This window comes from Undibacterium sp. Di24W (genome assembly GCF_049340325.1).
Taxonomy (GTDB): Bacteria; Pseudomonadota; Gammaproteobacteria; order Burkholderiales; family Burkholderiaceae_D; genus Undibacterium.
In genome coordinates this window covers 288,358-346,028 of sequence record NZ_JBMPOP010000004.1, presented here as the reverse complement: position 1 = coordinate 346,028, position 57,671 = coordinate 288,358, and the positions used below count along the sequence as shown (strand labels likewise).

Genomic DNA, 57,671 nt, shown 5'->3' with positions numbered 1-57,671 from the left:
GCAAATCCTTGGGCCAATGACCCTATAAACGACAAAATTTATCGTACTGGTGATTTGGCTAAGATCGGTGAAGACGGCACTGTGCAGTGTTTGGGACGTGCTGATGATCAAGTCAAGATACGCGGTTTTCGGGTTGAACTGGGTGAAATTGAAGCCGTATTGGCGAAGCAAAACGGTGTAGGAACAGTCGCCGTGATTTTGCGTTCAGAGCAGGGTATTGATCAATTGATCGCCTTCATGGTTCGTGAAACGGGTGCTGATGTCGAGTTGGTCAATGCCAGTAAATTACGTCAAGCTTTGACGCAGAGCTTACCAGCTTACATGGTGCCGACACGTTATGAATTTTTGGATGAAATGCCGCGCCTAAGCTCAGGCAAAATTGATCGCAAAACCTTAAAAGCACAAGAGTTAGCAACACAAGTGTCATCATCGGAAAGTGACATTCCGGAAACCGAAGCCGAGACTTGTTTATTTGAGGCTTTGACGCGTCTTTTCCCTGGTCAATCGATCCGTCGTGATGCTGATTTCTTTACTGATCTGGGCGGACATTCATTGATGGCGGCACGCCTGGTGTCGTCCTTGCGCTTAGATGCCCGTTTTGCGTACTTTAAAATCAGCGATATTTACCAGCAGCGTCGAGTCGGGCAAATTGCCACGGTGATGCAAGAAGGTCTGATCAAGGCGGCAGATCAAAACCAGAGCGCCGAAGCATGGATACCACCGTCGTCGTTAAAACGTTGGATCTGTGGCATTGCGCAGGCAACTATGATTCCTTGTTTAGTCGCGTTCCGTATGCTGCAGTGGTTGACGCCATTTTTTGCATATCACTTCTTTACTGGTGATAATGACGATTCAATTTCAGGTGCGGTCGCTTTATCACTCGCGTGTTTTCTACTGGTCACAATGGCCGAATTCTTCCTTGCGATTGCAGCTAAGTGGCTGATACTTGGACGCATGAAACCGGGTAAGTATCCTTTGTGGGGATTGATGTATTTTCGTTGGTGGTTAGTCGATAGAGTGATCGAGGCTGCACCTGCGTATATGCTCAGTGGCTCATCAATTTATACTTGGTGGTTAAGAGCATTGGGTGCAAAAATTGGCAATGAAGTATTGATAGGCTCGATCACTTTACGTGCTGCTGATTTATTAAATGTTGGCGACGGAGTAAGCATAGGCAATGCCTGTAATTTTGAAAACGCACGAGTTGAAAAAGGATTTTTGCATTTGGGACGGATTGATATTGGTGCAAATGCTTACGTAGGTTCGTATGCTGTCGTTGAAGGCGGCACCAGTATCGAGCAGCAAGCGCACCTCGGCGGGCAATCGTGCTTGGTGGATGGTCAAAAAATACCGGCACAGCGTATGTGGGAAGGCTCTCCGGCGCGAGATGTTGGCCAATTTAATCCACAGGCTTTGCCACCGCGTCCTGTAGTTAGTCGTTCGCGTGAATTTGGTGAGGCTGTGTTCTTTATTTTGGGAAGTTTGAGTATTTCGGCATTGTTTTTCCTGCCTGTTTTTCCGACATTCATTCTGATTGATTGGCTAGATAATTTGGAACTCTTGCCAAGTACGCAGAATGCAGACGTGGTTTTGCAGTTAAGTGAATATTTCGTCTTTGCATTTCCAGCGACTGCGGTGTTAATCGTTTGTACTGCGATATTGTCAGCCGGCATACGTTGGGGCTTGTTGCCAAAAATGGTTCCAGGCCGTTATGCGGTACACAGCAATGTTTATTGTGGAAAATGGTTAGTTAATCAAATTCAGGAATCAAGTCTGAATGTCTTGCATGGCGTCTATGCCACGGTTTATTCACCGTTCTGGTACCGCATGCTAGGTGCGAAAGTGGGCAAGGGCGCGGAGGTTTCTACGGCTCTTGGAGTAGTGCCTGATATGCTCACCTTGGGTGATGAATGTTTTATTGCTGATGCGGTGATGCTAGGTGATGAAGAAATAGATCAGGGTTGGATGTCGGTGCAAGCCACCGAAATATCTCGACGTAGTTTTGTTGGAAATGGTGCGTATATTCCTGACGGCACCGTGATCCCTGAAAACGTCTTGATCGGCGTGCATACGAGTGCGCCCGCAAACGCCGCGATGCATAGTGGCGATACATGGATAGGTTCACCGGCAATGAATTTGCCTGCTCGTGAAGAAGTCAAAGGTTTTGCTGAAAATCTGACCTTCAAACCATCGCTATGGCGACGTGTCGCACGCGGATTAATCGAAGCCTTCCGTATCATCGCACCACATGCACTGGTGATCGCGATTGGTTATACCATTGTGCTTGATCTGATGCCATTGGCTGCAGAAGAACGCTGGCTGGAGGTTTTATTCTACTTGGTCATTTCTGGCTTGCTTTATGGCGCAGGGTGTTTCGTGTTCATTTTCTTGGCAAAATGGATTCTAATTGGGCGTTATAAGAAGAGCAGTCATCCTATGTGGACCTGGTTCGTTTGGTCTTCCGAAGCGATTACCAATCTTTACGAGGGGATTGCGGTGCCAAACTTCATGCGTTATCTGAAAGGAACGCCTTGGTTGCCATTAGCGTTTAATTTGCTAGGTGCAAAAATTGGTAAGGGCGTGTATTTAGATACGACTGATATTACCGAATTCGATTGCGTGACTATCGGCGCTTATAGTGAAATTAATGCAGCAGCTTGCCCACAAACGCATTTATTTGAAGACCGTGTGATGAAGGTGGATCATGTGATTATCGGTGAGTATGTGTATCTGGGGCCACGTAGTTTCGTCTTGTACAGCGCGGTAGTGGGTGATCACGCCAATCTCGGCGCGCTCACTCTAGTGATGAAAGGCGAATTCATACCTGCTAAGTCCAATTGGCGCGGTTGCCCTGCTGCGATGGCTTGAGGCTGCGATGTTGCGCGTCAAGCCACCGGTATTTGCTCAAGCTGATCAACATCAGGAAGCGGTAGCGTTTCTGCGTGAACATTCTTATGTCATTCTGATCTCACAAGGCGCGCAGAATCGGGATCGCGCTGTAGCCAGACACCGCCTGCGCTCAGTCGTTTGTGATTTTCTTTCTGATGTGTTTCAGGTGCCGCTTTCAGCCATAGAAATTCGTTCCATCCCAGGCGAAGCACCTTCTGTTTTTGTCGAAGGCAGAAAGCTCGCCATTTCTATGAGTTACGATGGAGACTATGCCATCGTTGCGCTCCATCTGCATCGCCATATTGGTATTGATCTTGCAGTCAGTTTGCCTGATTTTGATTGGAGCGCAGTTGCGGAACTGTATTTGGGAACTGAGTTTGTGCTGGCACAAGAAAAGCTCAATACACAGAAAAATCTCAAGGAGCAGGCTAGTATTTTTCTCTCTTATTGGCTACGTCATGAGGCTAAGTTAAAGTGTTGTGGCATAGTCTTGCAGGAGTGGACGCAAGCATTGGAAAAGCAATTAGAGAGTTGTCAGTTCTTGCTAGTCCCTACACCGCATGCGCCATTTATTGCATGTGCGATTGGCGCGGACATCTAGCGCGAAATACACACTTGTCGCTGTTCTATTGTAAATCTGGCTTAAAAGCTTAAGCGTTCTTTGAGCTCGATTGCATTTCTGCGCGAAATTTCTAGCACTTTGCCATTGTTAAGTGTTACCAAATAACCCTGTTGCATGGATTCTTCTATGGATTTTATCGCTTGTAAATTGATGATGTGTTGTCGGTTAGCCCGAAAAAAATATTCTGTCGGCAATCGTTCTTCTATGGTGTTCAAAGACTTTTTGACGTAGGCACGTTGGTTGTCAAAAAAAAGCTGTACATAATTCTTGCAGCTTTCGATATAACGAATTGCGTCGAGTGAAACAAGATGACACTTTTCACCATCCTTAACGAATATCTTGCTGTTGATTTCCAGCCTTGCTTTATTCGTCTCGATGCTCCCCTTAGTTTCTTGATTCTCACCGGATTTATTAAATAGTTTTTTGATCGCTTGCGCCAATCTTTCCTGGCTAATCGGTTTCACCAGATAATCGATGGTATCAAATTCAAAAGAGCGTATCGCATATTCGCTGTAGGCAGTAGTGAATATAATGGTAGGTTGATAGCTTAACTTTGCCAGCAATTCGAAGCCGTCTTCTCCGGGCATATGAATATCGAGAAACAGTAGTTCGGGTTTCATTTCTTCTATCAACGGCAAAGCTTGCTTAGGGTGATCAGCCGCCCCTAATAATTCGATTTCAGTAAACTGTGTCAGCATGCGCGTTAGCCCCTCACGAGCGAGACGTGAGTCTTCAACGATGATGGCTTTCATATTTTTTTCTCCTGCGGTATGCTCAATTGCACGATAAATGAGTGCGCATTGTTAGTCGTTGTTAAATGCATTTTATCTCCATACAAAAGCCGCAGACGTTTGCCTATGTTTTGTAATCCTATGCCGAAACCAACTTTTTGCAATGAGGATTCCTGCGGAATGTCATTCTCTATGTGAAAGCAGATTCTGTCCTGTTCTAGTTCTCCACGTAAAGTAATACGTCCGCCTTCGTGCAAATTTTCTATTCCATGCTTCACTGCATTCTCAACTAACATCTGCAGCAGCATAGGTGGCAATAGATAAGCGTGCATGGTGCTGGGAATAGACATCGAGAACTGCAAGCGGTCCTCATGCTGGATTTTTGCAATCAACATATAGCGTTCAACAATTTCTAGCTCTTGCGCTACACTGACTTTTTCATGCTTGGCACTCTCCAGTGAATAGCGTAAAAGCTCAGATAGAGCCACTAGTGTGTCATCCGCCATCGGCACATTTTCATGCATTAGGAAGCGAATGTTATTGAGTGCATTGAACAGAAAATGAGGATTTAATTGATTGCTCAAATTGCTTAGTTGCGCGTCTTTTAAATGTGCGTGCAATTGCAAATTTGTTAGTTCGCGTTCTTTGACTTCTTTATTTTTCGAGAAACTGATATATAAGATGAACCAAGCACAAACCGTGATGTGCAATTGCAAACTACCAGTCAAAATAAACTGAGAAACGAAGCCTATAGAATTTCTTGCCAAGGCATAGTCTTCTTGTACCATGTCATGCCAAAAAAAGGGCATGACCACTAGCACAAGTAGAGACATCATAAGAAAAGCAAAGACAGCTGCATAAAACAGCACTAATGGTACCAATCGTCCCATAGACAATCGATTCCATTGTCGCGTTTTGTAGTGCCAACGAAAAGTTAGTGCAGCGAACGTGAATGGAATGATCCAGACCAATGCCAACGTGGCGTTGAAGTGAGAATGGCGACTCCACAATAAACCACTCATGGCAGTGATAGCTGCCACGATGCTACTGGCGATCAAATGATAAAGCCAAAATTCGCGTTCGCGAGGAAAGAAATTGAGTTTCATTGCCCTTGGTATTCGCTGATTATAAAAATATTTCGGACTTCATTTTAAACAATTACCAGAGATGAAAACGGAGCTCAGGTTTGAGGTACAGTTTATCACCTTCTTTTGTGCCAAACGCAGTGTGGAAGCCATCTACGTGCATTACTGTAGCATTGCTTCGTACTTGATTGGGAGCATGAGGATCGCTGGTTAATAGTTGCAGACTACGTTCGTCGCGGCGTAATACTGCCCAAGTTTGTGCATAGGCAAGGAAGAATATTTGTTCGCCAGTGAAACCGTCCATCGCTTTTGAAGTATTACCGTTTAGGGTATTTTGGTAAGCGCGAAATGCGATTTGCAAACCCAAGATATCTGCCATGTTTTCGGGTAAAGTCAGCGTACCGTTAACATTTTTTCCGGGTAATACCTCCAACTTATTGTAAAAATCAACTAAGCCAAGTTCCTTCGCACGATAGTGTTCACGATCTTCTTTACTCCACCAATTGCGCATGACTCCCAAACTATCGAACTGCGCACCATTGTTATCAAATCCATGAGAAATTTCGTGCGCGATGAAAGCGCCTAATTTTCCATAGTTACTGGCGTCATCGGCATTTTGATCAAAGAATGGGGCTTGCAAAAACGCAGCCGGCAAATTGATTTCATTTAGGCTTGGATCGTAATAAGCATTCACTTCTATCGGCGACATCATCCATAAGCTTCTATCTACTTTAGTTCCTGACATCGCGGCTTGACGTTCCCATTCGAAACGTTTGGCGCGGTGTCGGTTGCCCAAAGCGTCACCCGCAACAATCTCCAATTTCGTATAGTCTCTCCAGGTGTCTGGATAGGCGATCTTCGCTTTGAGCTTGTCTAGTTTCGCCAACGCTTCTTGTTTTGTGGACGCATTCATCCACTGAACTTGTTCTATATTTTGTTTGGCAGCTTGTCGTAATTGGTCGAACATACGGCTGATCTTTGTTTTGTTTTCAGCTGGGAAATATTGTTCGACATAGGCTTTACTAAGTGCTTCGCTCAAGGCCTCACTCACCACTGTAATGCCGCTAGTTGTACGCGCACCTTCATGACTAATGCCTTGCAGGTTCTTCTGTTGAAAGGTGAAATGGGCACTTCGGTATGGCTTAGGTAGAACCGGAGCGGCTTCGCTCACGACACGCATTTTGAAGTAATTTTTCCAATCCTCTAAAGGTATTTCTTGATACAACTTTGCGATACCAATTGCCGTCTTTGCTTGCATGTAGTTGATGCTGTCTTGCTCAGGAATTTTTGCGTCAGCAAGGAATTTTGTCCAGGGAAAACCAGGTGCTAAGGTTTCTAATTGCTGTGCCGTGAGTGTTTGTACATTTGCAGGATTCATCGCATCCTGGCTTGCCGTGTGGGCTTGTGCAATTTTGCTTTCTAGATTCAGCACGGCTTGCGCAGTTTGTTTCGGGTGGGCGAGCTTAGTCAGTTGTCCCAATTGTGTGAGGTAATTCAGGTAGGCGGCGCGGGCTGTCGCGAACCGCGCATCTTGTAAATTCAGATAATAGTCACGATCCGGTAAGCCCAAACCACCTTGCATACCAAATGCGCGGTTCAAATTCGGATCGCGAAGATCAGCGAAACCACCCCATAGCCAAATGGGTGTTTTAATGATGCCATGCATACGTCCTTGCCAAGCGGCGAGTTGTTCTAGGTTTTGTATTCCATCGATCTCTTTGAGGATGGTAGACAAAGCTGTTGTACCGTTTGCATCGATCGTTTTTAGATCAACATAGCTATGAAAATAGTCACCTATTTTTTGTTCTATGCTGCCTTTTTTATGCTGATTTTTCGCTAATTTTGTGACGATGTTTTGTATTCTTTGCTTAACAATTTCGGGAGTTTCCACCGCATAGATTTCGCTCTTGCTTGAAGGAATCGTGGACCGCTTTAACCAAGCACCATTAGCGGCTTGATACAGATCGTCTTGAACGCGAACACTGGTATCGATATCTTGCATTTTGATGCCGCTGTTTTGTGCATACAAATTGGGTGAAAGGCATAAAGCCACGAATAAAGCAGAAGCTGAAAGATTAATGGAGCGCATATTGACCTCACGATGTTTAATAAAAAACAAATGAATCCGCCGGTTGAAGCTAAGAATTCTTTTGTCGCATGGTGAGATTGTGAGGCGGGCTTTGGTACTAAAGTAAAAAAGGTGCCGAGTGGCTTTGATGGGGTATGAGTGGAAAAAAAGCTGAAGTCCGTGTCAGTCTTCAGCGGTATGTGAATGCGTCAAGCGATAAAATGACAGACGTAGTCCAGCGTTTCTAAAGTTTCAATATAGAAGCTGCTGTTAGCAGGAATAGAAAACTGCTGTCCTGCTTGATATTCCTGAACTTGGGTTTCCCCCGCCAAAGTGATTCTACATTTACCGCCGTTGATCTCCATGATCTCTGCTGCGGCAGTATTGAAAGTGAGATTGGATGGAAAAATCACACCTATGGTTTTCTTTGTGCCATCAGCAAAAATGACAGTGTGAGAAACGCATTTTCCATCAAAGTAAATATTTGCTTTTTTGATGACACTGATCTGATCGAATTGAGTGGACATATTAGATAAAGAATTGAAATTTTGAGGACGCCAGTATAAAAAACATGGACAAATCAGGAACGCTCATTTGACCATGTTTTTCTACCGTTATTGAATTAACCGCGTTTCAATTTTGCATTCGCTGCAATGCGCATACGCAAGGCATTGAGCTTGATGAAACCACCTGCATCCGCTTGGTTGTAGGCACCACCATCTTCATCAAAAGTCGCAATATTCATGTCGAATAAAGAGTCGGTTTTTGAATCGCGAGACACGGTAATCACATTGCCTTTGTAAAGTTTGACGCGTACCCAGCCATTCACATTTTGTTGAGTGTGATCGATTAAAGTTTGCAATGCCAGGCGCTCTGGTGACCACCAGTAGCCGTTATAAATCAAGCTAGCGTAACGTGGCATCAAATCATCTTTTAAATGAGCGACTTCGCGATCTAAAGTGATGGATTCGATCGCACGATGCGCGCGCAACATGATCGTACCGCCAGGCGTTTCGTAACAGCCACGTGATTTCATACCGACGAAACGATTTTCAACCAGATCCAAACGACCGATGCCGTGTTTGCCACCAAGGCGGTTCAATTCTGTCAGCACCGTAGCTGGAGACATACGCACGCCGTTCAACGCCACGATATCCCCTTTTTCGTATTCGATGTCGAGGTATTCAGCTTGGTCTGGTGCCGCTTCTGGACTGACGGTCCAACGCCACATGGATTCTTCTGCTTCGGCACTTGGGTTTTCCAAATGGCGGCCTTCAAAACTAATGTGCAAAAGATTGGCGTCCATAGAGTAGGGCGCGCCACCATTTTTGTGTTTTTGATCGATTTCGATGCCAGCATCTTCGGCATATTTCATCAATTTTTCACGGGACAATAAATCCCATTCACGCCATGGCGCGATGACTTTGACATTCGGCATCAAAGCATAGGCGCCGAGTTCGAAACGTACCTGATCATTGCCTTTGCCGGTTGCGCCATGCGAAATAGTGTCAGCGCCAGTTTGTTTCGCGATTTCGATCAAACGTTTTGCGATCAATGGACGCGCAATCGAGGTGCCCAATAAGTATTCACCTTCGTACACGGTGTTGGCACGGAACATAGGAAAGACGAAGTCGCGCACGAATTCTTCACGTACGTCATCAATGAAAATGTTTTCTGGCTTGATGCCAAACTTCAAGGCTTTGGCTCGCGCTGGTTCGAGTTCTTCACCTTGGCCCAAATCCGCTGTGAAAGTGACGATTTCACACTGGTAGTTGTCTTGTAACCATTTCAAAATCACGGAGGTATCCAAACCACCGGAGTAAGCTAAAACTACTTTTCTAACGTCGCTCATAATGTGCTCTCTATTTGCTAAAAGTATGTAAACGAAAATCTTTATCTTGATATTCAGGTCGAATAGTTATTTATCGACTTTGCCGATGACTAAGTATTCAAGCAAAGCTTTCTGTACGTGTAGGCGATTTTCTGCTTCATCCCAAACTACTGATTGTGGACCATCGATGACGGCCGCTGATACTTCTTCGCCTCGATGCGCAGGCAAGCAGTGCATGAAAATCGCATCGGGATTGGCGCGAGCCATCTTGGATTCGTCCACGATCCAGCCATCAAAAGCTTTTAAACGTGCTTGATTTTCTGCCTCGTAACCCATGCTAGTCCAGACATCTGTATTGACGGCATCGACACCAACACAGGCGTCAGATGGATTGTCAAATACCGAGTAATGTTCAGGTTCAACTGTCACACACGCCGGATCAATGTCATAGCCTTTAGGCGTGGAAATGTGCAGATGAAAGCCAAAGACCTTCGCAGCCTGCATCCACGAGTACAACATGTTGTTGGCGTCACCGATCCATGCCACCTTTTTACCTGCGATGGAGCCACGATGTTCGATGAAGGTGAAAACGTCAGCAAACACCTGGCAAGGATGATGCTGATTGGTTAAACCATTGATGACAGGTACGCGGGAATTCGCGGCAAATTTTTCTATCATCTCTTGTTCAAATGTGCGGATCATGATGATGTCACACATGCGTGACATTACTTGACCCGCATCTTCAACAGGCTCACCACGACCCAGTTGGCTGTCGCGTGTATTTAAATAAATCGCCGCACCGCCCAACTGGTGCATGCCTGCTTCGAAGCTTAAACGTGTACGCGTGGAGTTCTTTTCAAATACCATCACCAGCGTTCTATCCAGTAGCGGGTGATAAGGTTCGTATTTCTTAAAACGATCTTTGATGATACGAGCTCTCTGCATCAGATAGTCATATTCATCGAGATTCAGGTCAGAAACCTGTAAGTAATGTTTGATAGCCATGGTCAATATTTCTGCAAATTGCAAAATGAGTTTATTGTTTTGTTTCAGCTACTTTTTCGTCTATCACCTGTTGGATGACTGTGCCCAACATAGAAATCATGGTGTCGATTTCTTCGTAGCTGACGTTTAGTGCTGGCATAAAACGGAGTAAATTTGGGCGTGGAGAATTAATCAGTAAACCGATTGGTTCCAGATCGCGTGCTACTTCAACCAAACGTGGGCCGATGTCGCTACCTAGTTTGAGCGCGCGCAGCAGACCTTCACCGCGTTCACCTTCCATTGCGAATTGATCAGAAAGCCTGTTAAGTGCTTTACTTAAATAAGCCGACTTCGCTTTTACTTCATCGAGGAAACCAGGTGCCGTCAATGCATTGATGACAGCAAGACCAACCGCAGTGATTAGTGGATTGCCGTTATAGGTTCCACCTTGATCTCCAGGTACAAAGCAAGACACTGCTTCTTTTGCGAGCAGGGCAGCGAGTGGAACGCCACCGCCTATGCCTTTGCCCAAAGTCATGATGTCTGGTTCGATTCCAGAGAGCTGGTAGCCGAACAATTCGCCTGTACGACCCATGCCAGTTTGGACTTCATCAACGATCAATAGAACATTGTGTTTCTTAGTCAGTTCGCGCAGAGCTTGCATGAATTCACGACTTGCCGGAATCACGCCGCCTTCGCCTTGAACAGGTTCAAGCATCACAGCGACAGTCTTTTCGTTAATCAGTTTTTCAACTGAAGCAATATCGTTCAAATCTGCTTTAGGGAAACCTGTGACTTGCGGTGCGAATATCGTATCCCAACCAGGTTTGCCTGATGCCGACATGGTAGCCAAAGTGCGGCCATGGAAGCCGTGATCAAAAGTAATGATTTCAAATGCGCCGTTTTTATTTTTCTGACCCCATTTACGCGCTAGTTTGATGGCACCTTCATTGGCTTCTGCGCCACTGTTAGCAAAAAATACGCGATCAAAGCAGGAATGTTGCGTGAGTTGATCGGCCAGCTTGATCATGTTTTCATTGTAGAAAGCAGGCGAAGGATTCAGTAATTTGCCCGCTTGTGCGACGATCGCGTCTTCTATGCATTTCGGTGAGTGACCAAGGCAATTGACGGCCCAGCCTTGTAAATAATCGAGATAGCGTTTGCCCTTATGGTCAGTCATCCACATGCCTAGCCCTTCCGTAAACACCAATTCAGGACGTGGTGTGATGTACATCAGGGCGTTGACGTTGTACTGACTAAATTCCATTTCAAAACTCCTTAAAGATAAATGCAAACTGGGATGTAAAGATGTTACAGCAGAAGTTACTTCGATTTGATGACAAAAAAAAACCACAGGGCTTGAGCCTGTGGTTTTATCGTAACCTTGCTTTTCTTACGCGCAAGACTTCCCAGGCTCGGTGTGCGAACAGCGGCGTCGAGCGATATTTGGGGAGGACATGTCGGTAAAATTTTTCATGGGCGTAGTGTAACGGTTTTTTTGCGGTTTTGCGCACTGCAATACTGAAAAAAATCAAAAAAAATGAAAAATAATTTCATGAATTTAAGAAAATTAGTTTTTTGTTAAATCCGCTTCAGAGGTAAACGAGTCCGCATAAAACTCATCTAAGGGCAAATGCGACTTTGCTACAAAATCCCGTTTTGCTGATTCCATCACGATAGGTGCACCGCAAGCATAGACTTGATACGTCGATAAATCTGAATAGTCATCAATCACTGCTTGATGTACGAAACCTGTACGGCCATTCCAATTGTCTTCGGACGCTGCATCGGAAATCACGGGCGTGTACTGGAAACCCTCAAGCTTGCTCGCCCATTCTTGACACAGTGTATGCATGTAGAGGTCTTGCGGGCGACGGCCGCCCCAATATAAATGGACCGGGCGTTTAGATTCGATATGGATTAAATGTTCGACAATGGCTTTGATCGGCGCAAAACCCGTACCCGATGCCAGCAAAATCATCGGTTTATCAGATTCTTCACGCAAATAGAAGCTACCTTGTGGTCCTTCAAAGCGCATGATGTCGCGCTCTTTGACGGTGGTAAATACTTGGTCTGTGAAATAACCACCCGGCATATGACGGACATGCAAGCTCAATGGGCCGTCGATATGTGGTGCGTTTGCTAGACTATAACTGCGGCGCTTCCCATCTTTCAGCAAGAATTCAATATATTGTCCAGCGCGATAATTGAGCTTTTCATTTGCGGGTAATTGCAACTCGATAAGCATCACGTCATCAGATAATTTTTCTAGCTTGGCAATGCGACTTGGTAGTTTTTTGAGAGGGTAGTCGTCGTCAGCCAGCATTTCACGGGCTTCGATATTCAGATCGGATTGCGGTTTTGCGCAACAGAATAACGCGCCACCTTGTGCTTCCTCTTCGTCACTCAAGGCTTTTTGTTGATGATTGCCGTGGACGACTTGACCAGCATTAACTTTGCCTTTGCAGGAGCCGCAAGCACCATTTTTACAACCGTATGGCAAAATGAGGCCTGCGCGTAAGGCGGCAGACAATACAGTTTCATCAGCATCGCAACTAAATTGGCGACCACTCGGAGAGATTGTTACTTGAAACGTCATACGATTCCTGAATTCAAAAAAACTAAATAATATAAAACCCATGCAGCCAGGTATTTCAAAAGCAAGTCACACCGCAAAATTTGCAAAACCCCGATGCCTGATCATTGGCTGTGGCGATGTTGGTATGCGCTTGTTACCCCATCTGGTTGATCGCTTTCGGGTGTTTGCTGTGACGAGTCAAGGCGCCGATTCTGAACGCTTTGCAAGCTTACGTGCTGCCGGTGCTGTACCTGTGTTTGCCGATTTAGATCAAACTGATACGGTAAAGCGATTAGCCGGACTCGCCAAAACTATCGTACATCTGGCACCGCCAAGAAGTGATGGCGAAATTGATGTCAGAACCAAGCATTTAGCCGCCATTTTACCTGAGAAGGCGCATCTTGTTTATATCAGCACCACAGGTGTGTATGGTGATTGTGGTGGCGCACAGTTTGATGAAACCAGAACTTTGAATCCCAATAATCCCCGAGCTAAGCGCCGCGTCTCCGCGGAAAATATGTTGCGTGAATGGGCTAGGCGACGCGGTGGGATGTTGTCGATTTTGCGGGTGCCTGGAATTTATGCCGCGGATCGCTTGCCAATCGAACGATTACGCAAAGCCACGCCGGCGTTGATTGAGGGCGACGACGTGTACACAAATCATATTCACGCGGAAGACCTCGCTCTTTTGATTAAATTGGCAATATTTCGAGCGCAGCCAAATCGCGTTTATCATGCCGTGGATGATAGTGATTTGAAAATGGCAGACTATTTTGATGAGGTCGCCGATCACTTTCACTTACCGCGCGCACCACGTTTGCCACGGCTTGAATTGGAGAAACAAGTGTCACCTATGCTTTTGTCTTTTATGTCAGAGTCGCGACGTTTGCAGAATCAAAGGATTAAAATAGAATTGGGCGCGCGATTGATGTTTCCTACGGTAGCAGATGCCTTAAAGCAGATTCCAACGCAACCGTAGTCAGCATAATTGCCGCAATGCGGCAAAGCCTGCTTTGCAGGAGTACAATGTCCATTCTTATTGTTTGAATCTGGTTTTATCATGTCTGCCCAAGTCTCAAGTATCGACCCACTCGACGGCCTCAATGTCGATCTGCATTGCCACTCTACAGTTTCTGATGGTGTATTAGCACCTGCCGCAGTGGCGCAGCGTGCACATGCGCAGGGTGTCGATGTTTGGGCCTTAACCGATCACGATGAAGTGGGTGGTATTGCCGCAGCAAGGGAAGCAGCGATTGATTTGGGTATGGATTATGTGACAGGTCTAGAAATTTCCGTCACTTGGGCGAATAAAACCATTCATATCGTCGGCCTCAATATCGATGAAACCAATCCTGATCTCTTGGCGGGTTTGGTTAAAACCCGCTCTGGACGTCAGCGCCGAGCCGAAGATATGGCGGCCGATTTGGCTCGAGTTGGCATTCCGAATTGCTATGCGGGTGCTTTGAAATATGTCGGCAATCCTGATCTGATTTCTCGTTCTCACTTTGCACGTTACTTAGTCGAAATCGGCGTATGTGAAGATGTATCATCAGTATTTAAGTCGTATTTGGCGGATGGTAAGCCGGGCTTTGTGCCGCATCGCTGGGCTACGTTGCCGGAAGCGATAGGGTGGATACGTGGTGCTGGCGGAGTTGCAGTTGTAGCGCATCCGGGGCGCTATGATTTGACGCCATTGGCTTTTGACGCCTTTTTCAATGAATTTAAAAATCTAGGTGGCAAAGCGATTGAAGTTGTCACTGGTAGTCATACGGTTGATCAATACGATGAATACGCTAAAATCGCTAATCGTTACGGTTTTATGGCTTCACGCGGTTCCGATTTTCATGCGCCAGACGAGAATTTGCCGGATTTAGGTCAATTGCCACCACTTGCGAAAGATTTGACGCCAGTTTGGCATGATTGGAAAAAGTAATCTTGTGTCGGTAGGTAGCACTTGAAATAACGCCAAGCACAACCATATTGCAACATGTATAGTCCACAATAGTTTGTTGATTAGGTTTTGGAGAATTGAATATGAAACGTATCGTCTTATTTTTAGCGACCAATATTGCTGTCATGTTAGTGATGACCGTCATTCTGTCGATGTTGGGTGTCAATAATTATTTGACGGGTAAAGGTTTGAATCTGGGTGCTTTGGCCGTGTTTTCCTTGGTGGTCGGTTTTACTGGTTCGATCTTTTCTTTGCTCATCAGTAAGCCGATGGCGAAATGGTCAACGGGCGCTCGCGTGATTGACAACCCATCTTCATCGACAGAATTCTGGTTGGTCAGCACGGTAAAAACTTTGTCAGAGCGCGCAGGTATCGCGATGCCGGAAGTTGCGGTGTACAACGGCGAGCCAAATGCTTTTGCGACAGGCGCATTTAAGAATTCCGCTTTGGTTGCGGTCTCGACCGGTTTATTGGAAAGCATGACCAAAGAAGAGGTCGAAGCAGTATTGGGACACGAAGTTGCGCACATCGCGAATGGCGATATGGTGACTATGACTTTGATTCAAGGTGTGGTGAATACCTTTGTCGTATTTTTGTCGCGTATTGCTGCTTATGCGGTCGATAGTTTCTTGTCGAAAAATGATGAAAATCATACGCCTGGCATTGGCTTTCATATTGCCTCATTTGTTTTTCAAATCTTGTTTGGTATAGGCGCCTCTTTAATCGTTGCTTGGTTTTCACGCCAGAGGGAATTCCGTGCCGATGCCGGCGCAGCGAAATTGTTGGGTAACCGTCAGCCTATGATCAATGCCTTAGCGCGTTTAGGCGGTATGGCCCCAGGCGAGTTACCACAATCCATGGCGGCTGTCGGTATCAGTGATAAACCAGGTTGGGCTGAATTGTTTTCCACCCATCCGCCAATGGCACAGCGTATCGCCGCGCTGCAGCAATTAAAATAATCAGAATAATCAACAAGATAATCAACGGAGGCTCAGCCTCCGTTGTCACATTCGCAGACTTTATTTATGAGCCAATTTTTTCAAATTCATCCCGATAATCCTCAGTTACGTTTGATTAAACAAGCGGCACAAATTATTGATCAGGGCGGCATAGTCGCTTTGCCGACGGACTCTTGTTATGCGCTGGTTTGTCATCTTGATGATAAAGATGCCGTAATGCGTTTGCGCCGAATTCGTGGTGTCGATGAGAAGCATCACTTAACTTTGTTATGCCGCGATTTATCCGAAATCGCGCAATATGCCAAAGTTGACAATCGCCAGTTCAGGATGTTGAAGGCGGCAACGCCGGGGGCTTATACCTTCATTTTGGAAGCGACCAAGGAAGTGCCGCGTCGACTAAGTCATCCTTCTCGTAAAACAATAGGTTTGCGCGTACCAGAAAACCCGATTACTCACGCTTTGTTAGAAGAGTTAAAGCAACCATTACTGGGGACGACTTTGATTCTGCCTGACGAAGATGAGCCATTGACCGACCCTGAATTAGTCCGTGCACGTTTAGAAAAGCAAATCGATTTGGTGATTGATGGTGGTGCTTGCAGCCTGATTCCAACTACTGTCATCGATATGACGCAGGAGACGCCGGAACTGATTCGTCAGGGACGTGGCGACGCTGCTTTGTTTGGTTTGTAAAACGTTAAAGCGATACTTTGCTGTAAAAAATAGAACTAAGGATGAATTAAATTCATGGATGCATTGATACAAACCATTGCGGTGTACGCGATTCCTGTCATTTTGGCGATTACATTGCATGAAGCTGCGCACGCCTATGCTGCGAAGTATTTCGGTGATATGACAGCTTACAGCCAAGGGCGCATGAGCTTAAATCCTATTGTGCACATCGATCTGTTTGGTACGATTATTATCCCTATCGTCTTGTATTTGGCGACTGACGGACAATTTTTGTTTGGCTATGCAAAACCAGTACCAGTTAATTTTGGTGCTTTACGTAAGCCTAAACGTGATATGGCTTGGGTAGCCTTAGCCGGGCCGGGCGCTAATTTCTTTATGGCTTTTTTGTGGATGATTTTGGCGGTGCTTTTGGTCGCGTTTAAAGTCGAACACGAGTTCTTCTACCGTATGGCGCAAGCAGGATTGTTGACCAACTTGGTCATGTTTGCATTTAATCTGTTCCCAATTCCGCCGCTGGACGGTGGGCGTATCTTGACTAGCTTGCTGCCACATCGGCAAGCCTTTCAGTTTTCTAAGATCGAACCCTATGGTTTTTTCATTGTCATGGCCTTGGTTTATTTTAAAATTTTGCAATTTTGGATGTACCCATTGATGAACATAGCCCAATACATTTTGCAGCTGGTGTTGACGCCAATCACTATGTTGTTAAATTGAGTATTTTTAGTGAATTCGTATGAGTAACGGCCATCCCTCATTATGGGTAAAGCGCTTTCTTAAAGACATTCCTAAATCAAAAGGACCCATACTCGATTTGGCCTGTGGTTCCGGTCGACACACCCATTTCTTGTTGGCGGCTGGCTATGAAGTATGGGCGGTAGATCGTGATGTCGATTCTTTGGCAGCGCTACAGCTGCAAGGTGTGACATGTTTCAGCTTAGATCTCGAGCAAGAAGGTTTTAAATGGCCGTTTGAAGCAGAGAAGTTTGCCGGCATTATTGTGACCAATTATTTGCATCGTCCGCTGATGGCTTCTATTTTGCAGTCTCTCGCCGATCAGGGCGTGTTGATTTATGAGACTTTTGCAAACGGAAATGAAAAATACGGGCGTCCGCGCAATCCCGATTTTTTGTTGCAAGAGAACGAACTACTTAAACATTTTGTCTGCACAAAAATGGAGGGTTGGCATCAGCAATGCCTTGCTTTTGAGCACACGTATGTCAACCAGATCACCGAGGCGATCGTTCAAAGAATTTGTATCCGGCGTTTACGTGAATAATTCATCGAGAATGGACTGTTTTTTTCATATTGATCGCTAGTTTTTATTTGATATTTCAACTTATTTTTCCACACGCCAATTTTGTGCTTAGTCTAGTTTCTGTCAGGACGCGTTTTGTATAGGATTCTTCTGGAATCCGTCTTCGATTCTCTCCCATAGCAGGTAACGATCCGCTACAATAATGGCTTTACTTTTCCCACGCGCTAAGATGACAACGATACAAGGAAGTTTGGTCGCGATTGTGACCCCTATGCATGCCGATGGCAGTCTCGATATTCCAACATTGCGCAAGTTGATAGACTGGCACATCGCAGAAGGTACTGACGGTATTGTGATTGTTGGCACTACTGGTGAGTCACCGACGGTTAGTGTCGAAGAACATTGTGAATTGATTCGTGTTGCGGTAGAGCATACGAATAAGCGCGTTCCCATCATTGCAGGTTCGGGTGGTAACTCTACAGTCGAAGCAATCGCTTTGACTAAGTTTGCCAAAGAAGCTGGCGCAGATGCTTCTTTGCAGGTAGTGCCGTACTACAATCGCCCGACCCAAGAAGGCATGTTTCAGCATTTTAAGAAAATTGCTGAATCAGTTGATATCCCTATTATTTTGTACAATGTACCAGGTCGAACCGTGGCCGATATGTCGAACGAGACTATTGTCCGCTTGGCGCAAGTGCCTGGCATTATCGGGATCAAAGAAGCCAGCGGTAACGTAGGCCGTGATTTGGAATTGTTGCGCTTGGTACCAGCATCGTTCGCGGTATATTCCGGCGATGATCCAACTGCGATGACTTTGATGTTTTGTGGTGGTAAAGGTAATATTTCGGTAACTGCCAACGTCGCACCGCGTGCTATGCATGAATTATGTGCTGCAGCGATGAAAGGCGAAATCGCCAAAGCAGTTGAGATTAACAATCGTTTGATTCCCCTACATGCTAAGTTATTTGTTGAGCCAAATCCTGTGCCAGTCAAATGGGCTCTGGCAGAAATGGGCTTGATGCCAGCTGGAATTCGTTTGCCTTTGGTTAGCCTTTCTAGCCAATATCATGATATTGTTCGTTCCGCTTTACGTGAAGCAGGTGTATTGCAATAAGTTTTTTTGGCGAGTGCGCATGGTTAGTCTATGGTTAGTGACTAGTACTCGTGCTTTCATGCATATTTAATTGATTACAATTTGTAGGGATTTTCACATGGCAAAAAGCGTTGTTGCTAATAAAAAGATGGTTCATGCTTTGGCATTGGCTGGTGTAATTGGCGCTGCTGGATTGAGTGCTGGCTGTAGTTTCGTGGGTAATATCTCCGATTCCAATCGTATTGATTACAGAAGCGCAAGCAAAGCAAAAACCACTTCCCTCGATGTACCTCCCGATTTGACCCAAATTCGTCGTGATAGTCGTTTTTCTATTCCTGACGCTGAGCAGGGGAGTGCGACCGCATCTTCTTATGCAGCAAAACGCGCTGGTGGGATTGTTGCGACGGCTAATGGTGCAGTCGCACTTGGTCAGTTAAAAGATATGCGTATTGAACGCAATGGAACTCAGCGCTATTTGGTCGTGAAATTTGCACCAGAAGTTTTATGGCCACAATTGAAGGACTTTTGGCAAGAACAAGGCTTTTTAATCAATGTCGAAAATGAAGCTACTGGTGTTATGGAAACCGACTGGGCCGAGAATCGCGGCAAAATCCCGCAAGACATTATTCGTTCTACCATCGGTAAGGTGTTTGATGGCCTATATTCGACAGGTGAACGCGACAAATTTCGTACCCGTGTGGAGCGTGCAGCGAATGGTGACGTTGAGGTTTACATCAGTCATCGCGGCGCGCAAGAAGTGTTGACAGGTCTACAAAAAGACAATACCGCATGGACATCGCGTGCTAATGATGCTGGGCTCGAAGCTGAATTCTTATCCCGTTTGATGCTGCGATTAGGATCGGACGAGGCTAAGGTAAAAACGGCAATTGCTGCAACAGCGCCCACCGCTACACAAACTGGTGCACCTCGCTCTAAGTTGTTGACATTGAACGAATTGAGTTATCTCGAGACAGATGAAGGATTTGATCGTTCATGGCGTCGCGTTGGTTTGGCTTTAGATCGTATTGGTTTCACGATTGAAGATAGGGATCGTTCGAAAGGTCTGTATTTCGTTCGCTATATCGATCAGGATATTGATGCTAAGACTAAAGGTGCTAGCCAAGGCTTCTTTGCACGCTTGTTCTCATGGGGCTCGAGTGATGGAGTGAAGGATGGTGAAAAATTCCGTATCTTGGTGCGTGATGCCGGTGAAGCCAGTCGTGTAACGGTACATGGTGAAGATGGTAAAGTTTCTTCTAGTCCTGTGGCCAATAAGATACTAAAAGTCTTGAATGAGCAGCTCAAATAAGATGTTCTGAAATTGATTTAAGTGTAAAAAGCGGACCGTATGGTCCGTTTTTTTTCGTGTTTTTCCATGGAGTCTTAGGGAATTTGCAAATTATCAATTTCTAAATGCAGAAGTTGGGGTGCGGAAAGAAAAGATACCAAAAATGAGGTACAAAAAAAGCCGGTCTATGACCGGCTTTTCTTAAAAGTAATAAAAATTACTTAGATGCTGCTGCAGAAGCTGCTGCTGGAGCTGCTTCAGCTGCTGGTGCAGATGCTGGAGCTGCTGTTGCAGATGCTGGAGCTGCTTCAACTGCTGGCGCAGATGCTGGAGCTGCTGTTGCAGATGCTGGAGCTGCTTCAACTGCTGGTGTAGAAGCTGCTGGAGCTTCTTCTTTCTTACCGCAAGCTACCAAAGCTACAGCCAACAAGGAAACGAGCAAAAGTGATTTTTTCATGTTTTTACTTTCAATAAATAGATCTAAAAAAACAACAAACTTGCGATGAATAATTACCGGTAATTATCGCTCAATAGGTTAGACCGTCGGCACAAAAATCAAAAAGATCTTGCAAACCCTTCGAAACTTTCCTAACCGCGAATTATAATGATTTTTCTGTCAATCGAATATACCTATAGGCCATTTTTTTAAAAAAAATGAACTATTCATACAATTTAAGCGACAATTTCGCGTTTTGCTGTTGTATGTGCATCAAACAAGGTTTTTTGCGCAAATAAAGTTCGCTATTTCATGTAGTAAAACAATCATTTCTTCGCCAACTCTAACCAACCATCTTCATACCAAATGCAGAATGCTTCTAACACGTCATCTGATGCACTGGCGATATCATCGGCACTAAGAGAACGTTGATTGGCTAACTTGGTCAAGGCAGGTTTATCGACCTTGCCCGCACTGAACGATTCCCCGTTGATAAATACATGTTTTCCTTGATATAACATCTGCGTTTTTAGTGACAGACTCACGCCATATTTGAGTGCCGCTTGGCTGAATTTTTTTGGACTCAAAGGTTTTTCTGGAGACTCAAAAAACACACTGGCTTTGGGCTCAGTCAAATACTCACCCAAGAAAATTGCCATATCTTCTTTGCTGAAAGTAATTTTAGCAAGTTCACCAGCCACTTTATCTAGCATTACCTCGCTCAGTTCTGCAGGCGCTTTGCTCATTTGTAAATCTGGATCTGCATAGCGACCAGGTAATTCAATCGTGTCTGCCATAAACTGCAGGAAACTCTCACCTAACTCTTGATATGACGGAGAACGGAAACCTATCGAATATGTCATGCATTCACCTAAGGCAACGCCGTCGTGCGCATAGTGCGGAGGCAGATACAGCATATCTCCGGGTTCAAGTATGAATTCTTGTTCAGACTTGAAGCTGCGCAAAATTTTCAAAGGCATACCTTCGATCAAGCTTAAATCTTTTTGCGCACTGATTTGCCAGCGACGTTGACCGTGAGCCTGTAATAAAAATACATCATAAGAATCAAAATGGGGGCCAACGCCTCCGCCTTCGCGTGCATAGCTGATCATTAAATCATCCAAGCGGGCATCCGGCGCAAAGCGGAATTGACGCAATAATTCATCGGCTTTGGCTTGGTGTAAATTCACTCCCTGAACCAGTAGCGTCCAATCTTTCTTTTCCTTGACGGGGATTTTATCTATAGGGCCATTTTTCATTTCCCAATGCTGATTGAAAAAGCAAATTAATCTTGATTCCACATCATCTTGTCCGGCCATCTCAAATAATTCTTCTGGACTGAATAAGGCTTTAAACCCCGGAATTGCCTGGCGTATGAGGAGTGGTTTTTTTTGCCAATATTCAGCAAAAAATTCTTCAGGAGAAATGCCTCCTAATAAGGTGAGAGCGGGAGATTTTTTCATAATGCAGCTTTGGGGTAGGGAAAACTAAAAAAGTTCAGGCAGGATAAATCATAGTCGCCTGCTTGACGAGGGTATAATGCTCTTTGCTGCACAAAAGAACTGAAATTTTTAAGGAAATAGTATGAAAATTGCCAAAAATACTGTGGTGACTGTCGAATACAGTTTGTCTGATACGCTCGGCAACTTGATCGAACAAGGACAAGAGCCGATGGTATATCTCCATGGTGGCTATGAGAACACATTGCCAAAGATAGAGGAAGCTTTGGATGGAAAAGAAGTCGGATTTGATGAAACGATACAGGTAGAGCCAGAAGATGCATTTGGTGAATATGATGCAGAGTTGGTAAAGATCGAAGAGCGCAAGCGCCTGCCATCACCGATTGAAGTTGGTATGCAATTTGAAGGTACGCCTGAAGAAAGTGAAGATGGCGAAAGCGTCATTTTCACGGTAACAGAAATCGCGGAAGATAAGGTCGTTTTGGACGGTAATCATCCTTTAGCTGGCATAGCGCTTCGATTTGCTTTGCATGTGATCGAAGTTCGCGAAGCAACAGAAGAAGAAATCGCGCACGGACACGTGCATGGCGCGCATGGTCACGATGACGACGAAGATGATGAAGACGGTGAATACCGTACTTATCCTTTACATTAAGTTTTGTACTAAGGTTTTGCGATATAGTCGCTAGGTAAATTCGCAAGCGAAATTCGAAAGCTTCTGTATCAAGATTGGGATCAGGAATCATCGATTTTAGGTACAGAAGCTTTTTTTGCTTTACAAAGCTGATCAGACTTCTTTGGCCAGCGCTTTTAGCTTGTACAGCGCATCTAAAGCCTCTCGAGGCGTCATTGCATCAGGATCTATATCGTCGAAGGCGGTAAGTAGCGCGGAGTCTTGTGGAGCCGACGATGTTTCTATCTCGGGTCCATCATTCGAGCTGCTGTGGTTATTCGAAAACAAATCAAATTGAGACGTGCTTTGTAAAGACTGCGCTTCCAAATCAGCCAAGTGTTTGCGTGCAGCACGAATCACAGGTTGAGGAATGCCAGCCAATTGAGCGACTTGCAAACCATAACTTTGTGAGGCAGGGCCAGCTTGTACCGCGTGTAAAAATACGATGTTTTCTTTGTGCTCGATAGCGGATAAATGAACGTTTTCAGCGCTCTGATGAATATCTGGTAATTGGGTCAACTCAAAATAATGGGTTGCGAACAACGTATAACTCTTTGATGTAATGATCAGATGACGGGCGATCGCCCAAGCTAACGCTAGGCCATCAAAGGTCGATGTACCTCGACCAACTTCATCCATTAGAACTAAGGAATTTTCTGTAGCACCATGTAAAATTGCTGCGGATTCTGTCATCTCGACCATGAAGGTGGAACGTCCACCAGCTAGGTCATCGGCAGCGCCGATACGTGTAAAAATGCGATCAATCGGACCGATAGTAGCTTGTGTGGCGGGCACATAGCTGCCGATATATGCAAGCAAAGTGATCAGAGCTGTTTGGCGCATAAAGGTAGATTTGCCACCCATATTTGGGCCTGTAATTAGGAGTAATTTACGCTCGGCAGAAAGTTGACAATCGTTGGCAATAAAGCGTTCGATTTGGTTTTCAACGACAGGATGGCGACCTTGCACGATATCTAAGGTTGGCTCGCCAACTAATTGCGGTGCGCACCAATTATTTTTCATGGCGTGATCTGCCAGACTTACCAAGGCATCTAATTGTGCAACTGCATGCGCGATGGTTTGTAAAGTTTGAATATGTGGCAATAAATCTTGCAGCAATTTTTCATACAAAACTTTTTCACGTACCAGAGCACGTTCTTGCGCTGACAAAGCTTTGTCTTCAAATGCTTTTAATTCGGGCGTGATATAGCGCTCGGCATTTTTTAAAGTCTGACGACGACGATAATTGTCCGGCACTTTATCAGCTTGGCCATTCGTGACTTCAATATAAAAACCATGTACCTTATTGTACTCGACTCTAAGATTAGTAATGCCAGTGCGTGCTCGTTCTGATGTTTCTAGGTCAATCAAAAATTGACCTGCATTTTCTGAGAGTGAACGTAATTCATCGAGCTCAGTATCAAAACCATTCGCGATCACGCCACCGTCTCGCACCATAGTCGCTGGTTGTGGCATCAGAGAACGTTCTAACAAATCTAGACATTCGCTAGGCGTCGCCAGATCAGTTAGTGATTGTGTCAATAGTTGAGGTTCATTATTTTTCAAACACATAGACACATATGTGCGAACCGTGCCTAGATGTTGAACACCGTCACGTAACGCAGCGAGATCGCGCGGACGCGCTGAGAGTAGTGCGATGCGGGTGGTAATGCGTTCTATGTCGGGAATTGAGGTTAAGGTATTTGACAGCCCCGTGCTTGCATCGGCTTGCAATAGAGCATCGATTGCTTGATGACGACTGCGAGCGATATGCTGTTCGCGTCGTGCATGATGTAACCAGTGGCGTAACAAACGAGAGCCCATCGCGGTGCGACAATGATCTAACAAAGAAAATAAAGTAGGAGATTCTTGACCGCGTAAAGTTTCTGTTAGTTCCAGATTACGCCGCGTAGCGGTATCGAGTCCGATAAACTCGTTTTCAGATTCCACACTCAGTGAATTGACGTGCTTCAAGCCACGTCCTTGTGTCGATTCTGCGTAGCGCAGTAGGGCACCAGCAGCGCCTAAAGCAGCACCAAAATTTTCAACGCCAAAACCAGTTAATGTGGACGTTGCGAGTTGGTCTTGTAAAGATTTTTGACCTTGCTTGAGATCGAAATGCCAATCAGGTACTTCTGAAAATTTTCCTGGTAGTTCGTGTCGAAATTCTTCCAACATTAAACCACCGGCGGATACTAAAACTTCAGCCGGTGATATCCTTTCAAATTCTTGCTGCAAGCGTGCTGGTAGTGATTTTTCATCAGTGCCAAATTCCATCAACTTTAATGCACCGCTTGCTAAAGACAACCAAGCTAAGCCGATATTGACAGTCTTGCGCTGACTAAATAGACACATTGCTAAAAGCGGGCGCTCTGCCTTTTCTGGCAATAAATCAGTATCGGTCAAGGTGCCCGGTGTAATTACACGCATTACTTTGCGTTCTACTGGACCTTTGCTAGTCGCTGGATCACCGATTTGCTCGCAAATTGCTGCAGATTCACCAATTTTCACCAGCTTGGCGAGGTAAGGTTCTATCGAATGAAAAGGAATGCCCGCCATTTTTATCGGCGCGCCATTCGAGGTGCCGCGTTGGGTTAAAGTGATTCCCAAAATACGCGAAACTTTTTCTGCATCTTCAAAAAACAATTCATAGAAGTCGCCCATACGATAAAACACTAGGGTATCGGGATAATCCGCTTTGATACCTAGATATTGCTTCATCATGGGGGTGTGAGTTTCGGTAGCAGCCATATTTTTATTGATATTTGTGAATTGAGTGCGGGAGAAAATGAATTCTTTTTGAGATTTCTCAGAGTGCGAAATCATAGCGCAAATAAATAGAGAGACCGTGCAATTGCGTTGATTTTTTTAGAAACTCTCTTGATTAATGAAAAACGGGCAATGCTTGCACATTTGCCCGTTCTTTCTTACGTTTTATTTATGCTAGGTGAAAAATTATGCGCCGCCGCGACCACCTGAACGACGCGGTGTGCTTTGCTTAAATGCTGGTTTCGCTCCAGCAGGTTTTGGTCCCGCACTGCGAGTAACATTGCTGCCCGCGGCCTTGGCTGCTCCTTGAGGTCGGCTGGGCGCTTTGCTGCGATTAACGCCACCGCCATTTCCGGTGTTGCGACCACGACCCTGCGCAGGATTGGGAAAACTACGCAGCTGTATCGGCTGTGCTTTTGCATGTGGGTCTGGAATAAAGCCGTCAATGATTTCTTGCGGGATTTGACGTTTGATGAATTTTTCAATATCCGCTAAGAGTTTGAATTCATCGACGCACACCAAAGATACGGCTTCGCCAGTGGCGCCTGCGCGACCAGTACGACCGATCCGGTGGACATAATCTTCGGCGACGTTTGGCAAGTCGTAATTGACCACGTGTGGCAACTGATCTATATCGATACCACGCGCCGCGATATCAGTGGCCACCAACACGGTTAAGCTGCCGTCTTTAAATTCTGCCAAAGCTTTAGTGCGTGCGGACTGACTCTTATTTCCGTGAATCGCCATTGCATTAATTTCGTCACGGATCAATTGTTCAACCAACTTATTTGCGCCATGTTTTGTGCGGGTGAAAACTAAAACTTGCGACCATTTGTGCGTTTTGATTAAGTATGCGAGCATCGCTTGTTTTTTGTCGCGATCGACCGGATGTACTTTTTGTGCAATCACTTCGACCGTCGAATTGCGGCGTGCAACTTCTATCATCGCTGGGTTATTCAGTAGTCTATCAGCGAGCGTTTTGATGTCGTCAGAGAAAGTGGCTGAGAATAATAAATTCTGGCGCTTTGCAGGAAGTATCGCTAATACTTTTTTGATGTCGTGGATAAAACCCATGTCGAGCATGCGGTCTGCTTCGTCCAAAACCAAAATTTCTATATGGCGCAGATCGATGGTGCCTTGCTGATGATGATCCAGTAAGCGACCTGGTGTCGCCACTAACACGTCCACACCAGTTTTCAGTAACTTGACTTGCGGATTGATGCCAACGCCGCCAAAGATAACGCCAGAATTAAGTGGCGTGTGTTTGCCATAAGTAGCGACGCTTTCTTCAACTTGTGCCGCCAATTCGCGTGTGGGTGTCAAGACCAAAACACGGATACTGCGGCGATCGGTTTTGTTCTTTGGCGCTGGTGCGCTGCGTAACAAGCGCTCTAAAATCGGTAGAGTGAAGCCAGCAGTTTTACCTGTGCCTGTTTGTGCGCCAGCGAGTAAATCACCGCCTTTGATGACCGCAGGAATTGCTTGCGCTTGTATTGGAGTAGGAGTGGTGTAGCCGTGTTCGCTGACTGCGCGAACGATGGACTCGGAAAGACCGAGATCTGAAAATGTGGTCATGCTAATTTCTATATGAAACAAACTTCCCGCAGGGAGCGGCAAAGGTTTGGGTACAACTTGTTATGACTATGCACATCACTTTCAGGTTGAATGTGATGTGCTTGTTCTTAATTATTTTGCGAAAGCTTGTAAGGCATTAACCATCTGCCCGAATACTTTTGGCGTGCCTGCAAGAACGTCACCTTTGTACAGGTAATCAGACTCTCCAGAGAAAGTGCCAACGATACCACCGGCTTCAGTTATAACCAAAGAGCCCGCGGCGATATCCCAAGGTGCTAAACCTTTTTCAAAGAAACCATCCAAACGACCCATGGCGACGTAAGCTAAATCCAGTGCAGCAGCGCCTGGGCGGCGTAAGCCTTGGCATTTTTGCGTCATGATTTTGTACATTTCCATGTATTCATCTAATCCACTCATGTCGCGACCAGAAAAGCCGGTGCCAATCAAGGCATCAGCGATTTTGTCGCATTTAGTGACTCGGATACGTTTGTCGTTCAAAAATGCACCACCACCTTTGGATGCCGTGAACATTTCATTGCGGCTAGGATCATAGATGACGGCTTGTGTGACTACGCCTTTTTGCTGCAGTGCGATGGAAACGCAGTATTGCGGAAAACCATGGATAAAATTGGTCGTGCCATCGAGCGGATCGATGATCCAAACGTTTTCATTATCGTCATGTAGATTTTTAGATGCGCCGGACTCTTCAGCGAGAATCGCATGATCAGGGTAAGCGGAAGTCAGCACCTCAATAATCGCTGCTTCAGCGGCGCGATCAACTTCAGTCACGAAGTCGTTGTATTGCTTTTCGCTGACTTGGACGCGGTCCACATCAAACGAAGCACGATTGATAATAGTCGCGGCACGACGAGCGGCTTTAATTGCCGTATTGAGCATTGGGTGCATAGAGTTTCCGTTAAAATGGCGGCAGCTCAGCCTTGAGTCTGAATTAGACCAAGGTCGTGAAGGTGTCGCACAAAGATGAATTAAAGAGCAGGGCGCGGTGGTTTCGCTGTCAATTATTGATTCATTGCAAAAACAACATAAACAATAAAAACTAACGCGCAATCGCGCTATTTTAAATGAACTTAGCTATTTCTGATACATCTGTTTTTAATCGCCTGCGAATTATCTTGGTCGATACTAGTCATCCCGGCAACATTGGTGCGGTAGCACGTGCAATGAAGACCATGGGCTTTTCTGACTTGAGGCTGGTTAATCCGCGTTTTGAGAATGCGCTGACAAATCCTGATGCCATTGCTTTTGCTAGTGGTGCACAAGATATCTTGGCGTCGGCTAAAGTAGTCGATAAGATTGAGGATGCCTTGGAGGATTGCCATTTTGTCGCGGCTGTGAGTGCTCGTTTGCGAGAATTTTCACCGCCCGTTATAGCGCCGCGTGAATTTGCCGATAAGCTAGTGAATGCGATGACGCAACCTGTAGCCTTAGTATTTGGCAGCGAACGATATGGTTTGCCAAACGAGATCGTGATGAACAGTAACGTATTGATTAATGTGCCTGCGAATCCAGATTACTCCTCATTAAATTTGGCACAAGCGGTGCAGATTCTGGCTTATGAATGCCGTATGAGCGCTTTGGCAAACTCTGCTTACTTAGTGCCCAAGTCTGAAGTTGGTTTTCAAGGCGAGTTGGCTTCAATTGAGCAAATTGAAGGCATGTACCAACATCTTGAGCAGGCACTTGTCAAAATTGAATTTCTGGATCCCCAGAAGCCTAAAAAACTCATGCCAAGATTGAAACGTTTGTTTTCTCGAGCTCAACTAGAAGTTGAAGAAGTGAATATAATTCGCGGAATTTCAAACAAAATTATTGATCGCAATTAGTTTTATTCTTTCTTGATTTGCGTTGCAAAATTAATTGGCGATAAATGAAACTAGTTGTTTACAAAAATAGTTTCTTTGCTTATTTAGAGACAATTAATGTATCTTTTGGTTAAAAAAAACTTGTTTATAAGAAAAAAATAAATGGTTTATCTTTGAAGGTGCAAATAAAACAAGTAGTATTGTAGGTACATGAACAATAATTTTAAGTGTCGATCAGACTTGTTGTTGGGTACCTCAAGTTAACTTGATGTTTTGGTGGTAATCGGTAGTTTAGTAGTTAAAAGAGGATAGATTATTCTAGTTCGCATGCATCATTTTTTTTATCGGTTTGTACTGGCATTGCTGATGTGGTCGGTGTTGGTGCTGCCCGCGTTCGGTCTCGGCTTAGGCGAGATTCGTGTGCGCTCGTCTTTAGGTCAAAATTTATTGGCGCACGCAGATATCATCGGAAGTGATACAGAAATTGTCAATGCGTCATGCTTGCGCGCACGTATTTTGACCATGGATGGTATATTTGTTGCGAGCGCCAATATCACCGTTTATCAAAATCAAAAGAAGCGTGCTTTGTCATTTACGACCAGACAGCATATCAATGAACCTGCAATAAATCTCGTTATCGATATTAATTGTGAAACTCAATTGCATCGTGAGTTTTCTATTCTTTTAGATCCGCCTGAACTCAATGCCAACGTGCTTAATGTGCAGCGCGACGAATCGCCTTTTGCGGCCGTTCCTACCGCAAGAGAAAATAGAGTTGCGGAAACCGCTGATGTTTTAGGCTCGAGCGAAAATAAACAAACAACGACCCAACAAAAGAAAAAACGTGAGAATCGTGGGTTCGAGCTTGCTGAAAATAAGAAACAGTCGAGTTATGTAGACAAGCCATTGGCTACTATTGAAAACAAGCGTAAAAAGCATAGTCCAGCAAAAGATGTGCTTAAGTTGTCTGATGAAGTCGTTATCCCAATGCAGCACGAAGGTTTGCGGATGAGTGATGTTTTGAGTACTGAATCAGGAAAGGCGCTGGTTCAGAACATGGAGGAGTTGCGCGTTGCACAGGCAAAAATGGCTGCGATTTTACGTGATGAGCAGGCACCAATAGAAAATAGTGCGACAAATAAAGATGCGGGTGAAATTGCAAGCTTGAGGTCTCAAGCGGAGCAACTCAAGAAACAAAATTTGTTAGATAAAGCAGCGCTAACCCAGTTGCAAAATAAGTCAGGGTTTGACTCTTGGTTGATCATCCTCGCAATCGTCGCGATTGTCGCGATATTCATTATTTTATTTTTGCTACTGTACATTCGTCGTAACTTGACTGGGAAATCTGCGACTTGGTGGGAGGATGAAACCTTAGAAAGCCAAGTTTCTCAACCAGAAAAAATCGAGGATGTTATTAAGAACTTGCATGCAAGCTATGACTCGAATCGCACAGGTAGTGATGAGCTTGGAGCAAGTGAAGAAAAACGAAATTCTGGTTCTGTAGCTGTTTTGCTGGATATAGATCCCTTTGAAGAATCTACTCGTCCAAAGCCAGCAAGCACAGAAAATGCGACTCTTCGGACACCAAGTTTGGAGGAGACGAATAGTAGTATTTTTAATTTTTTCACCCCTCGTGGTAGTTCTGTAAAAGTTGAAGAGATTTCCGATGTGACTCAAGAAGCAGAGTTCTGGATCTCAATGAATGACCCTCAACGTGCAATTGAAATTTTGTCCGCTCAGGAGAAAATTGAGCAACCTGATTCGCCAGTACCTTGGCTGTTCTTGTTAGATTTATATCGAACAGTGAAGGATAAAGTTAAATACGATCAGCTGCGTGACCGCTTTATCGTTTTCTTTAATGCAAATATCCCAGAATATGACACCGACTTGTCTCAGGTTGAAGTACGTCATTTGGAAGATTTTTCGCATTTGGTGCAGCGGATCTGTGATGGTTGGAATAGTCAGGAAATTATTCCTTACTTGGAAAGTTTGTTGATCGATGACCGTGAGGGTAAGCGGTCTGGTTTTGATCTGCCTGTGTATAGAGATATTCTTATGTTGCTGGGCATTGCACATGAATTGGATAGAATTACAGCGATTGAAGGGCCAGTAAAAAGTGCAATTGTGTCAACTTCTGTTTCTCAGGCTGCCAATTTGATCGCAGATCCTGTGGGAGAGGCGGATTTCGGCACTATAGAATTCGAAATGATTGACTTCCCTAAAATGGAAGGTGCAAAAAAACCAAGTTAGTAACTTTTGCTGATTCGCTGAAGCAACAACTCTTTTTCTAGTATCGATTTCAAGTTCTTTATTTCGAACAGTTTTTTTTATCGATATTTTGTCGGCTATTCTATATTTCTCACTAATAAATACCTGTTACGGCTTTAATGCAAAATGTGAATTGAATGTCAACAGTCTTTAGCGACTCGAATGAGTCGCTTTTTTTTTGCATCTCGCGTAGTGCAATAACAGGCTGGAGTCATCGCGCACATCAAGGTATAATCTTGCTTTCCGTTCCAACCCGCGATGTGTCTGGATTCTCTCGTGATAATGCTAACGCGAACTTCAGAAATCAGCCACCTTGCCTCAACTACATTCACGCCATGTTGATATTGCCAGGCTCTAACGCCCTGTCTGCCTTCCGAACTAAGAATTTATTGTCCCGCTTGCAAGCTGTTGATGCCAATGTTGTTGGCGTTACGGCGCGTTATGCGCATTTCGTTGATGCTACAGCACCATTGAGTGAAGTCGACGTCAATCGTCTACAAGCACTTTTAGTCTATGGCGATGCTTTCACTGGCACTGAAGAGGGCGACAGTTTTGTTGTGATCCCACGGTTCGGCACGATTTCGCCATGGGCATCAAAAGCAACTGACATCACACACAACTGCGGCATGCAGCAGGTCAAACGTTTAGAGCGTGGTGTGCAATATTTTGTGCAAGTTAAGTCTGGTTTGTTAGGTGGAGCAAAAAAACTCGCGCCTGATTCCAAGCAAGGTGTGATCGCTTTATTGCACGATCGTATGACTGAAATAGTTTTGGAAGATTTGAATGCTGCGAGCGGCCTTTTTACTGAACTGGAAGCCAAGCCTTTAGAACACGTTGATGTTATAGGTGGCGGCAAGGCGGCTTTGCTTGATGCCAACAGTGCGCTAGGTTTGGCTTTGTCTGATGATGAGGTCGATTATCTGGTGGATGCATTTACCAACGCAAAACGTAATCCGACTGATGTTGAATTGATGATGTTTGCGCAAGCCAATAGCGAACACTGCCGCCACAAGATTTTCAATGCGGACTGGACTATTGATGGTGAGAAGAAAGACATCTCACTTTTTGGTATGATTAAGAATACGCATTTGCTGCAACCTAAAGGCACTATCGTTGCCTATAGCGATAATTCTTCCATTATGGAAGGCGCAACCGTTACGCGTTTCTACCCTAATGGCGCGATGAATGGTAATGAATACCAAGCGTCAACGGAATTAACCCACACCTTGATGAAGGTGGAAACGCATAATCATCCAACCGCTATTTCACCATTTCCAGGCGCATCGACTGGCGCTGGGGGGGAGATTCGTGATGAAGGTGCGACTGGTCGTGGTGCGAAACCTAAGGCAGGTTTAACTGGCTTTACTGTTTCCAATTTGAATTTGCCTGGACATGTGCAGGCTTGGGAAAATGCTAGTGATGTCTTGAGCAATGGTGCGACAACACAACAATACGGCAAACCAGATCGCATCGCTTCGCCTTTGCAAATTATGATTGAAGGCCCTATCGGTGGTGCCGCTTTCAGTAATGAATTTGGGCGTCCTGTATTAGGCGGTTACTTCCGTACATACGAACAAAACGTTGGTGGTACTGTCCATGGTTACCACAAGCCCATCATGATTGCAGGTGGTATCGGCAGCATCAATGATAAGCACACCAAGAAATTTGATTTGCCGATTGGTAGTTTGTTGATACAACTTGGTGGACCCGGCATGCGCATCGGTATGGGTGGCAGTGCGGCATCTTCAATGGCGACAGGTACAAATACCGCGGATCTCGATTTTGATTCTGTCCAACGTGGCAATCCAGAAATGGAACGTCGCGCGCAAGAGGTGATTAACTCTTGCTGGCAATTAGGTGACAACAATCCTATTTTGTCGATTCATGACGTCGGAGCGGGCGGTTTGTCTAATGCATTCCCAGAAATTACAAACGACGCTAAGCGCGGCGCGATTTTTGATTTGCGTAAAGTGCCTTTGGAAGAAAGCGGAATGGCTCCTAAAGAAATTTGGAGTAATGAATCACAAGAGCGCTATGTATTGGCAATTGCACCGGAGAGCCTAGCTTTATTTCAGTATTTCTGTGAGCGCGAGCGTTGTTTGTTTGCGGTCGTCGGTACTGCAACCGAGGAGCGTCAACTAAAAGTTATTGATCCTCTCAATAACAATGCGCCAGTCGACATGCCGATGAACGTATTGCTCGGCAAGCCACCCAAAATGCATCGTGAAGTTGAGCATGTTAAACGTAACTTCCCAGCGATCGATTTGACCGGTATGGACTTGAAAGTAGTCGGCGAGCGCGTGTTGAGTTTACCAACAGTTGGCGATAAGTCATTCCTCGTTACGATTGGTGATCGCACTGTTGGTGCGATGTCAGTGCGCGATCAAATGGTCGGTCCATGGCAGGTGCCAGTTGCGGATTGCGCGGTGACTGCAATGAGCTTAGAGGGGCATTTGGGTGAAGCAATGTCTATGGGTGAGCGTACTCCCTTGGCTGTGATTAACGCGGCTGCATCCGGCCGTATGGCGGTGGGTGAATCAATCACAAACATTGCAGCGGCGCCGATTTCTAGCATCGAAAGCATCAAACTTTCTGCAAACTGGATGGCGGCCTGCGGTCAGCCTGGCCAAGATGCAGCCTTGTTTGATACTGTTAAGGCCATTGGTATGGAACTTTGCCCAGCTTTGGGCATCAGTATCCCGGTTGGTAAGGATTCTTTGTCCATGCGTACAACGTGGAAAGAAGAGGGGGCTGACAAGTCGGTGACCTCTCCAGTCTCTTTGATCATTTCGGCATTTGCGCCCGTTTATGATATTCGCAAATGTTTGACGCCGCAGATTAAACTGGATGCGGGCGATACTAGTTTGATCTTGATTGATCTTGGCCGTGGTAAGAATCGCTTGGGCGCATCGGCATTTGCGCAAGTCATGCAAAAGCTCGGTGATGAGACACCGGATGTCGATTGCGCAGATGATTTAAAGGCCTTCTTCGCAGCGATTCAGACCTTAAATCAAGATGGAAAAATCTTGTCTTATCATGATCGTTCTGATGGCGGCTTGTACGGCACTCTATGTGAAATGGCGTTTGCAGGACGTAGCGGCTTAGCAATTAACCTTGATATGTTGACGATGGAAAGTGAGCATGCAGCAGATCACGGTGACGCGAAAAATTGGGCGGGGCAGGTTGCTGAACGTCGCAATGAATTAACTTTGCGTGCCTTGTTCAATGAGGAGCTTGGTGCCGTCATTCAAGTGCGCACTGAACAACGTACCGAAGTGATGGACGTGATGCGCGCGCATAATCTCGGCGCATGCTGTCATGAAATCGGTAAGCCAAATAATAGCGGCATCATTTCTTTCATGCGTGACGCAAAAGAAATCTACAAAGAGTCTCGCAGTAATCTTCATCAAATTTGGAGTAAAACCAGCTGGCAAATCGCTCGTATGCGTGACAATCCAGACTGTGCGGATGCCGAATACGCCCGTTTGGCGGATGAGTCCGATTCAGGCATGCAACCGAAAATTACTTTCGATGCACAAGCTGATGTGGCAGCACCCTTCATAGCAACAGGCGTACGCCCTAAAGTCGCAATTTTGCGTGAGCAAGGTGTGAACTCCCATATCGAAACTGCGTATGTGATGCACAAGGCAGGCTTTACCGCCGTTGACGTTCACATGAGTGACCTGATCGCAGGTCGTGCGAAATTGGCAGACTATAAAGGTTTGATCGCTGTAGGTGGATTCTCTTATGGTGATGTTTTGGGTGCAGGTGAAGGCTGGGCGAAGACGATTTTGTTCAACGCTATGATGTCTGAGCAATTTTCAGAATTTTTCCATCGCGACGATACTTTTGGTATGGGTATCTGTAATGGTTGTCAGATGATGAGTAACTTGAAGTCCATTATTCCAGGTGCGACTGCATGGCCAAAATTCACCAAGAATAAGTCTGAACAATTCGAAGGCCGTTTCTCTATGGTTGAAATTTTGGAATCTAAATCAATTTTCTTCCAAGGTATGGCGGGTACGCAAACACCAATCGCAGTTGCACATGGTGAAGGATTTGCTGACTTTTCAACTACAGGTGATATCAATGCTGTGCAAGCGTCGATGCGCTTCGTTGATCATCATGGTCATGCGACAGAAGCTTATCCCTACAACCCGAACGGCTCGCCACGTGGTTTAACTTCGGTCACGAATGATGATGGTCGTTTCACTGTGATGATGCCTCATGCAGAACGTGTGTTCCGCAGCGTCTTGCACTCTTGGTCTCCAGAATCATTCGGTGAGGACTCTCCATGGATGCGTATGTTCAGAAATGCACGAGTTTGGGTGGAATGATTTTAAGAGAAGCGCAAGATTAAATTAGAAAAAGCAGTTTGCTGTAAAGCACACTGCTTTTTTTATGTCATGAGTCATTTACTGAATTTATGATTATAATCAAATTCATTAAAATATAATAATATTCAATTTGTTAGTTATTGCTATACAAGTACGTATGAGTTTCACGCTTGCATAGACTTTGCTGATGTAGGGGAATACCTAGTCTCTCGTCCGCAAAATAAGGAGAACCTAAATGGATGACTTATGCTTCGACAAGAGCGAAAAAGGAAAAGACGAATTAGCGACACGTAGGTACCAACTGCAATCCAAACTGCGCGCCTTATTGGTAATGGTAGATGGCAAACAAACGGTCTCGGCTTTATTGAAGAAAGTAGCAGGGTTAGGATTGACGGCAGATAGTTTTGCAGTTTTGCTAGAGCAGGGGTACATCGTGCAGCACCAAGTGGAGCGAGCGGCTCATTTGAACGAAAAAGATACGGTACCTATTTCAAAATCAAGGGTTTTATGCGTCCCTACACCAGCGCGTATCGTAATGATTCACAATTTTTTCAATGAAATGATCCAGCGTAATTTGGGGCTGCGTGGTTTTGGTATTCAGTTAAAAGTAGAACGAGCGGACACGGTTGCAGATTTCTTGGAGTTAGGGGAAACTTTGGTTGAGGCAATACAGAAATCAAAAGGAAGTGATGCGGCCCGCCAAACTCAAGCAGAGTTGGACTCGCTACTATATGATGTTGTCGAGGAGTGATTTTCTGGGTAACTTTTAGCTTGTTCTTGCACTATGCTAATGATAAACCGTATCTCCTTGAATAACGGATCGCTTAATTATATATAGTTTAATAATACATAGCTCAATTGATAATTTTGGCCTTTAATTATCTTGAAGTACATTGCGCCGATAATTGAATTTCGATTTCTAAACCACCATCTTTATGATTCTGAAGTCGGATTTTCCCGCCGTGTCTTTTGACGATGCGGTCTACAATCGCCAAGCCAAGGCCTGAACCATTTGCTTGGCTTCTTGCTACCTCGCCCCTTGTGAACGGCCGAAGTAATCGATCGATCTCCTCGACTGGGATCCCTGGCCCAGAGTCACGCAATCGTATAGTTGACATAGGCTTTGTTGGGTGTTCTGAAAAGCTACATTCAAATTCCAGATGAATTTGACCGGTTTTTGGATTGCGAGCATAGCGAATCGCATTCTGTATCAAGTTATTTAGTAAGCGCTGAATTTCAATTTCAATCCCTGTAATAAAGATGCCAGTGTCTATTTGTGTTTTTAGTTTTATGCTGCCATCGCGCTGCAAATCTTGTATAGTTTTTTCTGCTACTGCACTCAGATTGACGTTGTTGAAAGTGGATTCATGCAAAGGTTTTGCGTAATCTAAAAATTGTTGGATTATTCCGTCCATTTGGGTCAAATCGGATTGCATGGCTTCACGTGTTGTTGAATCCACGGGCGCCATTTCCAATTCGAGTTGTAATCTTGTGAGAGGCGTTCTTAGGTCATGTGAGATTCCTGCAAGAATAACCGCACGATCAGACTCACTGCGAGCCAAGTCATCAACCATTTGATTGAAGCTGGCGTTTGTCTCTCGTATTTCACTCGGGCCATTTTCAGGTAGTGCTTTAGGGCGACGACCATGGGCGAGTTGTCTGGCAGCGTGGCTCAAATTGGAAAGTGGTGCATTAATCCGGCGAGAAATGAAAACTGCACCAATCAGCGTCAAAATTAGCGTAATGCTGGCCCAGCCTATTATTTGTGTACCAGTTTCGTTTTGTAGCCGATCTTGTTCTAGTCGCAGCCAATATTGATCTTCGTCAATGACAAAGCTCAACCAAAATCCTTCTTCGCCGTTTACTTCTCGGGCAAATTGCGTTGTTGCACCAAGTTTTTTTTGTACCAACAATCGCAATTCGGCAAAAAAAACAGTATCAACCTGAGCTTCAACCTTATCGTTCTCTTCTAACAAATAAATGCGAATCCCTTCGTTTCTTGCTAGATCCAAGAGGAGCTCTCGGCGCTTATCTTCTGCCGAGTGAGTGAGTGCGGCACGAGTGATCGTGACCATGGAAATAATTTGTCCTGCTTGTTGTTGTGCGCGTGGTTTTCGTTCAACTAATTTAAAGCTGATAAACCATGCCGCCATACTCGACGTTATTAAGAAGGCAAGTAAAAAAAAAGTGCGCCAAAATAGACTGCTGCGTATACCAGCAAAAACTTGAAGGTGATTGCGCATAGTTCGATGGATGCCTAGTCGTAATGTGGCTTATTAGCTTGGCCATCCGGAATAAAGACATAACCTAATCCCCACACCGTTTGAATATATTGTGGGTTGCTTGGATCTTTCTCAATTAGCTTACGCAAGCGTGAAATCTGCACATCCAAGCTACGGTCGAATACTTCATATTCTCGCCCGCGCGCTAATTCCATTAGTTTTTCCCTAGATAGAGGGTGCCTCGCATAGCGCGCAAATACTTTTAGTACTGAAAACTCACCTGTCGTTAGATTTATTTGTTCGTCGTTGCGTTTGAGACTGCGATTAGATAGGTCTAAACAAAATTCACCAAAATGGAATACCTGTCCTTGCTCTAACGGTGCGCCTGGCACATCCTCAGGTCCTCTACGCCTCAGCACAGCGTTAATACGTGCCACCAATTCGCGCGGATTGAACGGCTTGGGCAAATAGTCGTCGGCTCCCATTTCTAGGCCTATGATACGATCTACATCTTCACCTTTTGCCGTTAGCATAATAATGGGCGTTTTATCGCCACCGCCGCGTAAGCGTCGACAAATCGACAGACCATCTTCGCCCGGCAACATTAAATCTAAGACCAATAGGTCGTAGCGTTCCCGCAACCAAAGTTTATTCATTGAGGTTGCATTTTCTGCCACAACAACCTGAAACCCCTGTTCTGTCAGATAGCGACGTAATAGGTCGCGTAAGCGAAGATCGTCGTCGACTACTAAGATTTTTGCCTTGGCATCTATCATGTTATTTGTCTATTAAGAGTAGAATGGCTTTATCTTACCGCCAAATCTCAATTCTCTGCACAGAAAACTTCCTAGCATTACAAACTGTTACAGACATTACAGAATTCATCTGTTCGCAGCAGACTTTCTTCTCTACACTGTTGATGTAATTTGTTAAAGTCAATGGTGTGCAAGCAGTGAAAATGGAATAGGGATTTTTGATGGACTACCTTGTTTATATTAATCCTGTTTTTGACCATCGGTATTTCGGAATTTTCTTGTGAATAAAGATTGTTTAAAATTATGCTTGTTTAGTATGGTGTTGCTATTCGGTTATCCCGATTTCAGCAATGCGGCCGCTCAACACCGCAATTTTGAGGTGAACAAAAAACTTGAAATGCGCCAGCGGCGAATTGAAGAATTTAGAGCAGTAAGGCAAATTGAACGTAAAGAGCGCTTCGAAAAAGAAGCGCGTCAAATTGGGAAATCGCAGAGTTCCCCGCCACCGAATGACAAAGCAAGCTTGCCGAAGCCTCGACCAGTTTCAGAATTAAGTGAGCGTCCAATCCAGAGATTTAATCGCCTGACCCCCGAAGAGCGTTTGGCATTACGGCGGCAGATTCGCGAGGCAAGGGAAGATATTTATCAAAAAGCGCCAAGATAGGAATTAACGGCGGTGCTGCTTCATGATTTTTTGCTGTTCGCGTTGCCAATCTTTTTCTTTTTCCGAGTCGCGTTTGTCGTGTTGTTTTTTACCTTTGGCCAAGCCGATTTGGCATTTCACCCTGCCATTCAAATAATGCATGTTCAATGGCACCATGGTGTAGCCAGAGCGCTCGACTTTGCCGATAAGTTTTTTAATCTCTTCCGCATGCAGCAATAGTTTGCGGGTTCTTACCGAATCAGGGTGGATGTGTGTGGACGCCGTTGGCAGTGCCCCAATATGCGCTCCAAATAAGAAAATCTCGCCGCTTTTGACGATGACATAAGCTTCTTTTAATTGCACGCGTCCTGCGCGGATCGCCTTGACTTCCCAGCCTTGCAGCACGATACCTGCCTCAAACTGTTCTTCTACGAAATAATCGTGAAATGCTTTTTTGTTATCTGCAATACTCATACTATTTTTTTTGTGCTTTTATATCTTGCAAGGTGAGGGTTGCGTTAATTTACGCTTATTCACCGAGAAGTGAAGTGTTTCGGTTAAAATTCAGTTTGTGATCATACCAAATGACTTGAGATAATGGCAGTCGTCCAAAAAAACGTTTTAGTTTCCTACAGTGCCGAACAAATGTTCTCCCTAGTTGAAAAAGTTGAAGATTATCCATTGTTTTTGCCATGGTGTGGCGGTGTCAATGTCTTAGAGCGATCCGAGCAACAACTTAAGGCCACATTATCCATCAATTATCACGGCATCAAGCAAAGTTTTACGACGCAAAATGTGAATTCTCCACCTCACGCAATGGAAATGCATTTGGTTGATGGCCCGTTTAAACAATTGCATGGGAATTGGACATTTACTGCTTTGCGTAGCGATGCATGCAAAATTGAATTCGATTTGCGTTATGAGTTTTCCAGCAAATTGCTCGAGCATTTGATTGGACCCGTCTTCGGCAAAATTACGAATAATTTTGTTGATGCCTTCTGTGACCGTGCGGACGTAGTCTATGCAAAGTAGTTTGATCGCAAAATCGCAGAATTTGATGATGATTCAGCTATGCTATTCGCTTTCTGGATCTGCACCTGTATTGCTCAACTTGTCGGTGTCGGCTGGTGATACCATCCATCAAGTTTTATTGAGTTTGGAACCTGAGTTATCCCATCAACTTCAATCCATGTTGGAAAAAAATGCTGCAGTGGCCGTTTTCGGTAAGAAAAAAACGGGAGACTTTATCTTGTCTCCCGGCGATCGTCTAGAAATTTGCCGTACTTTAATTGCTGGACCTATGGATGCGCGTCGACGTCGTGCTAAGCGTGAACATAAGTCAGGTAAGATGTAAATCTCGCCAAAATTGGCAATGCCTAGTTTGGCTAAGATCAAGAAAACAAGGTTTTGTAGTCTAGCATTCGCTTAAGATTTTTTTGGCTTCCGCGGCTTCTTTTGCCCGTTGTGTCTCGTCTAACGGAATTCTTTCCCCATTCTTGTTTCGTGTCATTATTAATATACCTTCATCCAGTGATTGCTTGTATGATTTTGCGCGTTCACAGTTTTTTGCTTTGGCTTCGGTATTTTGCTGTTCGGTTTCAGCTTTCTTGTCGGCTTCTTCTTTCGCTATCTTGCGTTTATTGAATTCTTCATTCTTTTTTGCAAGCGTGACCGGTTTTTCAATTTTTTCTATTTCACTTTTGTTTCCATCGTTGTTTTTAGGTTCTGAGGCGCTGCTTTCAGTGTTGCGCGCTAAACCGAACGGCGTTTTGATTATCTTATCTTTTGGGACTGATTTTGGTGGCGGCTTATCTGAGTACTGTTTGATACCTATGTCATTCAGCCAGATGTATTGAGCGAACGCCGTGTTGGCACACACTAGAGCTAAACTGATACCAACGGTAGAGAAAAAAGCTTTTTTTTGCATGATTAACTCGATTTCTTATTCGGTAAAGATAATATTTTGAAGAATTTACAGTGAGTTTTACACGGAACGAGACGGATCGGCAAGTTTTCTGTATAATTTGCTTTTGCGCCTATAGGAAACACTATGCGTCTTCTTCAAAAAGCACTCACTTTCGATGATGTGTTGCTCGTTCCAGCTTACTCAAATATTCTCCCAAAAGATACCTCTCTTGCGACGAATTTGACTCGTAATATCAAACTGAATATACCTTTGGTATCTGCTGCTATGGATACCGTGACTGAAGGTCGCTTAGCGATCGCCATGGCACAGGAGGGTGGGATTGGTATTATTCATAAAAACTTAACTCCCAAAGAGCAGGCGCGCGAAGTCGCTAAGGTAAAACGTTTTGAGTCGGGTGTGTTACGTGACCCGATTACGATCGCGCCGTCTACCACGATTCGCGATGTTATTGCTCTGAGTCTCCAGCACGGTATCAGCGGCTTTCCCGTCGTTGAAGGTAAAACCGTAGTAGGTATTATCACAAATCGCGACTTGCGCTTTGAGCAAGAGCTTGATGCTGAAGTGCGTGCAAAAATGACGCCGCGTGACAAGTTGGTCTTTGTGAAAGAAGGCGCGGATTTGAGCGAAGCAAAGCGTTTAATGAACAAGCATCGCTTGGAGCGTGTATTGGTTGTTGACGATGCGTTTGAGTTGCGCGGTTTGATTACTGTAAAAGATATTCAAAAATCGACAGAGCATCCACTTGCCTCGAAAGACGAACAAGGTAAACTGCGCGTCGGTGCTGCGGTTGGCGTTGGTGCTGATAATGATGAACGTATTGATTTGTTGGCGAAGGCCGGCGTTGATGTGATTGTGGTGGACACTGCACATGGACATTCCAAAGGCGTACTTGATCGCGTACGTTGGGTAAAAACTAATTATCCTCATATCGAAGTCATTGGCGGCAATATCGCCACAGCGGCTGCGGCGTTGGCGCTAGTAGAACATGGCGCCGATGCGGTTAAAGTGGGTATCGGCCCAGGCTCTATCTGCACGACTCGAATTGTGGCAGGTGTTGGTGTACCGCAAATCACTGCAATCGCGAATGTCGCTGCGGCGTTGCGCGGCACGGGCGTGCCCTGTATTGCTGATGGCGGCATCCGTTTTTCTGGTGATGTTTCGAAAGCATTGGCGGCGGGCGCCTCTACTGTGATGATGGGCAGTATGTTTGCGGGTACTGAAGAAGCACCTGGGGAGGTTATTTTATTCCAAGGCCGTAGTTACAAATCCTATCGTGGCATGGGTAGCTTGGGTGCGATGGCAGATGGTTCTGCTGATCGCTACTTCCAAGATGCGGCAAATAATGCAGATAAGTTAGTCCCAGAAGGTATCGAGGGACGCGTGCCGTACAAAGGCAGTGTGCTTGCGATTCTCTATCAAATGGTGGGTGGTGTTCGTTCGTCCATGGGGTATTGTGGTTGTGCTTCGATACAGGATTTGCACGATAAAGCGGAATTTGTGGAAATCACCTCGGCTGGTATGCGCGAATCGCATGTTCATGATGTTCAGATTACGAAAGAAGCTCCTAACTATCGCGCTGATTAACAATGTATTGCTACCTCATTCTGAAGTGTTTCAACTACGGAGCTGGTAAATGATGACCCCTTTAGAATCTGCGAGTCGTATGGAGCTGTTTTTGGATGGCACGGGTAATCCTCGTGTCGATCCTGATAAATACGAAGCGAAAGTCGCAAGGTTTGAGCGTTTGGGCATTCGGTTATTTGGTGTGGCGAACTGTATTGTTAGCTTTGGTAAACTGTTGGAACGCTTCGATCGTAGTGAGTTCTCGATGGTAAGTATGGAAGCTAGTTTTTGCGAGATGCTAGGCTTCTCCGAAGAAATTCGAGTCTACAACAATCTGAATTTTGAAGAGGATTTCGCGAAACATCCGTTGGTAGAAGGGGAGCCACATATTGTTTTTTGCGCGCAACATCCCATCTTTGATACCAGTGATAGTTTAATTGGTTGCATCTATCTAATTGACTATGTCGAACATGCATTTGACGATGAATCTCGTTTGTTGTTTGCTGATTTGGCGGCAATGGTAGAGCGAGAGTTGGTGATTGGTGCTTTAAAATTGCAGCAGCTTGATCTGGTAAAGCAAATGCGCAATTTGAAGCGCGATGCTTTGATGGATCCGGTCTTAGGTATGTGGAATCGTTCCGCCATCTCGCGCTCTTTGGGAATAGAACTTGAACGTTGTCAAAAGGCAGAGAAGCCCGTGTCTTTGCTTTATATAGGTGTTAATCAATATCAAAGCATACGTGAGCGATTGGGAAGTGGTTCTGGAGACGCATTCTTGTTGAAAGTCGCTAGCCGAATCCGTTCTTGTATTCGACCGTTTGATGCACTCGGACGTTTTGAGAGTGATGCTTTTCTGATCGTCTTGCCGGGCGCATCGAATTTGGTTGCGCTTGCCGTGGCTGAGCGAATACGACTCTCAGTGATTACACATCCAGAAGTGCTTGAGTCTGAAACATTGGACATAAACATTAGTACAGGAATGGCTTCAACGAGCGTGTTTCCAAACATTTCACCAGAACTTATCATAAATTACGCGGAAAAAGCCCTACTTGCCGCTCGGCGATTAGAACACAACCCCATTGTTCAGGCTGGTCCTGAGCAAGTCGATATTACTCTTTGATCTTTTATAGCGCCATGCACTCAAAAATTCTTATCCTCGATTTTGGCTCACAAGTCACCCAATTAATCGCTCGTCGCGTCCGCGATGCTGGTGTTTTTTCTGAAGTTTATCCTTATGACGTTAGTGATGAGTTTATTCGCAATTACGGCGCGTCCGGCATTATTTTGTCGGGTGGTCCTAGCAGTGTCACTGAAGGTGATACGCCACGTGCACCATTCGCAGTATATGACGCAGTCGTACCAGTACTGGGTATTTGCTACGGAATGCAAACCATGGCGGAGCAACTTGGCGGCAAAGTAGAAAATGGAAAAGTGCGTGAATTTGGTTACGCTGAAGTACGTGCCCGTAGTCATACCAAGTTATTAGAAGGTATCAATGACTTCGTAACATCTGAAGGTCACGGTATGCTCAAGGTATGGATGAGCCACGGTGATAAAGTTAATGAAATGCCAGCAGGTTTTAAATTGATGGCTTCAACCGACAACTGTCCAATCGCCGCAATGGCGGATGAAGACCGTCGTTTTTACGCGGTGCAATTCCATCCAGAAGTGACCCACACGATTCAGGGTGAAGCCATCATTGGTCGCTTCGTGCATGATATTTGCGGCTGCAAATCTGACTGGAATATGCCAGATTACATTTCTGAAGCAGTGGCTTCTATTCGTGAACAAGTGGGTGATGATGAAGTTATACTCGGTTTGTCTGGCGGCGTTGATAGCAGTGTGGCAGCAGCCTTGATCCATCGTGCCATTGGCGACAAGTTGACTTGTGTATTTGTTGATCACGGCCTATTGCGCCTCGATGAAGGCAAGATGGTCATGGAAATGTTCGCTGAAAACCTGGGTGTGAAGGTCATCCACGTTGATGCCACAGCACAATTCATGGGACATCTGGCTGGTGTCACCGATCCAGAAGCAAAACGTAAAATCATTGGTCGCGAATTTGTCGAGGTATTCCAAGTTGAATCGGGCAAACTCAAAAATGCAAAATGGTTAGCGCAAGGCACGATTTATCCTGACGTTATTGAAAGTGCTGGTAAAGGTAAAAAAGGTTCACACACAATTAAGAGCCATCACAATGTTGGTGGCTTGCCAGATACCTTGAATCTGAAATTGTTAGAGCCATTGCGTGAATTGTTTAAAGACGAAGTACGCAAACTTGGCGTGGCTTTAGGTCTTCCACATAGTATGGTGTATCGTCATCCGTTCCCAGGTCCAGGTTTGGGTGTACGCATCTTGGGCGAAGTGAAAAAAGATTTCGCTGATTTATTGCGCCGTGCGGATGCAATTTTTATCGAAGAACTACGTAATACCTATGTCGATCCACAAGCTGAGAAACCACAAACTTGGTACGACGCGACAAGTCAGGCATTTGCGGTATTCTTGCCAGTTAAGTCCGTGGGCGTGATGGGCGATGGCCGTACGTATGAATATGTTGTCGCTTTGCGCGCAGTTCAAACGCAAGACTTCATGACCGCGCATTGGGCACATTTACCACACGAGTTGTTAGGTAAAGTGTCGAATCGCATTATTAATGAAGTTCGTGGGATCAATCGCGTGGTGTACGATATTTCCGGCAAGCCGCCGGCAACAATAGAATGGGAATAAATTTGTCGTACCGCTAAACCGCATAAGCGAGCGCATTGCGTCGTTGCGAAGCCTCGCAATATCGACATATTGCTGTGTTTCGCGCCTAGCACTGCATCTCGCTTAAACGGTTTATCGGCACGCCAATTTCTCCAATAGGATCAAGATCTTGAGCTACAGCATCAAAGAAATTTTTTACACTTTGCAGGGCGAGGGCACGCATGCTGGGCGGCCTGCTGTGTTTTGCCGTTTTGCTGGTTGTAATTTATGGACGGGGCGCGAGGAAGATCGTAGCTCGGCTGTTTGCCAGTTTTGCGATACCGATTTCGTTGGAACCGATGGCGAAGGCGGTGGTAAATTTAAGACGCCTCAGGCCGTTGCCGCACGTATTAATGCTTTGTGGCCTGACACACATGCGGCGACCAAGTTTGTCGTGTTCACTGGTGGAGAGCCTTTATTGCAATTGGATGAAGCTTTAATTGATGCGATGCACGATGTAGGGTTTGAAATTGCGATAGAAACCAATGGCACGATAGAAGTACCTACGGGTGTCGATTGGGTATGCGTGAGCCCCAAAATGGGTTCACAACTTGTGGTTCGCAAAGGCGATGAGTTGAAGGTGGTGATTCCGCAATTCGGACAAGATTTGAGGGCGTATGAAGCTCTCGATTTTACGCATCATTATTTGCAAGCAATGGATGGCCCTTTGTTGCAGGATAATCTGCACAAAGCGATCGATTATTGCAAAGCCAACCCGAAATGGAAATTGAGTTTGCAGACTCATAAATTGTTGCAGATTCCTTAAATAAATTTTTTATTATTAGTCGTCGATTTGGATGTCAACTGACATCGAATCTGACCTTAAGTACACAGGCAATACATGTTAACCATCACCAGAAAAGTTGAATTCGATACCGGACATCGGATTCCCGATCACAATAGCCAATGCCGTAATCTGCATGGGCACCGCTATACTTTGCTGATTACTTTGACTGGTGATGTCGTCGAAAAAGACGGTGAATCTGACAACGGCATGATCATGGATTTTGGCGATATCAAAGCACTCGCCAATAAACATCTGGTGGATCTGTGGGATCATGCGTTTATCGTCTATGAAAAAGATAGTGCTGTACGTCAATTCTTAGAAAGCATGCCTGGACATAAAACTGTAGTGATTGACCGCGTGCCAACGGTCGAGAATCTGGCTAAGATTGCGTTTGATATGCTGAAAGATGTGTATCACGATCGTTATGGTCGTCATTTGTCTTTAACGAAAATCACATTGTACGAAACGCCTAATTGCTGGGCGGAGATTGATGGGTAATCGTGCATTCACAATTTGCCTAAGTTGCAATCTGTAATATGAGTCAAAAATACCAAGTGATAATTCTTTTTAGTATCGCAGGTTTCATGCTTGGTGTGCTTATTTTGCACTTTCTCGAAATTTCTGAATGGTCGACTTTTCCTCGAATCCTGACGCTAAGTATAGGTTCAGGTTATTTATTGGGGCATTTTTTGTCGAAAAAAGTCTAACTCATCCACCAAAATATTTGCAATTGTAGACTCATGGAAGACACCAATTTACTTGTGCAAGACGAAGCTTTCATGCACGAAGCCATCGCACAAGCAAGACTTGCGTGGCAAGCTGGTGAAGTGCCGGTTGGCGCTGTGGTTGTTAAAGATGGTCAAATCATAGCCCGTGGCTTTAATCAACCGATAGGCACCCATGATCCGACTGCGCACGCTGAAGTTGTCGCGATGCGCGCTGCAGCCGAGATTCTTGGCAATTATCGTCTTCCTGGTTGTGAACTGTATGTGACCCTCGAACCTTGCGTGATGTGTTCTGGCGCCTTGATGCATGCACGCTTCTCTCGCATCGTCTTTGGTGCGCATGACTTCAAAACGGGTGCATGTGGCTCTATCGTCGATTTATTCAAAGAAGAAAAATTGAATCACCACGCCGAGGTTGTCTCAGGTGTATTGTCAGACGAATGTGTGCAAGTCCTCAAGGATTTTTTTGCTGAGCGCCGTCGTGCCGCGGTAGAATCTCGTATCCAATTAGGCAACCCTGGCGACTGAGACACAATATCAATCGCTGATTACAGAATATGAGTCACTAGCGATGCCCATTTCTTTTCCCAAAAAACTTCCCGAGCATCCTTGCATCGCCATCGTCGCACCCAGCGGTGCGGCTTTAGATGACACTAATGTTGAAGCAGGCTTGCAGGCACTCAGAAATGCTGGGTTTAAGGTAATCAATTACTACCAACATGCGGATCGTTTCGAGCGATTTGGTGCGACGGATCAAGAGCGTTTAATCCAACTGCACGCCGCCATTGACCATCCTGAAGTTGATATCGTGATGGCTTTGCGCGGTAGTTATGGCATGTCACGCATTTTGCCAGATATCGATTTGTCGAAGATTGCAAAGAGTCGCAAATGGCTCGTTGGTTATAGCGACTTCAATGCTTTGCAATTGGCGATGTTGGCGAAGACAGGTACAGCCAGTCTCTGCGGTCCAATGCTGTGCAATGATTTCACACGTGCTGAATTGCGTCCATTTACCCAAGTCCAATTTTCACAGGCTTTGCGCGAATGCAAGACGCATCTGGAATTTGAGACAGATCAAAGTGCCGACTTAAATCATGAAGGTAAATTGTGGGGCGGAAATTTGGCAATGATTTGTCATCTGCTTGGTACTGAATATTTTCCAAACATTGAAGGTGGGATTTTATTTATCGAAGATATCGCAGAACATCCCTATCGTGTTGAACGCATGTTGCTACAACTTCACATGGCCGGTGTGTTAGCGAAACAGAAGGCGATCGTGTTCGGGAACTTTTCCGCTTACCGCTTAGCCCCGCAAGACAATGGCTATGACTTTGCCGCCATGTTGAAATTTTTGCGCACGATCATCGCAACACCAATTATCACTGGACTTCCATTCGGCCACTGCGACGATAAAGCGAGTTTGATGCAAGGTTCAACAGCACATCTAAGTGTCAATGGCACGCAAGTGATCCTCACTGCAGAATACTAATCAATTCAAAAAATACGGAGACAATATGACAGACGCAGTGATCGTCGCGACGGCGCGTACTGGATTAGCAAAGTCATGGAAGGGCGCGTTCAATATGACGCATGGGGCGAGTATGGCGGGACCAACGCTCGCTGCAGTTATTCAGAGAGCTCAGCTAGATCCTGCTGAAATTGATGACGTGATGGTCGGTTGCGCATTTCCTGAAGGTGCTAATGGTCGCAATATTGCACGTCAAATCGCCTTACGTGCCGGTTGTCCGGTCACTGTGCCTGGAATTACAATCAATCGTTATTGCTCGTCAGGATTGCAATCCATTGCACTAGCCGCGCAACGCGTGATGTCAGGCGAAGTCGATATCATCGCAGCGGGTGGTGTTGAGTCTATCTCTTGTGTGCAAAACGAGATGAATAAGCACATGCTCAGTGATCCATGGCTGCAACAAAATATTCCGCAAGTTTATATGCCTATGCTCGAAACCGCAGAGGTCGTTGCTAAGCGTTATCAGATTTCCCGCGAACGTCAGGATGAATATGGCGTGCGCAGCCAGCAACGTGCAAGTGCGGCCTTAGCTGCCGGGTTATTTAATGCTGAAATCATTCCCGTGACGACGACGATGCGCGTGACCGATAAGGAAACGGGCGAACATCATTTGCGCGAGGTAACGATTTCAGCCGATGAAGGCATACGAGCTGGGACAACCTTAGAGGCGGTATCTCAAATCAAAACCGCTTTGCCCGATGGCGTGATTACGGCAGGTAATGCCAGTCAGTTTTCAGATGGTGCGGCAATGACCATCGTCATGAATGCCCAAGTCGCCGAGCGCAAAGGCTTGCAGCCATTAGGCGTATTTCGTGGCTTTGGCGTTGCGGGCTGTGAACCGGATGAGATGGGTATCGGTCCGGTATTCGCGATTCCTAAGTTACTCAAACGCGCTGGTTTAACGGTAGACGATATCGGGCTCTGGGAACTCAATGAAGCGTTTGCGGTGCAAGTATTGTATTGCTCGGACAAGTTGGGAATCCCTATGGAGCGTTTAAATGTGAATGGTGGCGCGATTGCAGTCGGCCATCCATACGGCGTTTCTGGCGCACGATTAACTGGACATGCGCTGCTGGAAGGTAAACGGCGTGGTGTTAAATATGTTGTCGTGACTATGTGTATCGGCGGTGGACAAGGGGCCGCTGGTCTATTTGAAGTTTTATGAATGTCATTAGCGTTAGCTAGTATAAAAAACGTAACCAATCTATTTTGTTTATGAAAAAAGATGTCTAATTCCGTTTCAAATTCAAGTGCCATTTCGCAAATTGAAAATCCTTTCCTTGATTATCTCGGCATCGTTTCGGGCGATATGAAAGAGGGTAAAGCCAATTTGCATTTAGACCTACATCGTCACCACATGAATAGCTGGCAAATCACGCATGGTGGCGTGTTGATGACTTTGCTTGACGTGGTGATGGCAATGGCAGGGCGCTCTTTGCATGAAGATCAAAAGGGAGTCGTTACGGTTGAGATGAAAACGACATTCTTGCAGCCAGGCGGTGTAGTAGGTGGACGCCTTGAAGCACGCAGCATCGCGTTTCATCAGTCGACAACTATGTGTTTTTGCGATGGTGAAATTTGGAGTGGTGGCAAATTAGTGGCGAAAGCGATGGGGACGTATAAGTATTTGCGTAGTCTGAAATCGAAAGCTGGATTGGTGAAGATGGGTGGGAGTGACTAAGGTCACGAACCAACTAATAGTCTATTGAATAATTCCCTCTCCCGCAGGCTGGAGAGGGCTAGGGTGAGGGCGGTTCAGAAAACATGTGACGTCTTGGTGATTAAAACAGTCATGTACTAGATGTGCTGAAACTTTCATCCTTTCTGAACTACCGTCTAAGCATGCTTCGGCTCCCCAAGCTTTCTCTATTTTGCGGGATAAAGGAGTGAACAACAGGAAAATTAAATATGAATGATCATTTTCAACGTATCGTCTTAGCATCTCGACCAACAGGCGAAGTGAGTCCAGAAAACTTCCGCTTAGAGTCTGTACCAGTACCCGAAATAACAGAAGGCCAAGTACTAATCCGTAATCATTTTCTTTCACTCGATCCTTACATGCGGGTTCGTATGGACGATGTGAAAAACTACGCCGCACCACAAGCCTTAAATGAAACCATGATAGGCGGCACAGTAGGTGAAATTGTCGCTAGCAAAAATCCACAATTTCAGATCGGCGACAAGGTCATTGGCATGATGGGCTGGGCGGAAATGGGCGTGTCGGATGGTAGCTTATTGCGCAAACTTGATACCACACATATTCCCTTATCAGCTTATCTCGGTGCAGTCGGTATGCCTGGCATGACCGCTTGGTATGGATTAACGCAAATCATGCAAGCGAAAGAGGGCGAGACGATTGTCGTTTCCGCTGCGAGTGGTGCAGTTGGCGGTGTGGTCGGACAGCTCGCGAAATTGCGTGGTTGCCGTGCGGTGGGTATTGCTGGCGGTGCAGAAAAATGTGCTTATGTGGTCGATGAGTTAGGCTTCGATGCGTGTGTCGATTATAAAGCGGGGAACTTGGAAGATCAGTTAGCGTCTGCAACGCCAAACGGCATCGATGCAATTTTTGAAAATGTCGGCGGCGCTAGTTTTGATGCTTGCCTATCACGCGTGAATCCGTTTGCTCGCATTGCCCTGTGCGGCATGATTGCAGGTTATGACGGTGGCGACATGGCGATCCACAATGCGCGGATTCTACTCAGCATGCGCGTGAGCTTACGCGGCTTCATTATTTCCGAGCATCTGAATTTATGGCCGCAAGGCTTAAAGGAATTAGGCATGCTGGTCGCACAAGGCAAGTTGAAGTTTAGAGAAAGTATTGCACCGAATTTAGCCGCAGCACCTGAGGCATTTATTGGTTTGCTAAAAGGTAAAAATCTAGGCAAACAATTAGTGCGTTTGATTCCAGAATGAGTAGGAAGTGAGAGAGACAAAATATGGATACCAATATTCAAATAAAACTCGGAGAATGGTCAGAATTACAGGCGGATGCACAAGCTGTGCGCACGGCTGTATTCGTAGAGGAGCAAAAAATTCCCGCAGAACTTGAATGGGATGTGATGGATGCGCAATGCCTGCATGCGGTGGCTTATGATGCGCAAGGCAAGGCAATAGGCACAGGGCGCTTACTACCAGATGGGCACATAGGGCGTATGGCGGTTTTAAGCACGGTACGTAGTTGTGGTGTTGGGGCAGAGATATTGCGCCAGTTAATGGGGCAAGCGAAGAGTCGTGGTATGCAGGCTGTTCAATTGAATGCGCAAATTTCAGCTGAATCGTTTTATCAGCGCGAAGGATTTAATCGCGAAGGCGAATTATTTATGGAGGCCGGCATTCAGCACGTGCACATGAACAAAAATCTCTAAGTATTTTTCGGAGATGCAACAGTTTGCTGCCGAATATTCCCCAACAAAAAAATAAGCCAATTCCAAAGCTAATTACTTTAGAATTGGCTTTTTTGTTAATGGTCGTTCTCGCGAGCCTAATCAGATATGAGCCAACATAGCCAGTTCACCCTATTGAAAGAGCGCCGCTTTGCGCCGTTTTTTTGGACGCAGTTTTTTGGGGCATTTAATGATAATGTTTTCAAGACAGCCTTACTCACAGTGCTGACATACGATGCGCTTACTTGGACGACGATGGACGTCAGCTTGTTGAATAATCTGATTCCTGGCTTATTCATTTTGCCTTTCGTATTGTTTTCTGCGACCTCTGGGCAGCTGGCAGATAAGTTTGAAAAAGGAAAAGTAGCGCGCTACGTTAAATTGTTGGAGATAGTCATTATGGTGATCGCAGCCTATGGCTGGATGTCACATAATATTTGGATTTTGGTCGCTGCTGTCGCGGGCATGGGTATTCATTCGACTTTGTTTGGCCCCGTTAAGTACGCTTATCTCCCACAACATCTGCATTCGGATGAGTTAGTCGGTGGCAATGGCGTGATCGAAATGGGCACATTTGTCGGTATTCTCTTGGGGGAAATATTAGGTGCCATGCTAGTTGTGCATAAACCTTGGGGTGTTGAGTTGGTGGCAGGCGGATGTATTTTGATCGCGGTATTGGGGTGGTTGTTTAGCTTACGAATTCCCATCTCACCAGCACCAGTGCCCGATTTGAAGATTAATTGGAATTCAGCCACCGAAACCGTACGCAATCTCAGTTTTAGTAAAAAAAATCGCCCAGTCTTTCTGTCTTTGCTAGCAAACTCCTGGTTCTGGTTTTACGGTGCGATCTTGCTTGCACAATTTCCGCTGTATGCAAAAGATTATTTGCATGGCGACCACAGTGTTTTTGTCTTACTGTTAACCATTTTCTCGTTCGGGATTGGTGCAGGTTCTTTATTGTGCGAACGCTTGTCAGGACACAAAGTTGAAATCGGTTTAGTACCTTTTGGCGCGATCGGTTTGTCGATCTTTGGCTTTGATTTGTATCTGTCGAGTTTGATGTATACCAATACTGTAGCAGTCACGGCTTGGACTTTTATCGATCAAATCGGCAGTTACAAAATCTTGTTCGACATTTTCATGATAGGAATTTTTGGTGGTCTATACATCGTTCCTTTGTTTGCATTAATTCAAACACGCTGCGACCCTAAACATTTATCGCGCACGATAGCAGGGATGAATATCATGAATGCTTTATTCATGGTGGTAGCAGCTTTGGCAGCAATGCTGATGTTGAAGCAAGGTTTCACGATCCCACAAATTTTCATGGCAACCGCGGTATTGAACGCTTTAGTAGCGATCTATATTTTCAGCGTGGTACCAGAATTCTTGATGCGTTTTGTGGCGTGGATTTTGATCCATACCGTGCATAGAGTTAGAGGTATCAATGTTGACAAAATTCCGGAGGAGGGCCCTGCAGTTTTGGTCTGTAATCACGTCAGCTATATGGATGCGATCGTCATCATGGCCTATAGTCCGCGCCCAATACGATTCGTGATGGACCATAGTATTTTCAAAATACCTTTTTTGTCTTGGGTGTTTCGTACAGCCAAAGCGATTCCGATTGCACCGGCAAAAGAAAATCCATGGTTAATGGAGAAGTCTTTTGTTGATATTGCGCAAGCTTTACATGAAGGCGATTTAGTTTGTATTTTTCCAGAAGGTAAATTAACTCGCGATGGAGAGATCAATGAGTTCAAAGGCGGAATCATGAAGATAATTGAACGTAGTCCGGTGCCGGTAATTCCTATGGCTTTGCGCGGGTTATGGGGCAGTTTTATGTCGCGTGATAAAGGTAATCCATTCGAACGATCCTTTCGTCGCGGACCGTTTTCTCGCCTAGAGCTAGCGGTCGGAGAGCCGCAAGATCCTACCCAAGTGTCGCCGCAAAGTTTGCAGCAACAAGTGCAACTTCTCAGAGGTGAGTGGAAATAGCTAGACTTATATTATGTGTAAAAGTATTTTTTATTTGAAATTAACTTGACATATTTTTTAAACAAAAATACAGTGAGATCGCTACGTTTTTTCGGCAGGACTTTAGGTGGATTTAGAAATGTCGTTAACTTGGAAACATAGAATTGATCGTTTAAAACACTTTTTTTGAGGTAAGTATGAAAAAAATCTTCTTGGGACTGATGCTAGTAAATTGTTTTTCTGGATGTGCGAGTGTGGACAGCAATGAAGTGGCAGAAGCCAAAGGACCTGTTGAGCGTCGCTATACGACCGGTAGTATGATTCCTCAAAAGCGTGACGTACGCTCTACCAATGATGTGAAAAGCGTTAATTCGGATGATCTAATCACGATGCCTCGGGCCGCTACACCTAATGATCCTTTGGGCAAGAAGTAACTTGAACTTAAAAAGCTGTTTTGAGTTTGCAGTAAAAAAGTCTTTAAGATTGACATCTTGAAGACTTTTTTTATGAAGGTATTTATTTTTCGCTAGATCAATGCTGCCATAAAGCCAAACCGCCAGCAATGTGCCAAGCATTTTCATATCCTAGGCGACGCAGGCATTGTACTGCTTGTGAGCTACGACCACCCGTACGGCAGAAGAATAATATCGGTGTGGTCTTCGCTTCGTTTTGCTTTAGCCAACGTTCGACGCCATTTGCCAAACGAGTCAGGGGCACATGCAAAACTTCGCTGCCTTCAGGTACATCAAAGTGACTTAGTTGCTGCTCATAGGGTTCGCGTACATCAACCAAAATAGTACCTGGATGTTCTGAGATAAATTCACGTAGATTGGCTGATGGTACGGTCACGGATTCTAAACAGCATTCTGTCTCATGATCGAACATGGTGACCAAACGTTTATCAAAATCATGCGCGGCGCATAGTAGCGCGTTTTGTCCAATGAAGGATTTTAATTCTGATTTAATCGCAGCGATTTCTTGTTCACTTAATGGTGCAATATTTTCTGTTTGATTTCTTGTATCGAATAAATCGCCACAGAAAGCGAAATTGGTTTTGACGTTGGCATCTTTCGCATCATTGACACGTTCTCCAAATAGGAACACAGGTCTGTTTGGCGATTGGGATAAGTCGAGCTGCGCGAAAAACTTTTCGCCTAAAGCAATACCATTGATTGAAAGCTTAGGTGATAACAGTAAATTTACTGCACCTGCATGATCTGCTATTGGTGTTAGTACCTTGCCCTTATAAGCATCTGCTAACAAGCCTGCCAATGCCTGATTATGTTGGTTCTGCTGGGGATGGCTGCCGGTCCCAACAATCGCGGCTACTGTATAAGTTTGGCAGCGCACATATTTTGTAATACGTTCGATCAATTCTGGCAAAGCATCGATGACGATGCATTGTTTGCTCGCAGCGTCAGCAACAATCCAAGTACATGCAGCGCCAAAGCTCAATTGAATCACGCCTTCCGCAGGCAATGGTTCTATATCGCCGGTAACCATACAGGTCTTGCGCAGTGCTTCGCCGCAAACGCGAATCCGGCGACATGCTTCTTCGATGTAATCGGCGGTCACTGCTGGGCCAAATGACATACGTACCGCGCTTGCGGCCTGCCATTCGGGTAAAGCCATTGCTTGAAGTACGAAGCTAGGCTGGGCTTTTGCTGCGCTGCATGCGGAGCCTGCGCTGACACGTACGTCGGCAGCATCAAATAAATCCAATAATTCTTTGCTGGTTAAACCTGGCACGGAAAAATTCAATGTAGTTGGCAGACTTTGTTCTAAAGGTGCATTTAAGATCAAGCCTGGGAATGCCTCTTTGACTGCGTCTAGCAGTTGAAGTCGAAATTTTTCTAAGGTGGCATGCTCACGGAAAGTATGACCATCACACAAAGCCTCAAGAACTGCCCCCAGCGCTGCAATACCAGAAACATTTTCAGTACCAGACCGCAAGCTACCTTCTTGGCCTCCACCTGCCAGCAATGGCGTGAAGGGGGCATCTTTATGTACATAGAGTAGACCAATGCCTTTTGGTGCATACAGTTTGTGACCAGAGAACAAGGAATAGTCAATTCTGTGCTGGCTCAGTTTGAGTGGCAGCTTCCCCAATGCTTGGACACCGTCAACTAGCCAATAGGTGGGATGATCTTTGAGTAATGCTTCTATGCCTGCCAAGTCAGTAACAATGCCCGTTTCATTGTTGGCTGCCATGGTGCAGACCAATCCTGCAGAGGCTAAATGGGCTTTTAGAAAAGCTAAATCATGACGACCAGCGTGGTCAACGGGGATGGCAATAATATTGAAATTTAAGCCTAGTACTTGATTCCAGTGCTGCAGTGATTCAGGGACAGCTTTGTGTTCGGTCGCACCATACAAGAGATCAGTGCCAACTTTTTCTCCTTTAGCAAGCTTGTCGCGTAACGCCAGCAAGGCTGAGAATACGGCAGTTTGTATACCTTCTGTGGCGCCACTGACGAACAAGAGCTTGCCATTTTCACTCCCTAACAACTCACAGGCTGTCTTACGTGCATGTTCCATTACGGCTTTTGCTTGAATCCCGCTACTATGTACGCTGCTGGGGTTGCCATAGTCATCTTCCATAACCGCGCGGGCAGCTTCGAGTGCTAGCGGCATTACTGGTGTAGTGGCATTTGAATCAAGGTAAATAACACGGGATGAGATAGACATGGTGACCAATCGCTAAAATGAATGCAGATTTGACCCAAAATGCGAGTGATTCATTGCATGGTGTAGTCAATAGGAAGTCGATTTTAGCAGAATGCGCCAGTACAAAATAAGGAAATTGCTCTGGTCGATGTGATTTCCCACTTATGGTAGGACCAGCACCGCCTTTGTCTCCCTGTATTTGATACTTTTTAGTTAGTATGTTTTACAAAAAACTGACGTCGTAAAAATCGGATAAGAGCACCTAGAAGCGGCATTTTTTGCCATAGTTCTTCAGCTGGATCCCAATAATCCCTGTGATCAATGATTTTGCCTGCTGGGTCATAACGTAAATGAGATCCGCCAGCGACCTCGTAGGCTTTACCGCCTAACTCAAAATGGAAAGTCCATGTCAAGAAAGCTTGAGTATCCTGCTCGATTACATCAATGAAAACAAAGCGCGGTTTGCCAGTAGTCGCAAACATATGCGCAAAAATTGCTGTAATAGCCTTGGTACCGCGCACTTCATTAAACGGATCTTTAAAACGCGCATCATCGGCATAAAACTGATCAATTGTCGCTAGTGAATCGGGCGTCAAGGCCGCGTACCAATTGATAATTTTGGTGCTTGGAGAGATTGTCATTTCTAAATTGTTTTCCTGAAATTTGTGATCGATTCGAATCTTAATTGTCAGTCATTAGCTGGCCAGTCTACGTAACAAGAGAAAACGTAGTCGGTAAGGCAGGCATTGTAGAAGCTTTAGAAAATAGGTAAAGCGCTTCGGGAAATGAATTTCAAATTTACCGCCTTGCATACCTAACAGTATTGCCTGTGCAGCTTGCTCAGGCGTTTGTAGTGCTGGCATAAAGAAGGTATTTTTTGCGGTCAATGGCGTGCTGACAAATCCTGGATTAATCAAATACACATCGAGATCCTTAGGGTGCAAATCCGCATACATGATTTCGGCCAAATTAATTAACGCTGCCTTACTTGGGCCGTACACGCTCGCATTGGGCAAACCTAAATAACCAGCAACACTGGCAATCAGTGCAATGCCTCCTTGGCGTCTTTTGAGCATGTCCGGGAGTATGCATTGCAAGCCATGATAAATACTGAGTAAATTGATGTTCAAGGTTTCTTGCGCGTCTAGTGAATCAACTTCCCATGTCCGTTCGGGCTGATATTTTGCCGCACAGAAGATGACTAAATCGATTTGCCCTAATTCTTGTAAGACTTGTGAATGCATTTCCGACCACAAGGCTTTATCACTTGCGTCAAACGCTTTTATTAGGGCATTGGGGTGATCATTCGCAATATGTCTTAATTGCTCTGCGCGCCGAGCAGACAATACTACCTTAGCGTCTAGCGTCAATAATTGGCGGGCTAACG

At 45.3% G+C, this 57,671-nt stretch carries 50 protein-coding genes and 1 pseudogene (2 of these 51 only partly in view); 31 read left to right on the top strand and 20 right to left on the bottom strand.

Annotation, left to right across the window (positions count from 1 at the left end):
* Both ACO0KZ_RS10685 and ACO0KZ_RS10680 read left to right on the top strand, forming a co-directional pair.
* On the top strand, positions 1-2,868 hold the 3' portion of the coding sequence (locus ACO0KZ_RS10685) for a Pls/PosA family non-ribosomal peptide synthetase (RefSeq protein ID WP_422995143.1). Its footprint begins 1,134 nt before the window's first position; only the last 2,868 of its 4,002 coding nucleotides appear in the window; its start codon lies off the left edge, out of view; it ends in the stop codon at positions 2,866-2,868.
* A gap of 7 nt (positions 2,869-2,875) precedes the next feature.
* Entirely contained in the window at positions 2,876-3,490 is a 615-nt protein-coding gene (locus ACO0KZ_RS10680; protein WP_422995142.1) for a hypothetical protein, read from the top strand.
* Positions 3,491-3,531: 41 nt separating this feature from the next.
* Here ACO0KZ_RS10680 and ACO0KZ_RS10675 read toward each other — a convergent pair whose 3' ends face one another.
* From ACO0KZ_RS10675 to ACO0KZ_RS10640, 8 genes are all read right to left on the bottom strand, one after another.
* The gene (locus tag ACO0KZ_RS10675; RefSeq protein ID WP_422995141.1) at positions 3,532-4,263 is read right to left on the bottom strand and encodes a LytR/AlgR family response regulator transcription factor; all 732 of its coding nucleotides are present in this window, start codon (positions 4,261-4,263) and stop codon (positions 3,532-3,534) included.
* Entirely contained in the window at positions 4,260-5,348 is a 1,089-nt protein-coding gene (locus tag ACO0KZ_RS10670; protein WP_422995140.1) for a sensor histidine kinase, read from the bottom strand. Before ACO0KZ_RS10670 ends, ACO0KZ_RS10675 begins: the two co-directional genes overlap by 4 nt.
* Positions 5,349-5,400: 52 nt before the next feature.
* Positions 5,401-7,416: a M13 family metallopeptidase gene (locus tag ACO0KZ_RS10665; protein ID WP_422995139.1), complete on the bottom strand. Its 2,016-nt coding sequence runs from the start codon at positions 7,414-7,416 to the stop codon at positions 5,401-5,403.
* Between the two features lie 188 nt (positions 7,417-7,604).
* On the bottom strand, positions 7,605-7,922 hold the full coding sequence (locus ACO0KZ_RS10660; protein ID WP_422995138.1) for a pyrimidine/purine nucleoside phosphorylase: 318 nt from the start codon (positions 7,920-7,922) through the stop codon (positions 7,605-7,607).
* Between the two features lie 95 nt (positions 7,923-8,017).
* Positions 8,018-9,247: an argininosuccinate synthase gene (locus tag ACO0KZ_RS10655; RefSeq protein ID WP_186920562.1), complete on the bottom strand. Its 1,230-nt coding sequence runs from the start codon at positions 9,245-9,247 to the stop codon at positions 8,018-8,020.
* A gap of 66 nt (positions 9,248-9,313) precedes the next feature.
* The gene (gene argF / locus ACO0KZ_RS10650) at positions 9,314-10,231 is read right to left on the bottom strand and encodes an ornithine carbamoyltransferase (RefSeq protein ID WP_422995137.1); all 918 of its coding nucleotides are present in this window, start codon (positions 10,229-10,231) and stop codon (positions 9,314-9,316) included.
* Between the two features lie 31 nt (positions 10,232-10,262).
* Positions 10,263-11,477 (bottom strand): acetylornithine transaminase, encoded by a 1,215-nt coding sequence (locus tag ACO0KZ_RS10645; protein WP_422995136.1) that lies wholly within the window; start codon positions 11,475-11,477, stop codon positions 10,263-10,265.
* A gap of 303 nt (positions 11,478-11,780) precedes the next feature.
* On the bottom strand, positions 11,781-12,809 hold the full coding sequence (locus tag ACO0KZ_RS10640; protein WP_422995135.1) for a CDP-6-deoxy-delta-3,4-glucoseen reductase: 1,029 nt from the start codon (positions 12,807-12,809) through the stop codon (positions 11,781-11,783).
* A 124-nt stretch (positions 12,810-12,933) separates the two neighbouring features.
* Between ACO0KZ_RS10640 and ACO0KZ_RS10635 the strand changes: the two genes are divergently transcribed.
* The 8 genes from ACO0KZ_RS10635 to bamC all read left to right on the top strand — a co-directional run bounded on the left by ACO0KZ_RS10635 (position 12,934) and on the right by bamC (position 20,045).
* Positions 12,934-13,767, top strand: a complete 834-nt coding sequence (locus ACO0KZ_RS10635; RefSeq protein WP_422995134.1) for an NAD-dependent epimerase/dehydratase family protein — start codon at positions 12,934-12,936, stop codon at positions 13,765-13,767.
* 81 nt (positions 13,768-13,848) lie between these two features.
* On the top strand, positions 13,849-14,721 hold the full coding sequence (locus tag ACO0KZ_RS10630) for a 3',5'-nucleoside bisphosphate phosphatase (protein WP_422995133.1): 873 nt from the start codon (positions 13,849-13,851) through the stop codon (positions 14,719-14,721).
* 101 nt (positions 14,722-14,822) lie between these two features.
* Positions 14,823-15,698, top strand: coding sequence for a protease HtpX (gene htpX, locus ACO0KZ_RS10625; protein WP_422995132.1), 876 nt, complete (start codon positions 14,823-14,825; stop codon positions 15,696-15,698).
* Positions 15,699-15,764: 66 nt separating this feature from the next.
* Complete coding sequence (locus ACO0KZ_RS10620; RefSeq protein WP_422995131.1) at positions 15,765-16,388, top strand: L-threonylcarbamoyladenylate synthase; 624 nt, start codon at positions 15,765-15,767, stop codon at positions 16,386-16,388.
* Positions 16,389-16,442: 54 nt separating this feature from the next.
* Entirely contained in the window at positions 16,443-17,102 is a 660-nt protein-coding gene (locus ACO0KZ_RS10615; RefSeq protein ID WP_422995130.1) for a site-2 protease family protein, read from the top strand.
* A gap of 19 nt (positions 17,103-17,121) precedes the next feature.
* Positions 17,122-17,664: a class I SAM-dependent methyltransferase gene (locus tag ACO0KZ_RS10610; protein WP_422995129.1), complete on the top strand. Its 543-nt coding sequence runs from the start codon at positions 17,122-17,124 to the stop codon at positions 17,662-17,664.
* A gap of 181 nt (positions 17,665-17,845) precedes the next feature.
* Positions 17,846-18,757, top strand: a complete 912-nt coding sequence (gene dapA, locus ACO0KZ_RS10605; protein ID WP_422995128.1) for a 4-hydroxy-tetrahydrodipicolinate synthase — start codon at positions 17,846-17,848, stop codon at positions 18,755-18,757.
* Between the two features lie 97 nt (positions 18,758-18,854).
* Complete coding sequence (bamC, locus tag ACO0KZ_RS10600; protein WP_422995127.1) at positions 18,855-20,045, top strand: outer membrane protein assembly factor BamC; 1,191 nt, start codon at positions 18,855-18,857, stop codon at positions 20,043-20,045.
* Between the two features lie 196 nt (positions 20,046-20,241).
* Here bamC and ACO0KZ_RS10595 read toward each other — a convergent pair whose 3' ends face one another.
* A complete protein-coding gene (locus ACO0KZ_RS10595; RefSeq protein ID WP_422995126.1) occupies positions 20,242-20,481 on the bottom strand; it encodes a hypothetical protein in 240 nt (79 codons plus the stop codon).
* Between the two features lie 305 nt (positions 20,482-20,786).
* The gene (locus tag ACO0KZ_RS10590; protein ID WP_422995125.1) at positions 20,787-21,923 is read right to left on the bottom strand and encodes a JmjC domain-containing protein; all 1,137 of its coding nucleotides are present in this window, start codon (positions 21,921-21,923) and stop codon (positions 20,787-20,789) included.
* Between the two features lie 121 nt (positions 21,924-22,044).
* Here ACO0KZ_RS10590 and ACO0KZ_RS10585 point away from each other — a divergent pair, with 121 nt between their 5' ends.
* Entirely contained in the window at positions 22,045-22,575 is a 531-nt protein-coding gene (locus tag ACO0KZ_RS10585) for an FKBP-type peptidyl-prolyl cis-trans isomerase (RefSeq protein WP_422995124.1), read from the top strand.
* A gap of 132 nt (positions 22,576-22,707) precedes the next feature.
* Here ACO0KZ_RS10585 and mutS read toward each other — a convergent pair whose 3' ends face one another.
* The 3 genes from mutS to ACO0KZ_RS10570 all read right to left on the bottom strand — a co-directional run bounded on the left by mutS (position 22,708) and on the right by ACO0KZ_RS10570 (position 27,843).
* Positions 22,708-25,344 (bottom strand): DNA mismatch repair protein MutS, encoded by a 2,637-nt coding sequence (mutS, locus tag ACO0KZ_RS10580; RefSeq protein WP_422995123.1) that lies wholly within the window; start codon positions 25,342-25,344, stop codon positions 22,708-22,710.
* Between the two features lie 204 nt (positions 25,345-25,548).
* Positions 25,549-26,937, bottom strand: a complete 1,389-nt coding sequence (locus tag ACO0KZ_RS10575) for a DEAD/DEAH box helicase (RefSeq protein WP_422995122.1) — start codon at positions 26,935-26,937, stop codon at positions 25,549-25,551.
* Positions 26,938-27,048: 111 nt separating this feature from the next.
* The gene (locus tag ACO0KZ_RS10570; protein ID WP_422995121.1) at positions 27,049-27,843 is read right to left on the bottom strand and encodes an inositol monophosphatase family protein; all 795 of its coding nucleotides are present in this window, start codon (positions 27,841-27,843) and stop codon (positions 27,049-27,051) included.
* Between the two features lie 176 nt (positions 27,844-28,019).
* Between ACO0KZ_RS10570 and ACO0KZ_RS10565 the strand changes: the two genes are divergently transcribed.
* From ACO0KZ_RS10565 to ACO0KZ_RS10550, 4 genes are all read left to right on the top strand, one after another.
* A complete protein-coding gene (locus ACO0KZ_RS10565) occupies positions 28,020-28,781 on the top strand; it encodes an RNA methyltransferase (RefSeq protein ID WP_422995120.1) in 762 nt (253 codons plus the stop codon).
* Positions 28,782-29,087: 306 nt separating this feature from the next.
* On the top strand, positions 29,088-31,010 hold the full coding sequence (locus ACO0KZ_RS10560; protein ID WP_422995119.1) for a type IV pilus assembly protein FimV: 1,923 nt from the start codon (positions 29,088-29,090) through the stop codon (positions 31,008-31,010).
* A 353-nt stretch (positions 31,011-31,363) separates the two neighbouring features.
* A complete protein-coding gene (gene purL, locus ACO0KZ_RS10555; protein WP_422995303.1) occupies positions 31,364-35,365 on the top strand; it encodes a phosphoribosylformylglycinamidine synthase in 4,002 nt (1,333 codons plus the stop codon).
* Positions 35,366-35,600: 235 nt separating this feature from the next.
* The gene (locus ACO0KZ_RS10550; RefSeq protein WP_422995118.1) at positions 35,601-36,116 is read left to right on the top strand and encodes a hypothetical protein; all 516 of its coding nucleotides are present in this window, start codon (positions 35,601-35,603) and stop codon (positions 36,114-36,116) included.
* Positions 36,117-36,243: 127 nt separating this feature from the next.
* Here ACO0KZ_RS10550 and ACO0KZ_RS10545 read toward each other — a convergent pair whose 3' ends face one another.
* Positions 36,244-37,608: an ATP-binding protein gene (locus ACO0KZ_RS10545; protein WP_422995117.1), complete on the bottom strand. Its 1,365-nt coding sequence runs from the start codon at positions 37,606-37,608 to the stop codon at positions 36,244-36,246.
* 14 nt (positions 37,609-37,622) lie between these two features.
* A complete protein-coding gene (ompR, locus tag ACO0KZ_RS10540) occupies positions 37,623-38,363 on the bottom strand; it encodes a two-component system response regulator OmpR (protein ID WP_422995116.1) in 741 nt (246 codons plus the stop codon).
* Positions 38,364-38,721: 358 nt separating this feature from the next.
* Between ompR and ACO0KZ_RS10535 the strand changes: the two genes are divergently transcribed.
* Positions 38,722-39,006 (top strand): hypothetical protein, encoded by a 285-nt coding sequence (locus ACO0KZ_RS10535; protein WP_422995115.1) that lies wholly within the window; start codon positions 38,722-38,724, stop codon positions 39,004-39,006.
* A 3-nt stretch (positions 39,007-39,009) separates the two neighbouring features.
* On the opposite strand, the pseudogene smpB reads toward ACO0KZ_RS10535, so the two are convergent.
* A pseudogene (gene smpB, locus ACO0KZ_RS10530) lies at positions 39,010-39,462 on the bottom strand (SsrA-binding protein SmpB); the annotation flags it as partial.
* A gap of 120 nt (positions 39,463-39,582) precedes the next feature.
* Between smpB and ACO0KZ_RS10525 the strand changes: the two are divergent.
* Together ACO0KZ_RS10525 and ACO0KZ_RS10520 are read left to right on the top strand one after the other, a co-directional pair.
* Positions 39,583-40,017: a type II toxin-antitoxin system RatA family toxin gene (locus ACO0KZ_RS10525; RefSeq protein ID WP_422995114.1), complete on the top strand. Its 435-nt coding sequence runs from the start codon at positions 39,583-39,585 to the stop codon at positions 40,015-40,017.
* Positions 40,007-40,339, top strand: a complete 333-nt coding sequence (locus ACO0KZ_RS10520; protein WP_422995113.1) for an RnfH family protein — start codon at positions 40,007-40,009, stop codon at positions 40,337-40,339. The genes ACO0KZ_RS10525 and ACO0KZ_RS10520 overlap by 11 nt, the downstream gene beginning before the upstream one ends.
* 60 nt (positions 40,340-40,399) lie before the next feature.
* Here the strand turns inward: ACO0KZ_RS10520 and ACO0KZ_RS10515 are convergent, their stop codons facing one another.
* Entirely contained in the window at positions 40,400-40,912 is a 513-nt protein-coding gene (locus tag ACO0KZ_RS10515; protein ID WP_422995112.1) for a DUF4124 domain-containing protein, read from the bottom strand.
* Between the two features lie 123 nt (positions 40,913-41,035).
* Between ACO0KZ_RS10515 and guaB the strand changes: the two genes are divergently transcribed.
* The 13 genes from guaB (at position 41,036) to ACO0KZ_RS10450 (ending at position 54,051) form a co-directional block, all read left to right on the top strand.
* Positions 41,036-42,496: an IMP dehydrogenase gene (gene guaB / locus ACO0KZ_RS10510; protein ID WP_422995111.1), complete on the top strand. Its 1,461-nt coding sequence runs from the start codon at positions 41,036-41,038 to the stop codon at positions 42,494-42,496.
* Positions 42,497-42,545: 49 nt separating this feature from the next.
* Positions 42,546-43,595, top strand: coding sequence for a GGDEF domain-containing protein (locus tag ACO0KZ_RS10505; protein WP_422995110.1), 1,050 nt, complete (start codon positions 42,546-42,548; stop codon positions 43,593-43,595).
* A gap of 14 nt (positions 43,596-43,609) precedes the next feature.
* Positions 43,610-45,202 (top strand): glutamine-hydrolyzing GMP synthase, encoded by a 1,593-nt coding sequence (guaA, locus tag ACO0KZ_RS10500; protein ID WP_422995109.1) that lies wholly within the window; start codon positions 43,610-43,612, stop codon positions 45,200-45,202.
* A 148-nt stretch (positions 45,203-45,350) separates the two neighbouring features.
* Positions 45,351-45,986 (top strand): 7-carboxy-7-deazaguanine synthase, encoded by a 636-nt coding sequence (gene queE / locus ACO0KZ_RS10495; protein ID WP_422995108.1) that lies wholly within the window; start codon positions 45,351-45,353, stop codon positions 45,984-45,986.
* 75 nt (positions 45,987-46,061) lie between these two features.
* Positions 46,062-46,505 (top strand): 6-carboxytetrahydropterin synthase QueD, encoded by a 444-nt coding sequence (gene queD, locus ACO0KZ_RS10490; protein ID WP_422995107.1) that lies wholly within the window; start codon positions 46,062-46,064, stop codon positions 46,503-46,505.
* 242 nt (positions 46,506-46,747) lie between these two features.
* Positions 46,748-47,260, top strand: coding sequence for a tRNA adenosine(34) deaminase TadA (gene tadA, locus ACO0KZ_RS10485; protein WP_422995106.1), 513 nt, complete (start codon positions 46,748-46,750; stop codon positions 47,258-47,260).
* A 43-nt stretch (positions 47,261-47,303) separates the two neighbouring features.
* On the top strand, positions 47,304-48,221 hold the full coding sequence (locus ACO0KZ_RS10480) for an LD-carboxypeptidase (protein WP_422995105.1): 918 nt from the start codon (positions 47,304-47,306) through the stop codon (positions 48,219-48,221).
* 25 nt (positions 48,222-48,246) lie between these two features.
* The gene (locus ACO0KZ_RS10475; RefSeq protein ID WP_422995104.1) at positions 48,247-49,425 is read left to right on the top strand and encodes an acetyl-CoA C-acyltransferase; all 1,179 of its coding nucleotides are present in this window, start codon (positions 48,247-48,249) and stop codon (positions 49,423-49,425) included.
* Positions 49,426-49,485: 60 nt separating this feature from the next.
* Entirely contained in the window at positions 49,486-49,941 is a 456-nt protein-coding gene (locus ACO0KZ_RS10470; RefSeq protein WP_422995103.1) for a PaaI family thioesterase, read from the top strand.
* A gap of 227 nt (positions 49,942-50,168) precedes the next feature.
* A complete protein-coding gene (locus ACO0KZ_RS10465; protein WP_422995102.1) occupies positions 50,169-51,173 on the top strand; it encodes an NADP-dependent oxidoreductase in 1,005 nt (334 codons plus the stop codon).
* Positions 51,174-51,196: 23 nt separating this feature from the next.
* The gene (locus tag ACO0KZ_RS10460) at positions 51,197-51,625 is read left to right on the top strand and encodes a GNAT family N-acetyltransferase (protein ID WP_422995101.1); all 429 of its coding nucleotides are present in this window, start codon (positions 51,197-51,199) and stop codon (positions 51,623-51,625) included.
* A 126-nt stretch (positions 51,626-51,751) separates the two neighbouring features.
* Complete coding sequence (locus ACO0KZ_RS10455) at positions 51,752-53,638, top strand: MFS transporter (RefSeq protein ID WP_422995100.1); 1,887 nt, start codon at positions 51,752-51,754, stop codon at positions 53,636-53,638.
* Between the two features lie 176 nt (positions 53,639-53,814).
* Entirely contained in the window at positions 53,815-54,051 is a 237-nt protein-coding gene (locus tag ACO0KZ_RS10450; protein ID WP_422995099.1) for a hypothetical protein, read from the top strand.
* 97 nt (positions 54,052-54,148) lie between these two features.
* On the opposite strand, the gene ACO0KZ_RS10445 is transcribed toward ACO0KZ_RS10450, so the two are convergent.
* The 3 genes from ACO0KZ_RS10445 to ACO0KZ_RS10435 all read right to left on the bottom strand — a co-directional run.
* Positions 54,149-56,305: an aminotransferase class V-fold PLP-dependent enzyme gene (locus ACO0KZ_RS10445; RefSeq protein WP_422995098.1), complete on the bottom strand. Its 2,157-nt coding sequence runs from the start codon at positions 56,303-56,305 to the stop codon at positions 54,149-54,151.
* A 188-nt stretch (positions 56,306-56,493) separates the two neighbouring features.
* Positions 56,494-56,925: a nuclear transport factor 2 family protein gene (locus ACO0KZ_RS10440; protein ID WP_422995097.1), complete on the bottom strand. Its 432-nt coding sequence runs from the start codon at positions 56,923-56,925 to the stop codon at positions 56,494-56,496.
* 54 nt (positions 56,926-56,979) lie between these two features.
* Positions 56,980-57,671, bottom strand: partial view of an SDR family NAD(P)-dependent oxidoreductase gene (locus ACO0KZ_RS10435; RefSeq protein ID WP_422995096.1) — the 3' portion only. Its footprint extends 124 nt past the window's final position; only the last 692 of its 816 coding nucleotides appear in the window; the start codon falls outside the window, past its right edge; its stop codon occupies positions 56,980-56,982.

Bases quoted from the DNA above. Each gene is read 5' to 3' on its own strand.
- ACO0KZ_RS10480 (WP_422995105.1), top strand. From the start codon at position 47,304: ATGCCCATTTCTTTTCCCAAAAAACTTCCCGAGCATCCTTGCATCGCC.
- ACO0KZ_RS10675 (WP_422995141.1), bottom strand. From the start codon at position 4,263: ATGAAAGCCATCATCGTTGAAGACTCACGTCTCGCTCGTGAGGGGCTA.
- ACO0KZ_RS10595 (WP_422995126.1), bottom strand. From the start codon at position 20,481: ATGAAAAAATCACTTTTGCTCGTTTCCTTGTTGGCTGTAGCTTTGGTA.
- ACO0KZ_RS10470 (WP_422995103.1), top strand. From the start codon at position 49,486: ATGTCTAATTCCGTTTCAAATTCAAGTGCCATTTCGCAAATTGAAAAT.
- ACO0KZ_RS10645 (WP_422995136.1), bottom strand. From the start codon at position 11,477: ATGGAATTTAGTCAGTACAACGTCAACGCCCTGATGTACATCACACCA.
- ACO0KZ_RS10635 (WP_422995134.1), top strand. From the start codon at position 12,934: ATGCGCTTGTTACCCCATCTGGTTGATCGCTTTCGGGTGTTTGCTGTG.
- ACO0KZ_RS10615 (WP_422995130.1), top strand. From the start codon at position 16,443: ATGGATGCATTGATACAAACCATTGCGGTGTACGCGATTCCTGTCATT.
- mutS (WP_422995123.1), bottom strand. From the start codon at position 25,344: ATGGCTGCTACCGAAACTCACACCCCCATGATGAAGCAATATCTAGGT.
- purL (WP_422995303.1), top strand. From the start codon at position 31,364: ATGTTGATATTGCCAGGCTCTAACGCCCTGTCTGCCTTCCGAACTAAG.
- tadA (WP_422995106.1), top strand. From the start codon at position 46,748: ATGGAAGACACCAATTTACTTGTGCAAGACGAAGCTTTCATGCACGAA.
- argF (WP_422995137.1), bottom strand. From the start codon at position 10,231: ATGGCTATCAAACATTACTTACAGGTTTCTGACCTGAATCTCGATGAA.
- ACO0KZ_RS10565 (WP_422995120.1), top strand. From the start codon at position 28,020: ATGAACTTAGCTATTTCTGATACATCTGTTTTTAATCGCCTGCGAATT.
- ACO0KZ_RS10620 (WP_422995131.1), top strand. From the start codon at position 15,765: ATGAGCCAATTTTTTCAAATTCATCCCGATAATCCTCAGTTACGTTTG.
- ACO0KZ_RS10545 (WP_422995117.1), bottom strand. From the start codon at position 37,608: ATGCGCAATCACCTTCAAGTTTTTGCTGGTATACGCAGCAGTCTATTT.
- queD (WP_422995107.1), top strand. From the start codon at position 46,062: ATGTTAACCATCACCAGAAAAGTTGAATTCGATACCGGACATCGGATT.
- ACO0KZ_RS10445 (WP_422995098.1), bottom strand. From the start codon at position 56,305: ATGTCTATCTCATCCCGTGTTATTTACCTTGATTCAAATGCCACTACA.
- guaB (WP_422995111.1), top strand. From the start codon at position 41,036: ATGCGTCTTCTTCAAAAAGCACTCACTTTCGATGATGTGTTGCTCGTT.
- ACO0KZ_RS10515 (WP_422995112.1), bottom strand. From the start codon at position 40,912: ATGCAAAAAAAAGCTTTTTTCTCTACCGTTGGTATCAGTTTAGCTCTA.
- ACO0KZ_RS10665 (WP_422995139.1), bottom strand. From the start codon at position 7,416: ATGCGCTCCATTAATCTTTCAGCTTCTGCTTTATTCGTGGCTTTATGC.
- ACO0KZ_RS10505 (WP_422995110.1), top strand. From the start codon at position 42,546: ATGATGACCCCTTTAGAATCTGCGAGTCGTATGGAGCTGTTTTTGGAT.
- ACO0KZ_RS10680 (WP_422995142.1), top strand. From the start codon at position 2,876: ATGTTGCGCGTCAAGCCACCGGTATTTGCTCAAGCTGATCAACATCAG.
- ACO0KZ_RS10460 (WP_422995101.1), top strand. From the start codon at position 51,197: ATGGATACCAATATTCAAATAAAACTCGGAGAATGGTCAGAATTACAG.
- ompR (WP_422995116.1), bottom strand. From the start codon at position 38,363: ATGATAGATGCCAAGGCAAAAATCTTAGTAGTCGACGACGATCTTCGC.
- ACO0KZ_RS10640 (WP_422995135.1), bottom strand. From the start codon at position 12,809: ATGACGTTTCAAGTAACAATCTCTCCGAGTGGTCGCCAATTTAGTTGC.
- ACO0KZ_RS10465 (WP_422995102.1), top strand. From the start codon at position 50,169: ATGAATGATCATTTTCAACGTATCGTCTTAGCATCTCGACCAACAGGC.
- ACO0KZ_RS10560 (WP_422995119.1), top strand. From the start codon at position 29,088: ATGCATCATTTTTTTTATCGGTTTGTACTGGCATTGCTGATGTGGTCG.
- ACO0KZ_RS10440 (WP_422995097.1), bottom strand. From the start codon at position 56,925: ATGACAATCTCTCCAAGCACCAAAATTATCAATTGGTACGCGGCCTTG.
- ACO0KZ_RS10450 (WP_422995099.1), top strand. From the start codon at position 53,815: ATGAAAAAAATCTTCTTGGGACTGATGCTAGTAAATTGTTTTTCTGGA.
- dapA (WP_422995128.1), top strand. From the start codon at position 17,846: ATGGCTTTACTTTTCCCACGCGCTAAGATGACAACGATACAAGGAAGT.
- ACO0KZ_RS10575 (WP_422995122.1), bottom strand. From the start codon at position 26,937: ATGACCACATTTTCAGATCTCGGTCTTTCCGAGTCCATCGTTCGCGCA.
- ACO0KZ_RS10660 (WP_422995138.1), bottom strand. From the start codon at position 7,922: ATGTCCACTCAATTCGATCAGATCAGTGTCATCAAAAAAGCAAATATT.
- htpX (WP_422995132.1), top strand. From the start codon at position 14,823: ATGAAACGTATCGTCTTATTTTTAGCGACCAATATTGCTGTCATGTTA.
- ACO0KZ_RS10585 (WP_422995124.1), top strand. From the start codon at position 22,045: ATGAAAATTGCCAAAAATACTGTGGTGACTGTCGAATACAGTTTGTCT.
- bamC (WP_422995127.1), top strand. From the start codon at position 18,855: ATGGCAAAAAGCGTTGTTGCTAATAAAAAGATGGTTCATGCTTTGGCA.
- ACO0KZ_RS10455 (WP_422995100.1), top strand. From the start codon at position 51,752: ATGAGCCAACATAGCCAGTTCACCCTATTGAAAGAGCGCCGCTTTGCG.
- ACO0KZ_RS10670 (WP_422995140.1), bottom strand. From the start codon at position 5,348: ATGAAACTCAATTTCTTTCCTCGCGAACGCGAATTTTGGCTTTATCAT.
- ACO0KZ_RS10610 (WP_422995129.1), top strand. From the start codon at position 17,122: ATGAGTAACGGCCATCCCTCATTATGGGTAAAGCGCTTTCTTAAAGAC.
- guaA (WP_422995109.1), top strand. From the start codon at position 43,610: ATGCACTCAAAAATTCTTATCCTCGATTTTGGCTCACAAGTCACCCAA.
- ACO0KZ_RS10655 (WP_186920562.1), bottom strand. From the start codon at position 9,247: ATGAGCGACGTTAGAAAAGTAGTTTTAGCTTACTCCGGTGGTTTGGAT.
- ACO0KZ_RS10520 (WP_422995113.1), top strand. From the start codon at position 40,007: ATGCAAAGTAGTTTGATCGCAAAATCGCAGAATTTGATGATGATTCAG.
- ACO0KZ_RS10475 (WP_422995104.1), top strand. From the start codon at position 48,247: ATGACAGACGCAGTGATCGTCGCGACGGCGCGTACTGGATTAGCAAAG.
- ACO0KZ_RS10590 (WP_422995125.1), bottom strand. From the start codon at position 21,923: ATGAAAAAATCTCCCGCTCTCACCTTATTAGGAGGCATTTCTCCTGAA.
- ACO0KZ_RS10525 (WP_422995114.1), top strand. From the start codon at position 39,583: ATGGCAGTCGTCCAAAAAAACGTTTTAGTTTCCTACAGTGCCGAACAA.
- ACO0KZ_RS10550 (WP_422995118.1), top strand. From the start codon at position 35,601: ATGGATGACTTATGCTTCGACAAGAGCGAAAAAGGAAAAGACGAATTA.
- ACO0KZ_RS10570 (WP_422995121.1), bottom strand. From the start codon at position 27,843: ATGCACCCAATGCTCAATACGGCAATTAAAGCCGCTCGTCGTGCCGCG.
- ACO0KZ_RS10630 (WP_422995133.1), top strand. From the start codon at position 13,849: ATGTCTGCCCAAGTCTCAAGTATCGACCCACTCGACGGCCTCAATGTC.